The 57,671-nt window shown below is 42.6% G+C and carries 57 protein-coding genes, 1 pseudogene and 1 other annotated feature (2 of these 59 cut by a window edge); of the genes and pseudogenes, 37 read left to right on the top strand and 21 right to left on the bottom strand.

What is annotated here, in order from left to right:
- Window positions 1-46: the 5' portion of a gamma carbonic anhydrase family protein gene (locus ACQKIC_RS02670; RefSeq protein WP_402875249.1), read on the bottom strand. It extends 473 nt beyond the left edge of the window; 46 of the gene's 519 nt are visible here — the first part of the coding sequence; its start codon is at window positions 44-46; its stop codon lies beyond the left edge, outside the window.
- Window positions 47-260: 214 nt separating this feature from the next.
- Between ACQKIC_RS02670 and ACQKIC_RS02665 the strand changes: the two genes are divergently transcribed.
- The gene (locus ACQKIC_RS02665; protein WP_402875113.1) at window positions 261-1,064 is read left to right on the top strand and encodes an alpha/beta hydrolase; all 804 of its coding nucleotides are present in this window, start codon (window positions 261-263) and stop codon (window positions 1,062-1,064) included.
- A gap of 60 nt (window positions 1,065-1,124) precedes the next feature.
- Window positions 1,125-1,316 carry a hypothetical protein gene (locus ACQKIC_RS02660; protein WP_427668526.1) on the top strand — a complete coding sequence of 64 codons (192 nt, stop codon included), beginning with the start codon at window positions 1,125-1,127 and terminating at the stop codon, window positions 1,314-1,316.
- Between the two features lie 78 nt (window positions 1,317-1,394).
- On the opposite strand, the gene ACQKIC_RS02655 is transcribed toward ACQKIC_RS02660, so the two are convergent.
- Both ACQKIC_RS02655 and ACQKIC_RS02650 read right to left on the bottom strand, forming a co-directional pair.
- Window positions 1,395-1,967, bottom strand: coding sequence for a class I SAM-dependent methyltransferase (locus ACQKIC_RS02655; protein WP_427590946.1), 573 nt, complete (start codon window positions 1,965-1,967; stop codon window positions 1,395-1,397).
- Window positions 1,964-2,929: a TIGR01212 family radical SAM protein gene (locus ACQKIC_RS02650; protein ID WP_403080356.1), complete on the bottom strand. Its 966-nt coding sequence runs from the start codon at window positions 2,927-2,929 to the stop codon at window positions 1,964-1,966. The genes ACQKIC_RS02655 and ACQKIC_RS02650 overlap by 4 nt, the downstream gene beginning before the upstream one ends.
- Window positions 2,930-3,093: 164 nt before the next feature.
- Between ACQKIC_RS02650 and ACQKIC_RS02645 the strand changes: the two genes are divergently transcribed.
- From ACQKIC_RS02645 to ACQKIC_RS02620, 6 genes are all read left to right on the top strand, one after another.
- Window positions 3,094-3,597 (top strand): SMI1/KNR4 family protein, encoded by a 504-nt coding sequence (locus ACQKIC_RS02645; RefSeq protein WP_402875102.1) that lies wholly within the window; start codon window positions 3,094-3,096, stop codon window positions 3,595-3,597.
- Window positions 3,598-3,684: 87 nt separating this feature from the next.
- Complete coding sequence (locus tag ACQKIC_RS02640; protein ID WP_402875099.1) at window positions 3,685-3,948, top strand: DUF2524 family protein; 264 nt, start codon at window positions 3,685-3,687, stop codon at window positions 3,946-3,948.
- 159 nt (window positions 3,949-4,107) lie between these two features.
- Window positions 4,108-4,336 (top strand) — a binding site (T-box leader).
- A 54-nt stretch (window positions 4,337-4,390) separates the two neighbouring features.
- Complete coding sequence (gene leuS / locus ACQKIC_RS02635; RefSeq protein ID WP_402957047.1) at window positions 4,391-6,805, top strand: leucine--tRNA ligase; 2,415 nt, start codon at window positions 4,391-4,393, stop codon at window positions 6,803-6,805.
- A gap of 152 nt (window positions 6,806-6,957) precedes the next feature.
- A complete protein-coding gene (locus ACQKIC_RS02630; protein WP_427590945.1) occupies window positions 6,958-7,443 on the top strand; it encodes a GNAT family N-acetyltransferase in 486 nt (161 codons plus the stop codon).
- A 118-nt stretch (window positions 7,444-7,561) separates the two neighbouring features.
- Entirely contained in the window at window positions 7,562-7,714 is a 153-nt protein-coding gene (locus ACQKIC_RS02625; protein WP_427668524.1) for a hypothetical protein, read from the top strand.
- 164 nt (window positions 7,715-7,878) lie between these two features.
- The gene (locus tag ACQKIC_RS02620) at window positions 7,879-10,788 is read left to right on the top strand and encodes a S8 family serine peptidase (protein ID WP_427590944.1); all 2,910 of its coding nucleotides are present in this window, start codon (window positions 7,879-7,881) and stop codon (window positions 10,786-10,788) included.
- Window positions 10,789-10,929: 141 nt separating this feature from the next.
- Here the strand turns inward: ACQKIC_RS02620 and ACQKIC_RS02615 are convergent, their stop codons facing one another.
- From ACQKIC_RS02615 to ACQKIC_RS02605, 3 genes are all read right to left on the bottom strand, one after another.
- Window positions 10,930-11,514 carry a hypothetical protein gene (locus ACQKIC_RS02615; RefSeq protein ID WP_427590943.1) on the bottom strand — a complete coding sequence of 195 codons (585 nt, stop codon included), beginning with the start codon at window positions 11,512-11,514 and terminating at the stop codon, window positions 10,930-10,932.
- Between the two features lie 126 nt (window positions 11,515-11,640).
- Window positions 11,641-12,162 carry a spore coat protein gene (locus tag ACQKIC_RS02610; protein ID WP_427590942.1) on the bottom strand — a complete coding sequence of 174 codons (522 nt, stop codon included), beginning with the start codon at window positions 12,160-12,162 and terminating at the stop codon, window positions 11,641-11,643.
- Between the two features lie 82 nt (window positions 12,163-12,244).
- A complete protein-coding gene (locus ACQKIC_RS02605) occupies window positions 12,245-13,147 on the bottom strand; it encodes a LysR family transcriptional regulator (protein ID WP_402957059.1) in 903 nt (300 codons plus the stop codon).
- A gap of 133 nt (window positions 13,148-13,280) precedes the next feature.
- Between ACQKIC_RS02605 and gltB the strand changes: the two genes are divergently transcribed.
- The 6 genes from gltB to ACQKIC_RS02575 all read left to right on the top strand — a co-directional run bounded on the left by gltB (window position 13,281) and on the right by ACQKIC_RS02575 (window position 22,185).
- Window positions 13,281-17,831: a glutamate synthase large subunit gene (gltB, locus tag ACQKIC_RS02600; RefSeq protein ID WP_427590941.1), complete on the top strand. Its 4,551-nt coding sequence runs from the start codon at window positions 13,281-13,283 to the stop codon at window positions 17,829-17,831.
- Window positions 17,832-17,847: 16 nt separating this feature from the next.
- Window positions 17,848-19,329, top strand: coding sequence for a glutamate synthase small subunit (gene gltD, locus ACQKIC_RS02595; protein ID WP_427590940.1), 1,482 nt, complete (start codon window positions 17,848-17,850; stop codon window positions 19,327-19,329).
- A gap of 571 nt (window positions 19,330-19,900) precedes the next feature.
- Window positions 19,901-20,395, top strand: coding sequence for an RNA polymerase sigma factor (locus ACQKIC_RS02590; RefSeq protein ID WP_427590939.1), 495 nt, complete (start codon window positions 19,901-19,903; stop codon window positions 20,393-20,395).
- The gene (locus ACQKIC_RS02585; RefSeq protein ID WP_427590938.1) at window positions 20,392-20,940 is read left to right on the top strand and encodes a zf-HC2 domain-containing protein; all 549 of its coding nucleotides are present in this window, start codon (window positions 20,392-20,394) and stop codon (window positions 20,938-20,940) included. The genes ACQKIC_RS02590 and ACQKIC_RS02585 overlap by 4 nt, the downstream gene beginning before the upstream one ends.
- 2 nt (window positions 20,941-20,942) lie before the next feature.
- Window positions 20,943-21,626, top strand: a complete 684-nt coding sequence (locus ACQKIC_RS02580; RefSeq protein ID WP_427590936.1) for a hypothetical protein — start codon at window positions 20,943-20,945, stop codon at window positions 21,624-21,626.
- A gap of 133 nt (window positions 21,627-21,759) precedes the next feature.
- A complete protein-coding gene (locus ACQKIC_RS02575; protein ID WP_427590935.1) occupies window positions 21,760-22,185 on the top strand; it encodes a cytidine deaminase in 426 nt (141 codons plus the stop codon).
- 56 nt (window positions 22,186-22,241) lie between these two features.
- Here ACQKIC_RS02575 and ACQKIC_RS02570 read toward each other — a convergent pair whose 3' ends face one another.
- A complete protein-coding gene (locus ACQKIC_RS02570) occupies window positions 22,242-22,877 on the bottom strand; it encodes a FusB/FusC family EF-G-binding protein (RefSeq protein ID WP_427590934.1) in 636 nt (211 codons plus the stop codon).
- A gap of 137 nt (window positions 22,878-23,014) precedes the next feature.
- Window positions 23,015-23,278, bottom strand: a complete 264-nt coding sequence (locus ACQKIC_RS02565) for a CD3324 family protein (protein ID WP_402987281.1) — start codon at window positions 23,276-23,278, stop codon at window positions 23,015-23,017.
- A 343-nt stretch (window positions 23,279-23,621) separates the two neighbouring features.
- Between ACQKIC_RS02565 and ACQKIC_RS02560 the strand changes: the two genes are divergently transcribed.
- The 5 genes from ACQKIC_RS02560 to ACQKIC_RS02540 all read left to right on the top strand — a co-directional run bounded on the left by ACQKIC_RS02560 (window position 23,622) and on the right by ACQKIC_RS02540 (window position 29,264).
- The gene (locus tag ACQKIC_RS02560; protein ID WP_427590933.1) at window positions 23,622-24,266 is read left to right on the top strand and encodes an SDR family oxidoreductase; all 645 of its coding nucleotides are present in this window, start codon (window positions 23,622-23,624) and stop codon (window positions 24,264-24,266) included.
- A gap of 364 nt (window positions 24,267-24,630) precedes the next feature.
- Window positions 24,631-25,959 carry a branched-chain amino acid transport system II carrier protein gene (gene brnQ, locus ACQKIC_RS02555; RefSeq protein WP_427590932.1) on the top strand — a complete coding sequence of 443 codons (1,329 nt, stop codon included), beginning with the start codon at window positions 24,631-24,633 and terminating at the stop codon, window positions 25,957-25,959.
- 108 nt (window positions 25,960-26,067) lie between these two features.
- Window positions 26,068-26,961 carry an AAA family ATPase gene (locus ACQKIC_RS02550; protein ID WP_427668522.1) on the top strand — a complete coding sequence of 298 codons (894 nt, stop codon included), beginning with the start codon at window positions 26,068-26,070 and terminating at the stop codon, window positions 26,959-26,961.
- A gap of 15 nt (window positions 26,962-26,976) precedes the next feature.
- Window positions 26,977-28,893, top strand: a complete 1,917-nt coding sequence (locus ACQKIC_RS02545) for a vWA domain-containing protein (protein WP_427590931.1) — start codon at window positions 26,977-26,979, stop codon at window positions 28,891-28,893.
- A 74-nt stretch (window positions 28,894-28,967) separates the two neighbouring features.
- A complete protein-coding gene (locus ACQKIC_RS02540) occupies window positions 28,968-29,264 on the top strand; it encodes a spore coat protein (RefSeq protein WP_427590930.1) in 297 nt (98 codons plus the stop codon).
- 64 nt (window positions 29,265-29,328) lie between these two features.
- On the opposite strand, the gene ACQKIC_RS02535 is transcribed toward ACQKIC_RS02540, so the two are convergent.
- The gene (locus ACQKIC_RS02535; RefSeq protein WP_402875037.1) at window positions 29,329-29,448 is read right to left on the bottom strand and encodes a DUF4023 domain-containing protein; all 120 of its coding nucleotides are present in this window, start codon (window positions 29,446-29,448) and stop codon (window positions 29,329-29,331) included.
- 175 nt (window positions 29,449-29,623) lie between these two features.
- Here ACQKIC_RS02535 and ACQKIC_RS02530 point away from each other — a divergent pair, with 175 nt between their 5' ends.
- A complete protein-coding gene (locus ACQKIC_RS02530; protein ID WP_427590929.1) occupies window positions 29,624-30,598 on the top strand; it encodes an alpha/beta fold hydrolase in 975 nt (324 codons plus the stop codon).
- Window positions 30,599-30,721: 123 nt separating this feature from the next.
- Here ACQKIC_RS02530 and ACQKIC_RS02525 read toward each other — a convergent pair whose 3' ends face one another.
- A complete protein-coding gene (locus ACQKIC_RS02525) occupies window positions 30,722-31,435 on the bottom strand; it encodes a DUF4261 domain-containing protein (RefSeq protein ID WP_427590928.1) in 714 nt (237 codons plus the stop codon).
- Window positions 31,436-31,897: 462 nt separating this feature from the next.
- Between ACQKIC_RS02525 and ACQKIC_RS02520 the strand changes: the two genes are divergently transcribed.
- Window positions 31,898-32,614, top strand: a complete 717-nt coding sequence (locus ACQKIC_RS02520) for a YebC/PmpR family DNA-binding transcriptional regulator (RefSeq protein ID WP_402957663.1) — start codon at window positions 31,898-31,900, stop codon at window positions 32,612-32,614.
- 1,577 nt (window positions 32,615-34,191) lie between these two features.
- Here ACQKIC_RS02520 and ACQKIC_RS02515 read toward each other — a convergent pair.
- Together ACQKIC_RS02515 and ACQKIC_RS02510 are read right to left on the bottom strand one after the other, a co-directional pair.
- On the bottom strand, window positions 34,192-35,604 hold the full coding sequence (locus tag ACQKIC_RS02515) for a polysaccharide deacetylase family protein (protein ID WP_403124822.1): 1,413 nt from the start codon (window positions 35,602-35,604) through the stop codon (window positions 34,192-34,194).
- 256 nt (window positions 35,605-35,860) lie between these two features.
- Entirely contained in the window at window positions 35,861-36,085 is a 225-nt protein-coding gene (locus ACQKIC_RS02510; RefSeq protein WP_402875029.1) for a hypothetical protein, read from the bottom strand.
- A 278-nt stretch (window positions 36,086-36,363) separates the two neighbouring features.
- Between ACQKIC_RS02510 and ACQKIC_RS02505 the strand changes: the two genes are divergently transcribed.
- The 3 genes from ACQKIC_RS02505 to ACQKIC_RS02495 all read left to right on the top strand — a co-directional run bounded on the left by ACQKIC_RS02505 (window position 36,364) and on the right by ACQKIC_RS02495 (window position 37,417).
- Window positions 36,364-36,537 (top strand): hypothetical protein, encoded by a 174-nt coding sequence (locus ACQKIC_RS02505; protein WP_403080358.1) that lies wholly within the window; start codon window positions 36,364-36,366, stop codon window positions 36,535-36,537.
- 30 nt (window positions 36,538-36,567) lie between these two features.
- Window positions 36,568-37,041, top strand: coding sequence for a barstar family protein (locus tag ACQKIC_RS02500; RefSeq protein ID WP_427590927.1), 474 nt, complete (start codon window positions 36,568-36,570; stop codon window positions 37,039-37,041).
- Window positions 37,042-37,186: 145 nt separating this feature from the next.
- A complete protein-coding gene (locus ACQKIC_RS02495) occupies window positions 37,187-37,417 on the top strand; it encodes a DUF3953 domain-containing protein (RefSeq protein ID WP_402875021.1) in 231 nt (76 codons plus the stop codon).
- A gap of 251 nt (window positions 37,418-37,668) precedes the next feature.
- Here the strand turns inward: ACQKIC_RS02495 and ACQKIC_RS02490 are convergent, their stop codons facing one another.
- Both ACQKIC_RS02490 and ACQKIC_RS02485 read right to left on the bottom strand, forming a co-directional pair.
- Entirely contained in the window at window positions 37,669-38,493 is an 825-nt protein-coding gene (locus ACQKIC_RS02490) for a hypothetical protein (RefSeq protein ID WP_403124817.1), read from the bottom strand.
- A 140-nt stretch (window positions 38,494-38,633) separates the two neighbouring features.
- Window positions 38,634-39,557 (bottom strand): substrate-binding domain-containing protein, encoded by a 924-nt coding sequence (locus ACQKIC_RS02485; RefSeq protein WP_427590926.1) that lies wholly within the window; start codon window positions 39,555-39,557, stop codon window positions 38,634-38,636.
- Between the two features lie 174 nt (window positions 39,558-39,731).
- Here ACQKIC_RS02485 and modA point away from each other — a divergent pair, with 174 nt between their 5' ends.
- The 3 genes from modA to ACQKIC_RS02470 all read left to right on the top strand — a co-directional run bounded on the left by modA (window position 39,732) and on the right by ACQKIC_RS02470 (window position 41,205).
- Window positions 39,732-40,526: a molybdate ABC transporter substrate-binding protein gene (modA, locus tag ACQKIC_RS02480; RefSeq protein WP_427590925.1), complete on the top strand. Its 795-nt coding sequence runs from the start codon at window positions 39,732-39,734 to the stop codon at window positions 40,524-40,526.
- Between the two features lie 129 nt (window positions 40,527-40,655).
- Complete coding sequence (locus ACQKIC_RS02475; protein ID WP_402987246.1) at window positions 40,656-40,889, top strand: hypothetical protein; 234 nt, start codon at window positions 40,656-40,658, stop codon at window positions 40,887-40,889.
- On the top strand, window positions 40,882-41,205 hold the full coding sequence (locus tag ACQKIC_RS02470) for a hypothetical protein (protein WP_402987244.1): 324 nt from the start codon (window positions 40,882-40,884) through the stop codon (window positions 41,203-41,205). The genes ACQKIC_RS02475 and ACQKIC_RS02470 overlap by 8 nt, the downstream gene beginning before the upstream one ends.
- A gap of 385 nt (window positions 41,206-41,590) precedes the next feature.
- Here ACQKIC_RS02470 and ACQKIC_RS02465 read toward each other — a convergent pair whose 3' ends face one another.
- Window positions 41,591-42,289, bottom strand: coding sequence for a hypothetical protein (locus ACQKIC_RS02465; RefSeq protein ID WP_402987242.1), 699 nt, complete (start codon window positions 42,287-42,289; stop codon window positions 41,591-41,593).
- Window positions 42,290-42,560: 271 nt separating this feature from the next.
- Between ACQKIC_RS02465 and ACQKIC_RS02460 the strand changes: the two genes are divergently transcribed.
- From ACQKIC_RS02460 to ACQKIC_RS02450, 3 genes are all read left to right on the top strand, one after another.
- Complete coding sequence (locus tag ACQKIC_RS02460; RefSeq protein ID WP_402987240.1) at window positions 42,561-43,079, top strand: GrpB family protein; 519 nt, start codon at window positions 42,561-42,563, stop codon at window positions 43,077-43,079.
- Between the two features lie 30 nt (window positions 43,080-43,109).
- Window positions 43,110-43,412 (top strand): ArsR/SmtB family transcription factor, encoded by a 303-nt coding sequence (locus tag ACQKIC_RS02455; RefSeq protein WP_402874996.1) that lies wholly within the window; start codon window positions 43,110-43,112, stop codon window positions 43,410-43,412.
- 97 nt (window positions 43,413-43,509) lie between these two features.
- Window positions 43,510-44,523, top strand: coding sequence for an LLM class flavin-dependent oxidoreductase (locus ACQKIC_RS02450; protein WP_402987238.1), 1,014 nt, complete (start codon window positions 43,510-43,512; stop codon window positions 44,521-44,523).
- 933 nt (window positions 44,524-45,456) lie between these two features.
- On the opposite strand, the gene ACQKIC_RS02445 is transcribed toward ACQKIC_RS02450, so the two are convergent.
- The gene (locus ACQKIC_RS02445; protein ID WP_402987236.1) at window positions 45,457-46,146 is read right to left on the bottom strand and encodes a type 1 glutamine amidotransferase domain-containing protein; all 690 of its coding nucleotides are present in this window, start codon (window positions 46,144-46,146) and stop codon (window positions 45,457-45,459) included.
- Between the two features lie 74 nt (window positions 46,147-46,220).
- Between ACQKIC_RS02445 and ACQKIC_RS02440 the strand changes: the two genes are divergently transcribed.
- On the top strand, window positions 46,221-46,556 hold the full coding sequence (locus ACQKIC_RS02440; RefSeq protein ID WP_402987234.1) for a MerR family transcriptional regulator: 336 nt from the start codon (window positions 46,221-46,223) through the stop codon (window positions 46,554-46,556).
- Window positions 46,557-46,618: 62 nt separating this feature from the next.
- Here ACQKIC_RS02440 and ACQKIC_RS02435 read toward each other — a convergent pair whose 3' ends face one another.
- Complete coding sequence (locus tag ACQKIC_RS02435; protein WP_402987232.1) at window positions 46,619-47,485, bottom strand: SDR family oxidoreductase; 867 nt, start codon at window positions 47,483-47,485, stop codon at window positions 46,619-46,621.
- 616 nt (window positions 47,486-48,101) lie between these two features.
- Window positions 48,102-48,653, bottom strand: a complete 552-nt coding sequence (locus tag ACQKIC_RS02430; protein WP_427590924.1) for a GNAT family N-acetyltransferase — start codon at window positions 48,651-48,653, stop codon at window positions 48,102-48,104.
- A 78-nt stretch (window positions 48,654-48,731) separates the two neighbouring features.
- Between ACQKIC_RS02430 and ACQKIC_RS02425 the strand changes: the two genes are divergently transcribed.
- Both ACQKIC_RS02425 and ACQKIC_RS02420 read left to right on the top strand, forming a co-directional pair.
- Window positions 48,732-49,331 (top strand): RNA polymerase sigma factor, encoded by a 600-nt coding sequence (locus tag ACQKIC_RS02425; RefSeq protein ID WP_427668520.1) that lies wholly within the window; start codon window positions 48,732-48,734, stop codon window positions 49,329-49,331.
- Window positions 49,321-50,910: a DUF4179 domain-containing protein gene (locus ACQKIC_RS02420; RefSeq protein ID WP_427590922.1), complete on the top strand. Its 1,590-nt coding sequence runs from the start codon at window positions 49,321-49,323 to the stop codon at window positions 50,908-50,910. Before ACQKIC_RS02425 ends, ACQKIC_RS02420 begins: the two co-directional genes overlap by 11 nt.
- A gap of 138 nt (window positions 50,911-51,048) precedes the next feature.
- Here ACQKIC_RS02420 and ACQKIC_RS02415 read toward each other — a convergent pair whose 3' ends face one another.
- Together ACQKIC_RS02415 and ACQKIC_RS02410 are read right to left on the bottom strand one after the other, a co-directional pair.
- Window positions 51,049-51,465, bottom strand: a complete 417-nt coding sequence (locus ACQKIC_RS02415; protein WP_403124801.1) for a hypothetical protein — start codon at window positions 51,463-51,465, stop codon at window positions 51,049-51,051.
- A 223-nt stretch (window positions 51,466-51,688) separates the two neighbouring features.
- Window positions 51,689-51,949, bottom strand: a pseudogene (locus tag ACQKIC_RS02410) (hypothetical protein); the annotation flags it as partial.
- 417 nt (window positions 51,950-52,366) lie between these two features.
- Between ACQKIC_RS02410 and ACQKIC_RS02405 the strand changes: the two are divergent.
- Window positions 52,367-53,467, top strand: a complete 1,101-nt coding sequence (locus ACQKIC_RS02405; protein WP_427590921.1) for a metallophosphoesterase — start codon at window positions 52,367-52,369, stop codon at window positions 53,465-53,467.
- A 120-nt stretch (window positions 53,468-53,587) separates the two neighbouring features.
- Here the strand turns inward: ACQKIC_RS02405 and ACQKIC_RS02400 are convergent, their stop codons facing one another.
- A complete protein-coding gene (locus ACQKIC_RS02400) occupies window positions 53,588-54,148 on the bottom strand; it encodes a TetR/AcrR family transcriptional regulator C-terminal domain-containing protein (RefSeq protein WP_427590920.1) in 561 nt (186 codons plus the stop codon).
- 151 nt (window positions 54,149-54,299) lie between these two features.
- Between ACQKIC_RS02400 and ACQKIC_RS02395 the strand changes: the two genes are divergently transcribed.
- The 3 genes from ACQKIC_RS02395 to ACQKIC_RS02385 form a co-directional block, all read left to right on the top strand.
- Window positions 54,300-55,058, top strand: a complete 759-nt coding sequence (locus tag ACQKIC_RS02395; RefSeq protein WP_427590919.1) for an SDR family oxidoreductase — start codon at window positions 54,300-54,302, stop codon at window positions 55,056-55,058.
- 218 nt (window positions 55,059-55,276) lie between these two features.
- Window positions 55,277-56,905, top strand: coding sequence for a spore germination protein (locus ACQKIC_RS02390; protein WP_403124795.1), 1,629 nt, complete (start codon window positions 55,277-55,279; stop codon window positions 56,903-56,905).
- On the top strand, window positions 56,895-57,671 hold the 5' portion of the coding sequence (locus ACQKIC_RS02385) for a Ger(x)C family spore germination protein (RefSeq protein ID WP_427590918.1). The gene runs 435 nt beyond the window's last position; 777 of the gene's 1,212 nt are visible here — the first part of the coding sequence; it begins with the start codon at window positions 56,895-56,897; its stop codon lies beyond the right edge, outside the window. The genes ACQKIC_RS02390 and ACQKIC_RS02385 overlap by 11 nt, the downstream gene beginning before the upstream one ends.

The raw sequence follows: 57,671 nt of genomic DNA, 5'->3' as shown, positions 1-57,671 counted from the left end.
CGCTTTCGGAAATTTCTGGTTCCATGCCTTTGAATGGATAAATAATCAATTTTCATCATTTCCTTTCCGAAGTGGATAATTTTGCTGTATTATTTTAATATACCGTATCAAAATAGCCTTGGCTACTATTTGATTGAGCACAATTAATTAGGTTTCGTTTTTGTCGAAAACCGAAAATGTGGTTATAATTTACCATATAGATTATTTTTCATTCTGCATGGAACGTTTACAACTAGAGAAAAGTGAAAGGGGGATTTCGAATGTGGAAATGGGAGACGGACGGAGATGCAAAAGGCGTCATCGTCATTATTCATGGGGCAATGGAGCATCATGGCCGTTACAAGTGGTTAACACAAATGTGGCTTTCAGCCGGATACCATGTCGTCATGGGCGACCTACCCGGGCAGGGAATGACGACACGCGCCTTCCGGGGGCATATCGATTCCTTTGACGAATATTTAGAAGAAGTAAAAAGCTGGATTGAAGATGCATACGATTATTCCCTTCCTGTCTTTTTATTAGGACATAGCATGGGTGGGTTGATTGCGATCCGCCTGCTTCAGGAGGAAGAATGGGACATCGCGGGGGTCATTTTATCATCGCCATGCCTCGGTCTGATGACGCATCCTCCCAAATACTTAACCGCCATTTCACACGGCATGAATATCGTGATGCCAAAATTCCGGGTGGATTCTGGGTTAACTCCCCAAATGGCGACGAGGAATTCGGAAATCCGTGAATCGGATACGAACGATACATTGTACATTACCAAGGTTTCCGTTCGCTGGTATCGGGAGCTTGTACAGGCAATGAAGGATGCTTTTGAAGAGATTCCGGAGTTTCAGGACGTGCCTTTACTGATGATGCAGGGCGGAGATGACAAGGTCGTCAACAAAAAGGCGGTCCGGGAGTGGTTCAACTATAACTTGGCCAGCGAAAAGCAATACAAGGAATGGCCGAAACTATATCATGAAATTTTCAATGAACCGGAGCGGGATGACGTATTTCAATATGCACTGAGTTTCGTTGAAAACCGGTTGAAGATATTGGGCTATGTCGTTTAAATAAGAAAAAAGCTGCTGAGAAACTTCAGCAGCTTTTGTTTTAGAGGAATTTGCAAAGACATGTTCGAACGGCTTCAATTCTTCCATCGTGTTCTATCTTCGGTCAATGCAGTCAGGCTAGTGACGAATTGGCCATATGATTCACTTGTATCCCGTTTGATTTTCTCAGTCAATAAATCTGCCCTGCCAGTAACGAAGTCGATAATTGTTCCATGTTTCTACACCCACTTATCCATTTTTTCCTCATTATAATGGGTAAAAGTTTAAAAGTTCGAAAAAATCGGTCGAAATTACAAAAACACCACCGTTTATTGAACGGTGGTGGGAGTTCTACCTTTTTTCTATCGCAATGAGGAACGGAGGAGAATGAACTTGGTTGATGAAGTCGTATTTCAGGACATGGGCTTTTTGTTGAGACAGGTTCTGTACATAGTGCATCAACGCATCCCGTTCCGTTTCTCCTCCTGGATGGCCGTGATAGATGACGAGGACGATGATGCCCTCTGGCGCCATCATGTCGAACAGTTTTTCCAGAGAAGCGATTGTCGTATCGGCTTGCGTGATGATCGATTTATCGCCTCCAGGTAGATAGCCAAGGTTGTAGATGGCCCCGGTGATCTTTCCCGCATGTTCCCCGGTGATATACGTATCAAGCTGTTCATGTCCATCGTGGACGAGGGTGCAACGCTTTTGTAAATGTTCCGTTTCCAATTTATTCGCGGTAGTGTGAATGGCTTGCTCTTGAATGTCAAAACTATAGACATGACCGGTTTCGCCGACCAATTGGGCGAGAAAGACGGTATCATGGCCGTTGCCCATCGTTCCATCAACGGTGATGTCCCCTTGTTGAACGGCTCTCTCAAGAAGTAGCTTCGCAAAATCCAAAACGCGATCCAGCTTCATGGTGATGGGACCTCCTCTGATTGATAATGTTTTCCCTGCCAGCTATTGCGGCGTTTCAGTTCGGCATCGATGGCGTTCAGGACATCCCATTTATTGACGCTCCACATCGGCCCAATCATCAAGTCTATGGGGCCATCGCCGGTAATGCGGTGGACGATCATTTCTGGGGGAATGACTTCCAACTGATCGCATACGAGATTTACATAATCGTCCCGTTCAAGAAATTCAAGCATTCCTTTTTCATATTGCTTGACCATCGGCGTTCCTTTCAAAAGGTGAAGCAGGTGGATCTTGATTCCCTGGACATCAAGTTTAGCGACTTCACGTGCGGTCTCCATCATCATTGCATAACCTTCGTTAGGCAAGCCATTGATGATGTGGGTACAGACCCGGATCCCGTGTTTACGCAGTTTATCGACGCCTTCCTTGTAGCAAGCATAGTCGTGGGCCCGGTTGATCAAGTTCCCCGTTTCATCATGGACCGTCTGCAGGCCAAGCTCGACCCAAAGATAGGTACGTTGATTCAGTTCGGCTAGATAGTCGACTACATCATCAGGCAGGCAGTCCGGGCGTGTCGCGATGGAAAGCCCGACCACTCCTTCCTGAGTGAGGACGCTTTCGTATTTTTCACGAAGCTCTGCCACGGGTGCGTGCGTGTTCGTGAACGCTTGAAAATAGGCCATATACTTGCCGTCTTTCCATTTGTGGTGCATTTTTTCACTGACTTTCTTAAATTGGACATCAAGCGGTTCGACGCGATCGCCTGCAAAATCCCCCGATCCTGCGGCACTGCAGAAGGTGCAGCCGCCATGTGCGACTGTGCCATCACGGTTCGGACAGTCGAAACCGCCGTCAAGCGCAACTTTGAAAACTTTATGGCCAAAGTGATGGCGTAAATGGTAATTCCAAGTATGATATCGTTTGTTATCCGTTGCATATATAAACGGGTTTGCTTGATCCATATCAGCAACCTCCTACGTGTAATAAAGCGCAACCTATATTATACAACATTCCGGAGAATAGGTCTTTTTCTTAAAAAAGAAGCGTATAATGTATCTTGAAGGTTAATTTTAGATAGTTAAACAGGTGTGTTCGTTTATCTAAATTGAGTCGGGAGCTGATGAATATGACCGTTCAAGTAGAAGAAGTCATAAATCAAATGAAAAAGAAATTAGCAGAAAATAACCAGGTGCTAGAAGTCAATGATGATGGGACTGTGTTCAATGCAACGTGTACCTTCAATTCTCCTGCCTCGGACGAACAAATCCTCGCTTTTGAGGAAAAGACCGGTTTGCTGCTGCCAGATGAATATAAAGCATTTTTGAAGATAACGAATGGGTGCCGCCTGTTCGATCATGTTGAATCCGGGGGCGAAAATGATTTATACAGCCTTGAGGATATCATAAATTACACGTATGAAGAAGATTATGAAGGCTGTTATAAGGTGGCCTGCATTTATCAAGATAATATTGTGATCCATGGAAATGACGTGGCCAAAGGCAAGCAGGATTATATCATGGTAAAAGGTCATATCGATGATTTCGATGAAAGCAAGCCGCTTCATATGGGTTTCGCGGAGTGGCTGGAGCAGTTCATTTCCCATCAAGGGGTAAAGTTCTGGGATAAGTGAAAAAAAATGATAATCCTCCCGTTCTTAGTTCAAACTAATTGTGATGATGTAATGTCATCCAAACGAACGTGAAGGAGAGGGTTTGAAATGGCAACTAGACAATCCGTTGGTCAGTTATTGGAGCAATGCGAAGGGGCTCTCCGATTTGCAGATTATGAATATAACGAAGCATCAAGGCTGGGCCATTACAGTGATGAGGAATTCCAGAAGTCACAGCTTTATATCGAAGAGGCTTTGACAAATTTGGACAAAATGTATGGAAGTGCGGATGCCCAGCAACGGGATATGCTTCAAAGGATGCAACAGCAATTGAATGATATAAAGAATGATATGATTTTATTGCGTCATTAAAGGTGTAGGTGGGGGCTATGGAAGCATAGCTCCCTTTTCCAATGTGCACGATTTTGAATGGTGATGCATATATAATGAAAAACCTGGAGATAATGTTGGTGACCGGCTATTGCAATTATCGGTAAAATTGACTAGAATGAAATAAAATCAAATATTCTTATAAAGACTATGAAGAGAAGTAGTAGCAATTAGAACCAGTTTAGAGAGTTGACGGATGGTGCAAGTCAACCTGGATTGATTGTGAACTCGTCTTGGAGTCACAGGTGTGAAGCGATAGTAATGCCTGGCGTCCAATCCACGTTACGGAACTTTTAAGCTGGGCGATTGTTTGTTGTCGCCAATGTGGGTGGTACCGCGGGAAGATATACATAATCCTCTCGTCCCAATTTGGGATGAGGGGTTTTTTATTGTTTTTTTTATACGGAAAATAGGAGGAAGTCTAATGAGTTTTGAACATAGAAGCATAGAAACGAAATGGCAGCAATATTGGGAAGCGAACAAAACGTTTAAAACGGGAGAAGATAGCGGCAAACGTAAATTCTACGCGCTGGATATGTTCCCCTATCCATCTGGAGCGGGTCTTCACGTTGGACATCCGGAAGGTTACACGGCGAGTGATATTCTGGCACGGATGAAACGGGCGCAAGGGTACAATGTGCTCCATCCAATCGGCTGGGATGCATTCGGTCTTCCAGCAGAGCAGTACGCAATCGATACCGGGAATGACCCGGCTGAATTCACGGAACACAACATCAACACGTTCCGCCGCCAAATCAAGGCGCTTGGTTTCTCTTATGACTGGGATCGTGAAATCAATACGACGGACCCGGAATATTATAAATGGACACAATGGATTTTCTTGAAATTATACGAAAAAGGCCTTGCCTATATCGATGAAGTCGCTGTGAACTGGTGCCCGGCACTTGGTACGGTTTTAGCGAATGAAGAAGTCATCGATGGGAAAAGTGAACGTGGCGGACATCCGGTCGAGCGCCGTCCAATGAAGCAGTGGATGTTGCGCATCACGGCTTATGCCGACCGTCTGATCGACGATTTGGATGATGTGGATTGGCCAGAAAACATCAAGGATATGCAACGTAACTGGATCGGCCGTTCTGAAGGGGCTGAAGTCACGTTCACGATCGATGGATTCGATGAATCATTCACGGTGTTCACGACGCGTCCGGATACATTATTCGGTGCAAGCTATGCGGTTCTTGCTCCAGAGCATCCTTTCGTGGATAAGATCACGACATCCGAACAACGTGCTGCCGTTGACGCTTATTTAGACGAAGTGAAACATAAAAGTGACCTGGAAAGAACGGACCTTGCAAAAGATAAATCAGGCGTGTTCACGGGTGCTTATGCAATCAATCCGGTCAATGGCGAAAAGATGCCGATCTGGATTGCTGATTATGTATTGATCAGCTATGGAACGGGTGCAATCATGGCGGTTCCTGCTCATGATGAACGTGATTATGAATTCGCAGTCAAATTCGACTTGCCAATCAAAGAAGTCGTAGCTGGTGGAGATGTGACGAAAGAAGCCTATACGGGCGACGGACTTCATGTGAACTCCGGATTCCTGGATGGAATGAATAAAGAAGAAGGCATCACGGCCATGATTAAATGGTTGGAAGAAAAAGCGATCGGTACGAAAAAAATCACGTACCGCCTTCGCGACTGGTTGTTCAGCCGCCAACGTTACTGGGGTGAGCCAATTCCAATCATCCATTGGGAAGATGGCACCATGTCAGCACTTAAGGAAGAAGAGCTTCCATTACTTCTACCTAAGGCAACGGACATCAAGCCTTCAGGAACGGGTGAATCACCACTTGCGAACATCACGGATTGGGTGAATGTAGTTGACGAAAACGGACGTAAAGGCCGTCGTGAGACAAATACCATGCCACAATGGGCAGGTAGTAGCTGGTACTTCCTTCGTTATATCGATCCGGACAATACGGAAGCTCTTGCCGATCCGGAAAAATTAAAAGAGTGGATGCCGGTCGACATTTATATCGGTGGTGCTGAGCATGCCGTGCTTCACTTATTGTACGCGCGCTTCTGGCATAAATTCTTGTATGACATCGGTGTCGTACCAACGAAAGAACCGTTCCAAAACTTATTCAACCAAGGGATGATCCTTGGCGAGAACAATGAAAAAATGAGTAAATCAAAAGGGAATGTCGTGAACCCTGATGACATCGTGGAAAGCCATGGTGCGGATACGCTTCGCATGTACGAAATGTTCATGGGGCCATTGGATGCATCCATTGCCTGGTCGACAAACGGATTGGACGGTTCACGCCGATTCCTGGATCGCGTCTGGCGCTTACTTGTCAATGAAGACGGTACGATGACGGATAAATTGGTCGAAACGGACGACAGTGGCAAGCTTGAAAAAGTGTATCACCAAACTGTCAAAAAAGTGACCGAGAACTATGAAGAATTGAAATTCAATACGGCGATTTCACAGCTGATGGTATTCATCAACGATGCCTACAAAGCGGAAGCACTTCCGAAAGAATATATCGAAGGCTTCGTGAAATTGTTAGCACCGGCTGCACCACATATCTCAGAAGAACTTTGGTCTAAACTGGGTCATTCTGAAAGTATCGCTTACGGAACATGGCCTGCGTTCGACGAAGCGAAGCTCGTCGATAACGAAGTGGAGATCGTAATTCAAATCAACGGAAAAGTCAAAGCCAAACTTATGGTGCCGACTGATACGACGAAAGAAAAACTCGAAGAAATCGCGATGGGCGAAGACGCCATCAAAGAACAGATTGATGGTAAAACCATCCGCAAAGTCATTGCCGTACCTGGCAAATTAGTCAACATCGTCGCAAACTAACAATCAAAAGAGCTGCCCCGCATATTGGCCGGGGCAGCTCTTTTTGTGTTGCCCTGGAAAGGGACATTCGTCGATCTATAAATATTAGGACCATATTGTTATATGTATTTTTATGGTAATATGTAATGAAAAACCAAGGAGCAACCATAACTATGGAAAACGTTCATGACGTGGAGTTAAAACATTTTTCGAATGAATATTTGGACGTATTACATTCCTTTGAACTTCCTGAAGAACAAGGGCAGTTCACAGCATTACCAAGCAAGATTTTAGAGGTGAAAGAAGGACAACATCGTATTGTTATTTTATGTGAGGATGAGCCTGTAGGCTTCTTTCTATTACATTCAACGGAACGAGTTAAGGCGTACTCGGATAATCCGAAAGCGATGCTCTTAACTGCATTATCTGTTAACCATGCAAAGCAAGGAAAAGGTTATGCTAAACAAGCGATGCTCTTGCTAAGTGATTTTGTTAAATCAGAATTTCCTTACTGTGATGAAATCGTTTTAGCAGTTAATCATAAAAATGTTCCTGCTCAGCGACTGTATGCAAAAGTAGGTTTTACAGATACAGGTAAGAGAAAAACCGGTCCGATTGGTGAACAGTTTGTCATGCATTTATCGGTGAAGAATACGTAACTCTTCTAACTTTCGAGAGCTAACCTGTAATAGAGAGATAAAATGAATCGGTCAATAATCGAGCGTTTTAATTGAATCGAAAAAAAGGGATCTTCGCTGAAGATTCTTTTTTTTGCCGATGATGGTTGATTATGTACCTAAGAATAAGGATTTTCAAAACGCAGATAAAGAAAGTGGAAGAAGCAAGATTCGAGATTCGGACACATATGGGGGATATGGCGGAATCCTAAGTGAATGGGGAAGAAATAGTAGGAAAACCCTGTTCTTATAAAAAGCAGAATAGCTAGATTCAAAGATACGTATTAGTGCAAAATGCCTGTTTATTCCTTGGAGTCTACCATTCTCAAGTTATTGCCAAAAAAATGGTTGATAATATTTAACAGTGTGATAATTTGGTATAGTAAAGCATTTTTAGCAAATTTAGGAGGGTAACTATTGAACGTTAAAAAGGTAAGTCGATTTACGGTATGTGTACTTATATTTTCACTTGTTTTTGGCATGTTGATTCCACAAAGATCTCAGGCTGCGACAGATTCATCAAAAATCATACAAGCATCACCTTCCATTAAAAGTGGAGAAACGGTTGAAGGCAATTTTGACAAGCCTGAGACCCATTGGCTCCAGATCACCCCAACGAAAGATGATACTAATCAGTTTTCCCATGTTGAGTTCGATGTAGAATCGGACGATTATCTTAATATTTCAGTCTATCCTACTTTAGAAAAAGCAGAGAAAGATGAAACGTATGATAACTACCGGGCAACTAGTGGCCCTGAAGAAAAGGCCGTCATCGACTTCCCGTTCGGTTGGGAAGGAAGCTATTATGTGAAAATAGAGTATTTCGGTGAAGTGGATGAAGAGGGCCTATCATTACCGGAATCGGAGAATAAGACGGCTTACAAAATACATGCACAATCCGTTAAATTGCCTCCTTCCGCAACATCGGACGAACTTGGAATGGCTTCATGCCCAGTGGAGTTAAGCGCTGTAGGAAAATCCACGGGTAAAAACCTATTGAGTGAAATTCGCAAGTTCAGAGATGGAGTTCTTTCCAAGTCAGAGGAAGGACGCGCCCTATCTTCCTTGTATTATAAGGCTGCACCGTTCTTGGTCCTTGATATGGCCGGCAGCAAGAGCAAAAGAGACAATGTATACAACAATCTAGTAATCCTTCAACCTCTAATTGCGGACCTTAATGAAAATGGGGAAAGCAGTACGGCAGTCATTTCAAATAAGCAGCAACAAGCGATTAATGAATTGTTCGATGTGACGGTCGATGCCGTCCCAGCTTCACTGAAAAAAGAAATGAACGGCATTGCGGATAAGATCGGCATCAATAACCTTGCAGGCGAGCGCGTTGTCGATATCGCAAGCAAAGCGGGTTATAAGCTACCGGCTTCCAAAAGCATCACGAGCAAGTATATCGTCAAGATGAAACCGGGTAAAAAACTGACTTCGGTTCAAACCAAGGTACAAAGCTATGGAACGTTCTCGACCTTCAAAAAACAAGATGTCATCCTCGATGATACATATGTGGTGGAGTTAAAGGGAACGGGCAAGATGAGCGCAACGGCCCTTACACAGGTTGAAAACCTCTCGGATGTAGAGTATATCGAGCCGGTTAAAACGTATAAAGCCCTTTCGAATGATATTCAATCACCGTATCAATGGTCCTTGAACAATGAGGGGCGTGAAGTGAGTAAAAAAGGCGCTGACATCCATAATGACGAATTGCAGAAACTTATTAAGAATCGCGATCTGAAAGAGACATTGGTTGCGGTAATCGATACAGGCGTCGATAATACGCTCGCGGATCTAAAAGACAAAGTCAATATGGGACAAGGCAAGAACTTCATCGATCCGAAAGTGGACGCGATCGATGATAATGGACATGGTACACATGTTTCAGGCATCATCGCAGCCCAGTCGAATAATGGATATTCCATGGAGGGAATCAATCCATTGGCCAAAATCCTTCCTGTCAAGGTCCTTGATTCTTCAGGAGCAGGGGACACGGAAAAAATTGCAGCCGGAATCATTTATGCGGCAGACAAGGGAGCAAAGGTCATTAACTTAAGTTTGGGCGGGTCTTATAGCCGGACCATCGAGTACGCCCTGAATTACGCAGCATCCAAAGGTGTCGTGATCGTGGCCGCAAGCGGGAATGAAGCCAGCATGCTTTCTTATCCGGCTTCTTCTAAATATGTAATATCCGTCGGGGCAACCAATGCCTATGATATCGTTTCGGATTATTCCAACTTTGGCCCGACACTTGATTTGGTGGCACCTGGAACAGGGATCCCAAGTCTTATGCCAAACGGAAATGTCACGTTAATGGATGGGACATCGATGGCAACACCACATGTCGCAGCAGTTGCCGCGTTATTACTATCCGGTAATCCAGGATTGAAAATAAATGACGTACGCACCATCCTTCATGAAACATCCGATTACATTGCCTTCAAGGAAGAAGACAATGAAGGAATGGATCAGGATTATACAGATGAAGGAGAGCCGATAGCACCAGCCGTCGACAGGGATTATGTTTCAGGATTTGGAAGGCTGAATGGCTTTAGTGCACTTAGTAAAGTGGACCTGAAAGCTGCAGTGAACCCGATTCTTGATAATCAAACGAAGCTGACAGGAACGGCAAAAGCAGGTTCAAAAGTGGAAGTGAAAAACGGAAGCAAAACAATCGGAACAGCGGTGACTTCAGCCAAAGGCACGTTCAGTGTTGCAATTCCAGCTCAAAAGGCCGATCAACGCCTAAACGTCGTGATTTCGGATTCTTCTAAAGTCGCTGTCTCTTCAATCAAGCTGTTTGTGAAGAAGGGGGAAACTCCTAAAGCACCTACTGTGAAGGCAGTAAGTGACAAAGATACGTTTGTAACGGGAAAAGCAACGGCGGGAATCGCGATTTCCATCAAGAATAGCGCCAAAAAAGTAATCGGCAAAGGCAACGCAGACAGCAAAGGGAATTACAAAGTAAAAATCAGCAAACAAAAAGCAGGGACAAAACTTTCCATAACAGCTACTGACGCGGCGAAACGGGAAAGTAAAGCAGCGAAAGTGACTGTGTTGGACAAAACGGCACCAAGTGCACCGAAAGTCGACAAAGTAACGGACAAATCAAAAAAAGTAACCGGTAAAGCGGAAGCGGGATCGACGGTTACGGTCAAGTACAAAGATAAGAAAATCGGATCGGCCAAAGCTGATAAAAAAGGGAAATTCACCGTGAAAATCAGCAAGAAAAAAGCAGGTTCGACCTTGTCCGTCACAGCAAAAGATAAAGCGGGCAATACAGGCAAAGCAACGAAAGTGACTGTGAAGAAATATAAAAAGTAAAATGTTAACTGAAACGGCATGTCCCCTTGTTTGAAATAACTAACAAGGGACATGCCGTTTTTTTCTTGAACCTCTAATAGGATGACGACAAAAAAGCCTATCAAAATAGTTTTGATAGGCTTTCATTATGTACACGATAAACTAGAAATTAATAGAAAGAGAATCTTTCAATTCCTGTAACAGTTCAGGGTGCTTCGCAATCGAAACATAGGTTTTTTCCTGATCTTCCTTTGACTTGTTCGATAAGTCCGTCTTCACTAACATGACTTGCCCATCTTCAAAGAAAAATACACTAAATTTGTTTTTTTCGTCCTTGAATAATTCAAAAAAATATGTGGTTTCTTCTAAGGTGGCCATGGAGTAATCTAGTAGTTCCGCTGCGTCATTATTCTTTTTCACTTCAATCTTATCCATTTTGTCAATGAAGGTCCTGATATCTTTCTGTTCTGTCATGACTTTATGATAGTCTTCAGGATCAAGACTGGGATCATTCTGATTTGAAAGTAGTGCGGAAAGCTTTTTATAGCTTTCTTGATTCGGTATGTCTAGCTTGACGGATTTCGTATTCTCTTCGGTTTTTTCGTCAGGCTGCTTTTTTTCTTCCGTTTTGTTCTCTGTCGTATTTTCGGTTTGTTCTTTAGTTACGGTTTCCTCATTTTCTGAAGCACAGGCACTTAAGAATAGAGAAAGGCCGATACAAAAGAAAATCATTTTAAAGAATCTCATGGTTTAATCCCCTCCGGCTTAACATTCTACCATATAAAGGGTTATATTACATATTTATCTTATTTGGTGTTTAGGGAAAATAAAAAGGTAAGTGGAGGCGATCGATTTCCACTTACCTTTTTTCGTTCATAATTGGGACAAAGCTTTTTTGGCCGTCTTCACGTCGTTTTGGAGAAGCTGGTTGAAATCATAAGCTGGATAGAGATCTCTTTCATATAGATAGTTGAAAATTCTTGCGTGATTATCGATGGCCCCATTTAATTGCTTTTTAAAGACCTTCCGTAGTGAGGGGGTGGCCGTTTCAGTTATGGCAGTCGCATAATTTTTGATGGAGGATTTGGCCAGCCCGAGTAGATCCCCGGCAGCCATTGCCGATGCATCATCTCTTATTTCATCCCCCTGTATTATTTCTCCCATACGATCGTCCTCTTCCCGATTGGCATCAGGCGTTAACGGATAAAACTGCAACAACTCCATGATGTTTTGCGTAAGCGAATTGATCATGTGTTTGTAGTGTGTTTTTAAAACCGGGTCTTTTATTTCTGGATAGGCTTTTTTTAATTTCATAAGGGCATTGGACTGTGAAGCTACTAATTCATGAAGCTCAAGTGTTTCATGCCAAGCAAGATGTGAATGTGTGGGTGTCATGTTAATACCTCCTGAACATATTGTCTCGATACAGTATTCAAGAGGTGGGCATTTCGGAAGTTATCCCATTATTGAGAATATATCATTGGTATTGCTCCAACCTTGCAAAGAATTTTTTAACAAACTCGTAAAATACCTTTTCTGATGGGGCAAGTTCTCGATTCCTTGGAGAGATGATACCGACTGTCCGTTTGACTGAAGGTGTTTCAATGGGAATTTTGACGGTCATCCTCGGAACGATTTCATAGAAGGTGCTATCAGGCAGGAGGCTGACCCCGATTCCAGCGGACACAAGCCCTTTTATGGAATCCATGTCTTCCCCTTCCGAAGCGATGTTCGGCGTGAAGCCGGCCTGCTTACAAGCCTCGATGGCAAGGGTGTTCAAGACGTAACCTTTGGGGAACAGCACGAAAGGATCATTCCGCAGGTCGCTTAGGCGCAGGCTCTTTCTTTCAGCCAGCGGATGGGTGATGGGAAGTAGGGCAGACACGTTTTCGGTGAATAAGATATGGCCGTCGATATCAGGATCTTTCGTAGGGACCGGCCCTAGGAAGGCCAAGCCGATTTCACGGTTTTTCACGGCATCCATTAAGTAGGAGTAGGAACCTTGTTTCAAATGAAATGAGATGTTCGGCTGTTCATCTTTAAAAGCGGAAATGACAGTCGGCAACAAATAGGTGGAGAGGCTTGTCGGGAACCCGATTTTAATCATTCCATGTTCCGGATCCAGGAATTCCTCGATTTGATATTTGGCATATTCGATGGATTTTATCGCCGTTTTGGCATGAACTAAAAATATTTTTCCGATGGGCGTTAATTGGATGTTCCGACCGATTTTTTCGAATAACGTGACGCCGAGTTCTTCTTCCAGTCTAGCAATCTGGCGACTGATGGCCGATTGGGCAATATGTAGGTGTTCGGCGGCTTCAGAGACATGTTCCCTCTCCGCAACCTCGACGAAATAACGCAATTGACGTAGTTCCATTTACTCATCTCCTTCCACCTATCTCAAAGTGAGATAGATTTTGGCTTAATTATATATTGTTTATATTGATTTGAAAACCTAGAATAATATGTAAGTGACATAACGGTGTAAGAAATAAGAGGGGGGAAAACGTATGACATACAATCAATTACCAAAAGCACAAGGTCTTTACCGTCCGGAATTTGAACATGATGCATGTGGGATCGGTTTATACGCTCATTTAAAGGGGCTAGCTACACATGATATCGTCAAGCAAGGACTGCAGATGCTGTGCCAATTAGACCACCGCGGTGGACAAGGGAGCGATCCTCTAACAGGGGATGGAGCAGGATTGATGGTGCAAATTCCTGATAAGTATTTCAAGCTGACTTGCCCGGAAATGAACTTGCCGGCAAAGGGACGCTATGGTGTGGGCATGCTCTTTTTTTCCAACGATGATGCTGAACGCAATGAGATTGAAGCGCGTCTGAATTCATTAATCGAACAAGAGGGTCAAACGCTTCTAGGCTGGAGAACGGTTCCTGTGGATGCAGGGAAATTAGGGGACGTCGGCAAAGAAACATGCCCGACGATCCGACAGGTGTTCATCGGGGCAAGTGATGACGTTACAGAAGACTTGGCTTTCGAGCGCAAATTATTCATCATCAGGAAACAGGCTGAAAACTGGGCAAGGGAACGTGGAAACCGTTTTTATTTTGCGAGTCTTTCCAGCGCGACGATCGTTTACAAGGGATTGCTGACACCGGAACAAGTCGATGCATTTTATCTTGATTTGCAGCATGAAGATTTTTTGTCCGCTTTCGCTTTAGTGCATTCCCGCTTTAGTACCAACACATTCCCTAGCTGGGAACGGGCCCATCCAAACCGCTACTTGATCCATAATGGGGAGATCAATACGCTTCGGGGCAATGTCAACTGGATGAAAGCGCGTGAACAGCAGTTCGTTTCGGATGCTTTCGGGGATGATTTACAAAAGGTCCTGCCTATCTTGGATACGGATGGAAGCGACTCATCCATTTTGGATAACGCCCTTGAATTCTTCGTCCTGGCAGGCCGCAAGCCGGCGCATGCAGCGATGATGCTGATTCCTGAACCATGGACGGAAAATCCGCATATGACCAAGGAAAAGAAAGCCTTTTACGAATACCACAGCATGTTGATGGAGCCTTGGGATGGTCCGACGGCGATTTCGTTCACGAATGGGAAACAAATCGGGGCGATCCTAGACCGTAACGGATTAAGACCTGCCCGTTATTATGTGACCAAAGATGACTACATCATTTTCTCCTCTGAAGTCGGGGTAATCGAAGTCGAGCCGGAAAATGTATTATATAAAGAGCGTTTAAGCCCAGGCAGGATGCTTCTACTTGATTTAGAGGAAGGCCGCATCATCTCGGATGAAGAAATCAAATCCGAAATGGCGAACGAACAACCGTATCAAAAGTGGCTGGACGAACAGATTGTGCAGTTGACGGACGAAGATCAGCCGGTCGATGTGGAACCTCTATCCGATTTGGTTTTCCGTCAGAAAGCGTTCGGCTATACGTATGAAGACGTACAAAAATACTTGTTGCCGGTCATTAAGGAAGGAAAAGATCCACTTGGCTCGATGGGGAACGATATTCCGTTGGCGGTATTGGCCGATGGTCCGCAATCGCTTTTCAATTACTTCAAGCAATCCTTTGCCCAGGTGACCAACCCACCAATCGATTCGCTTCGTGAACAAATCGTTACGTCAACGATGACGTTTCTAGGGGCAGAAGGCGACTTACTGAATCCGAATGAAAAGAATAGCCATCGCATTCAATTGGATACACCGGTATTGACGCCAGGCCATATGAATCAGCTTAAAGAAAATAACTACCCGGAATTCAAAAGTAGGGTCATCGAGACTTTATTTTCTGAAGATTTGGAACTTGAATTAAATCGAATATGCCGGGAAGCGGAACAAGCGATAACGGAAGGCATCAGCCTCTTGATTTTATCCGATAAGAACATGAGCGAAGACCGTGCTGCGATTCCTCCATTATTGGCGGCCAGTGCCCTTCACCAAGAGCTTATTCGTCATGGGAACCGGACGAAGGTCAGCATCATCGTCGAAACCGGAGAGGCAAGGGAGGTCCATCACTTTGCGGCTTTGATTGGATATGGGGTGGATGCCATTTATCCGTATCTTGCTTTTGAAACGTATAAGCAGGCAGTCGCAGACGGCAGTTTAACGATCAGTTACGAGAAAACGGTCAGCAAATATGTGAAAGCCGTGACGGAAGGCATCGTCAAGATCATGTCGAAGATGGGAATTTCCACGGTCCAAAGTTACCGTGGTGCCCAAATTTTCGAAGCGGTCGGAATTAGTGCGAATGTGATTGAACGCTATTTCAGTGGTACAGCGTCACAGCTTAGTGGGATTGAATTGGAGACCATTGCAGAAGAAGCATTGATCCGTCACCAACGGGCTGTCGTCGATCTTTCCAACCAGACGCTTGAAGCGGGCAGTGATTTTCAATATCGGGCAAATGGTCAGCATCATGCGTTCAACCCGAAAACGATTCATACGTTGCAATGGGCGTGCCGAAAAGGTGATTACAGCCTATTTAAGCAATATTCCCAGTTGGCGAATGAAGAGCGACTTGGATTTTTGCGGAATTTATTCGCATTCAACCAAAAGAACCAAAGTATCTCCATAGATGAAGTGGAATCCGTGGAATCCATCGTGCGCCGCTTCAAAACAGGGGCCATGTCATTTGGGTCGTTAAGTCAGGAAGCCCATGAAACATTGGCGATTGCGATGAACCGTTTAGGCGGAAAAAGTAATAGTGGAGAAGGCGGGGAACATCCGAATCGGTATGAAATCGATGAAAACGGTGATAGCCGCCGCAGTGGAATCAAGCAGATTGCATCCGGTCGTTTTGGTGTGAAAAGCCATTATCTCGTGAATGCCGATGAGCTTCAAATTAAGATGGCACAAGGAGCGAAACCGGGTGAAGGTGGGCAGTTGCCTGGGAATAAGGTATACCCTTGGGTAGCCGAAGTTCGTGGATCCACGCCAGGCGTCGGTCTGATTTCACCACCGCCACATCATGATATTTATTCAATTGAAGATTTGGCGCAATTGATCCATGACTTGAAAAATGCCAATCGCGAGGCAAGGATCAGCGTCAAGCTGGTATCGAAAGCGGGAGTCGGTACGATTGCCGCAGGTGTTGCCAAAGGAGCTGCCGATGTGATTGTCATCAGCGGATATGATGGGGGAACGGGTGCTTCGCCTAAAACGAGCATCAAGCATACTGGACTGCCGTGGGAGCTTGGTCTTGCCGAAGCCCATCAGACCTTGATGCTGAACGGTCTACGTAGTCGAGTCGTCCTTGAAACGGACGGAAAGCTGATGACTGGCCGTGACGTGGTCATGGCGGCGATACTTGGTGCCGAAGAGTTCGGTTTCGCAACCGCTCCACTAGTCGTACTTGGTTGTGTGATGATGCGCGCGTGCCACTTGGATACATGTCCAGTAGGCGTAGCTACACAAAACCCTGAGCTACGGAGCAAATTTGCCGGAGATCCGGATCATGTCGTGAATTTCATGCGTTTCATTGCAGAGGAAGTTCGTGAAACGATGGCTGAACTAGGGTTCAAAACGGTTGACGAAATGGTTGGCCGCACGGATGTTTTACAGGTGAGCGAGCGGGCCAAGGCTCATTGGAAAACGAAACACCTGGACTTATCGACCCTTCTTTTCCAACCGGAAGGAATCCGTACGTTCCAGCATCCGCAAAATCATAAAATCGAAGAATCCTTGGATGTCAGGGAAATCCTCCCTGCTGTACAGCCTGCCCTTGAGGACCAAACTCAAGTGGACGCAAGTTTCCCAATCACAAACGTGAATCGCGTGGTTGGAACGATCGTCGGCAGTGAAGTTTCCAAACGATATGGTGAGGAAGGACTGCCGGAAGATACGATCACCCTTCGCTTCACGGGATCAGCCGGTCAAAGCTTCGGTGCCTTCATACCGAAGGGGATGTCGATGTATTTGACAGGTGATGTCAATGACTATATCGGTAAAGGATTATCAGGAGGGAAATTGGTCGTCACATCTCCACCTGGAAATCAGATGGAAGCGGGCGATAATGTGATTGCCGGGAATATTGCCCTATATGGTGCCACAAGCGGGGAAGCATACATCAACGGACGTGCCGGTGAGCGTTTTGCGGTCCGGAATAGCGGCGTACATGTCGTCGTCGAGGGAATTGGCGACCATGGTTGCGAGTATATGACAGGCGGTCGTGTCGTGATTCTGGGGGATGTCGGGAAAAACTTTGCAGCCGGTATGTCAGGCGGTATTGCCTATGTACTTGCAGACGAAGTGGAAGCATTCAAAGCCTTGTGTAACCCAGAAATGATCGAATTCGAAACGCTTGACGACATAAAAGATAGTAATGAAGTAAAAGAATTGATTTCGAACCACCTGCATTATACAGAGAGTGCGAAAGCCTCCTATGTGCTGGAGAACTGGAACGATCTTGTGAAAAGGTTCGTTAAAGTCATTCCGAAGGATTACAAGCGGATGATGAATAGCATCGAGGAACATAAGCAAGCTGGTCTATCGAAAGAAGAAGCCTTCATGAGTGCGTTTCAGGCTAATGCGATCCAAGGTAAAAAATCCACCAAACAAGCTGTGATGCTGTAAGGAAGGGGAGAGTCAAATGGGAAAAGCAACAGGATTTATGGAATATCCGCGTGAAAAGCCAAGTGAACGGAATCCTCTAACAAGGTTAAGGGACTGGAGAGAATACTCCACTTCTTTCTCGGACGAAAAACTAAGCAGGCAGGGAGCACGGTGCATGGACTGTGCCACCCCTTTCTGTCATGTGGGCATGGAATTGAACCGGGTCACAACGGGTTGTCCGATTAACAATCTGATTCCGGAGTGGAATGATTTAGTGTACCGTGGCAGATGGAAGGAAGCGTTGGAGCGTTTAATGAAGACGAATAACTTCCCTGAGTTCACGGGCCGTGTCTGCCCGGCTCCTTGCGAAGGGTCGTGTACGGTAGCGATTAACGACCCGGCCGTTGCCATCAAAAGCATCGAACGCTCCATCATTGACAAGGGCTTCGAAAATGGCTGGATCACACCGCGCATTCCACAACAGCGGACCGGGAAGAAAATTGCCATCATCGGTTCCGGTCCTGCCGGATTGGCAAGTGCCGATCAGTTAAACCAAGCAGGCCATTCGGTAACGGTGTATGAGCGTTCTGACCGTGCCGGCGGTTTATTGACATATGGAATCCCGAACATGAAGCTGGAGAAAGATGTCGTCGCACGCCGGATCACTTTATTGAATCAAGAAGGCATCGATTTCGTCCTGAATACGGAAGTCGGGAAGGACATCACAAAAGAGGAACTGCAAAACCAATACGATGCCGTCATCCTCTGCACAGGTGCCCAGAAGCAACGCGAACTGGATATCGAAGGCCGTGAAGCAAAAGGCATTCACCTAGCGATGGATTACTTAACAACGGCGACGAAAAGCTTATTGGACTCCAACTTCGAAGATGGCAAGTTTTTAAATACGAAGGGTAAGGATGTCATCGTCATCGGTGGCGGCGATACAGGCGCCGATTGCGTTGCGACGGCCCTTCGCCAAGGATGTAACAGTGTCGTGCAATTCGGGAAACACCCAATCCTGCCGACCTCCCGTACGTCCGATAACATGTGGCCAGCCTATCCAAACGTATTTTCACTTGAGTATGCGTACGAAGAAGCGGAAGCGAAATTTGGCTCCGATCCACGTCAATACTCGATTCAAACGAAAAAGATCGTGGCTGATGAACAAGGCAACGTAAAGGAACTTCATACGATCCAAATGGAAAAAATTAAAGGGGAAGATGGCATCTATCTCTTTAAAGAAATTCCGGGCACGGAGAAAGTATGGCCGGCCCAATTCGTCTTCATTGCCATCGGATTCGAAGGAACAGAGCAACCACTCCTCACTCAATTCGGAGTGGATACTGTCAATCAAAAGATCGATGCCGCCTATGGTGATTATAGAACGAATGTCGAAGGCGTTTTTGCTGCAGGAGATGCGAGAAGAGGGCAAAGCCTAATTGTCTGGGCCATCAATGAAGGCCGTGAAGTAGCGAGGGAAGTGAACAGCTACTTGATGGGTGCCACGGTATTGGCGTAAGAAGTGCGGTTTCTAGCACTTCTTTTAGACTGTAGCCACACTTGATGAAAAATGTGTTTGTTTATATGTGGTTTGTACAATGTGGACGTTGATTTCCACTTCAGGCACTCGCTTTCCGCGGGCGGTCGGGGAGCCTCCTCGGCTTCGCCTGCGTTGTCTCTCCTAGACGCGCATTTCCCGCAGGAGTCTCGTACCTTCCGTTCCAATCCACTTTGCATTATCATTCTATATATCCGAAGCGTAAAGAAACGATTGAGTATGTTTCGCGGGCAAAAGAGTATGGATTGGATTACTTTAAGGGACTTTTAAATAAACAGGCGATGTTCTTTTGTCGATAAACTGTAAGAAGTGCTGTTTCTAGCACTTCTTTTTTTTTAGGTTTTTTAATCTTAATGTACAGGTTTTATAAGGTCATTTAGTCTACTCATCTATAAGGCTGTTAACTATTTTTCGCTTAACTATATAGTAAAATTACAAAATGAACCTAAAATATGGTGATTTTTAAAAAAAGTTGTAACGAAACATGTAACCGAGGTATTAATACTAGGAAAGGCAAGAGAGAGAGGGCGTTATGAAGAAGCTTGAAGAAGAATACGAAGAAATCCAACCAAAAATTTATGCGTTTTTTTATGCCAAGACAGGAAATCAGGCAACTGCTCAAGATCTTTGCCACGATACCTTTTATGAGGCGTGTAAAAACATCGCATCATATAATGGCAAGTCCACCTTATCAACTTGGATGTTTTCGATTGCAAATAATCTATTGAAGAAGTATTACCGCAAAAACAAATATCAGCTTGATTTAATGCAGAAACTTTCCATGGTGCCAGAAACGGAAATCCATTCATTAGAAGAGCTAGCAGAAATTAAGGAGGATACGAAAAATCTTTTGCATCATATTTCAAAATTGGAGGATTCAGAGAGGGAGATCGTACTACTGCGTATATACGGGGAGCTGAGTTTTGCAGATATTGGCGAATTAATCGGTAAATCTGAAAATTATGCGCGAGTATCCTTTCACCGTCTGAAATTGAGAATTCAAAATACAATGGAGGAGACTTTATGAACACAAGATGTTCGGTGACGCAAGATTTACTACCTTTATACGAAGAGGAATTATTGCAACGGGAAACTCAACGGTTTGTTGAGGAACATTTGCTAAGCTGCCAAGAATGTCGGCATATAGCAGAACAATCACAGATTCCATTGCCCGCGGAAGTAATACCGGGCGGTGCTTCTAAAAAAATGATGCGGAATATAACCTTGAAATTGACGACAATACAGATTTTCTTTGTAGCCATTGCCTTTATATTGGCAATGAGTACGACCATTATGAATGACAATAGTGGCTTTATTCTGACCTACGCCATTTTAGGTGCGGTCACGTATCTGTTTTACCGATCAGTCCTCATTGCCATCCTGCTTGCGGGTATACCGAATTTCATATGGAATTGCCTGTTATATATGACGGATTGGTTCGGCGAATTTTATGCTCAAAGTTTTTCGGAAGCTCTTCTAATAGCACTGACTTCCTTAATTGTCCACCTGCTGTTAACTTTTATCGGAATCATTATCGGCTTTTGCATTCTTAAAATAAGAGAGGAAAATTAATTATGAAAAAGAAAATGATATACAGCGTGATTGCCATTTCATTAATTGCCGCCATAGTGTTCGCTTATATGCAAATGAGCGGAAATAAAACTGGTAAATACAAAGCAAAGGAGAGTCTCGAAGAGTTTTTAGAACAAACTTATCCCGGCATGGACTACGAAATCAAGCGGTCGGTAGGGTATGGATGGACCGATGAAACGTATGAGTTCCATGTAGTGGTAAAGGATTCGGTAGCAGTTGAAACCACCTATCGCTTCTATGTCTCCGGTATCGAACCGTATGAAGTTTATAGTGATACAATCCATGAATCCAAGATAGAGAAAGATGCATCCAAAAAGCTAAATGCGGAGGCAGAACAGTATATTCTAACGCTCCTCCAGGAAAAAATCCCGCAAGTCGATTCTGTGGATACCGATGTGGAAGTATACAACGAAGTTACCGAGGAATGGACGCCGCAGATGAAAACGCCAAAGCCCCTTCACATTATGCTGGAAATGGAAAAAGGCGATGTAACAAAAGAACAGATGGTGCAGCAGTGCAAGATTATACAGGAGCTATTGAATGAAGAATCGATCGATTATGATACTACCGAGGTGGGATATCGAAGTATGGTGAACGGAGAAGAAAATTATGAGTACGTCAGTTTTACTCCAGGCAAGGAATTGACAATAAATGATTTGAATTAAAAACGAATAAGCCTTTCACTTAAATAATTTCTATGGACCGCATCGTTTGTTAGCCGTAACTGCCAAGTTCGGTGTAGATTGATAAGTCAGGTGTGTCTAGAGCTAGTCGTTTTTTAGAAAAGGGGAATGCTGTATGATGACCTATCCTTTACAAGAATCCGATTATCCAGTAATCGAGGCTGCAAGGGAAAAGATCAAAGCGCTGTACGAGGAAGATAAGCACCATGTAGGGGCAGCGTTGAAGACAAAGTCGGGTAAAATTGTAGCTGCCGTACATATGGAAGCATATGTCGGCCGTATCACGGTGTGTGCTGAAGCCGTTGCGATTGGAAAGGCGATATCGGAAGGGGAAAAAGAGTTTGATACGATCGTGGCTGTGAAGCATCCCTATTCCGATGATATCAATAGAGAGTTGAAGGTGGTCAGTCCTTGTGGGATGTGCCGGGAACTGATCTCGGATTATGCAGAGGATTGTTTTGTGATCATAGAGGTGGACGGGGAAACGGTTAAAACGAAAATCAGCGAGTTGATCCCTCTGAAATATACGAGGGGATCGTGAAACAAGAGGCACATGCAAAAGGCAATCCTTCCTACCGAAGGGTTGCCTTTATCAATTTACTTGATCCGCGAAATGAAGTCATCCAATTTATCCAATGTGGTGATATTCTGGTTGCATTTCATACTATCGTTACAAATATAGTTTCCTTTTTTTATGAATGTGCCTTGAACGGTTCCTTTTGTTTCAGACATGAACATCCCGACTTCCTCAAAGCGGCTGCATATCGCGCAGATCCCTTTTTTATGAGAAGGTTTGAATGTCCCAAGTAGTCCAACCAGCTTATTATTCCGGGGGGCGATGATGAATTTCTTTCCTGAGCCAGTATCGTCCCATCCCAAGTAAGAAATCCCTCTTAAATCGATGGTTTCCATTCTGGGGGCCTTTAATTTCTTCGCCTTGGGAAATAACTTCTTGACCGTTTGTTCCGTTACTTCTTTAAAAGGGATGACATAGGGTTTGAGTTCCAAGAGAAAGGCTTCAGCATGGGCAGGATCCTTGATGGTGTCGATGGGGTCCAGAAGTTGCTTGTGCTTGTCGTCCAGTTCATTGAATAATTTCAGCACTCTTTCTTTTGCAACGGACTTGACTGTATGAACGACATCTTTATCGTTGGCCGTTGCGTGTCCATTTATCAGTATCTGCGTTTGTAATTTGATGAAGTTATATTGCTCACTTTTGATAAAGGGTTCCATTTCCCCACTCCTGTTCATGTTCCTGTTGCTTTCATTTTACAGAATCCGCTTTTTGAATGAAAGGTGGAAAATGTTTAGGAAACAAATTTGGCATAGAAATAGCACTGATCTCTTTCATCAGTGCTGCGAGACAAGCTCTATTTGGAATAAATGATTTTTTTAATGGTTTCCGTTGAGAGAAAATGTTCTTCTGCTAATTGATGGATAGCGGTCCCGGTTTTAAAGGCATATTTAATAGAGGCATTTCGCTCATCGATCAATTTCCGGGATCCAGAACGTGTTCCCCATTTATGATGCGTTTGATCAGGTTTGGGAATATAGATGGTTTCCCCTTGCACATACTTTTGAATTTCCTGAATCAATGCCTCGGGTAAAACGGCTGTTGCTTTTACATACGTCATTTCTGCCAGCTCCTTATTTTTTGTTGCGAATGAAATAAGGGGCAAAGCCTGTTTATTAGAAATGATAAAAGATGGGCGATGTTCGTTTATTTTATTTCCACCTCATGCAAAGTATCGCCTCCACTATCAGGCTTTGCATGAGATGCTGCAGAAGGTGGCAAAACACGTTTCATTGCCATCATTACACCTCCTTATCGAATTCCCTTTATTATAAAATATCTCAAGCACATTGCAAGGAAATTCCATTTTCATCCTTGCGTTATGCGGATTGTTTGCTGTTGCGCACCGTTCATGAAATAATTGGATGAGAAAACCAATTATCCAGTATGGGGGCTGATTTTATATGAAAGTATTCGTAGTTGGAGCAAATGGGCAGATCGGGAAAAAGGTAGTTACGTTATTGAAAGAAAGCAAGGAACATAGTGTACGGGCCATGATTCGAAAAGAGGAACAGAAGAAATCATTTGAAGAAATCGGAGTCGAATCAGTGGTCGTCAGCTTGACTGGAACGGTGGAAGAGATTTCAGAAGCGGCGAAAGGGTGCGACGCCATCGTGTTTGCAGCAGGTTCCGGGGGCAGCACAGGGGCTGATCAAACCTTATTGGTAGATCTTGACGGCGCAGTCAAGACAATCGAAGCGGCTGAAAATTTACAGGTGAAGCGGTTTATCATGGTCAGCGCTTTTCAGGCAAACAACCGGGAAAACTGGAGCGAAGCCATTAAACCGTATTATGTGGCCAAGCACTATGCCGATCGAGCACTGTTGCATAGCGATTTAACGTATACAATCATCCGGCCGGGCGGTCTCGTGAACGAACCGGGAACAGGCCAGGTGACGGCTGCCGAGAAACTGAAAAGGGGCACGATCCCGCGGGAGGATGTGGCCAAGACAATTGTGGCTGCCTTAACCGAGGAACATACCTATAACCGTTCCTTTGATTTGATTGCAGGGGAAACTCCAATTGCTGAAGCGTTGAATTCCATATAAGATAGGAAGAACGAATAAGCAGGGCCATCCCAAATGGATGGCCCTGCTTTTGCGTTTATCAGGCCAGCTCTGGATAACCAAACAAAAACATTATCGGCTACTGAAATAACGTTATTTTAGTCTTCAGAGTTCTTTTTCCTTGTATCGAAAGACCTACTATCATGCATGAAACTATTTTTATTTAGATAATAAGAAGCACTAAAATGATTTTTCGGAATAATTACTAAAATAGTTTTTGACAAACGTACCACTGCATTTTATAGTTAGGAGTGTTGTGTTGTGGGTTTGTACGAATCGGTACATTGAATCGCAGGCACTTCTCTTATCTAATGATTAGGAGAAAGAGAACATTGGAGGTTTCATAATGTCACAGAAAGCACCACTTTCTTTTATATTGGTTACAGGTTTAATGCTATTTGCTTTATTTTTTGGTGCAGGTAATTTGATTTTTCCTGCCATGCTTGGACAATCCTCCGGGACCAACTTATGGTCGGCTAACCTTGGATTCATCCTTACCGGAGTTGGATTGCCTTTTATCGGAATCCTGGCATTTGGTATTTCAGGTAAAAATGATGTGCAGTCACTGGTAAGCCGGGCGCATCCTATGTTCGGTTTGATTTTCACAATCGTTCTTTATCTATCGCTTGGACCATTATTCGCTCTTCCGCGAACCGGAAGCGTATCTTATGAAATAGGAATTAAGCCATTCCTTCCAGATGGAGTCGGTTTTTTACCTTTGTTGGTCTTCACCATCATCTACTTTGGCGTTGCTTGTCTCTTATCTATTAATCCCTCAAAAGTTTTGGATATTGTCGGAAAAATATTAACTCCATTATTATTAATTTTCATTGCCATCCTGATCATTGTGGCGATCATAAACCCAATGGGGAACATTCAAGCTCCTATAGCAGACTATTCTGACAATTCGTTCTTTAAAGGATTCAAAGAGGGCTATTTAACAATGGATACCCTGGCATCCTTTGCTTTTGGTATCATTGTGATCAACACCATCAAGGATAGGGGCATCACTTCCAAGAAGGAAATTCTGAAGTTCTGTACTAAAGCCGGTTTGATTGCCGCCTTCCTGTTAATGATCGTTTATACGTCATTAACATATGTAGGGGCAACTAGTGTGGAATTGCTTGGCCAGTTAGGGAATGGCGGCGACGTTCTTGCCCAAGTATCGAACCACTTTTTCGGTTCTGGAGGTGCCGTGTTATTAGGCCTGATTGTGATTGCCGCTTGTTTAACGACGAGCATCGGCCTGATTACGGCATGTTCTACTTACTTTAACAAGTTGTGGCCATCTGTATCCTATAAAATTTATGTGGTCATTTTTTCTGCATTCAGTGCAGCGGTGGCCAATGTCGGCCTAAGCAACTTAATCGAGTATACGGTGCCGGTATTGACGGCGCTCTATCCAGTTGCCATCGTCATCATCGCGTTGACATTTTTACATCCCCTTTTCAAAGGGAGATCGGAAGTGTATTTGGGAAGTCTTTTCCTTACCGTGATTTTCGGGATTTATGATGGACTCATTGCTTTCGGGATACCAAAGAACCCGGTTACTGAATTTTTGACTGAGAACCTGCCATTATTTAATGTAGGGGTAGGTTGGGTTATTCCTGCCATCGTTGGTGGGATAATCGGCTATATCGTAAGCCTGATAAAAGGGCAACCGGTAACGAATTAGAATGTAAGGCTAAAAATGATACGATTATGAATGAAAGGAGCTGTCTTTTTTGACGGCTCCTTTTTGATTAAAAGCAGATGTTTGTCTTTACTGGAAAAGAACTTTAGAATGAGGAAAAAGGAGTGGAGTGAGATCGTGATGAATACGTTGCCAGAAGAAATAGCGAATATTTTACATACGAATAAGAAAAAACCTGTGCAATTTCAGGAGCTGATTTCCAAAGGTGGATATTTGCCACCCGAGATGGATTTGATGGTCGATGCGATTTCAGCGTTGAGCATGGGGAAAAACATTTTGTTAAAAGGTCCCACAGGGGCAGGGAAGACGAAGTTTGCGGAGACGTTATCCCATTTATTCAACCAGCCGATGTTCAGTGTCAACTGTTCGGTCGATCTGGATGCCGAGAGCTTGTTGGGCTTCAAGACTTTATCCTATAACGAGGGCAAACAGGAGATTGAATTCGTTCCGGGTCCCGTGACAAATGCGATGAATCACGGAACTTTCCTCTATATTGATGAAATCAACATGGCGAAGCCTGAAACGTTGCCGTTGATCAATGGGGTGCTTGATTATAGAAGGACGATCACGAATCCATTTACGAATGAAATCGTCACGGCAAAAGAGGACTTCAATGTGATTGCGGCCATCAATGAAGGCTATGTCGGTACAGTGCCGTTGAATGAAGCGCTGAAAAACCGGTTCATCGTGATTGAGGTTCCCTATATTGAAGGAGAGCAGCTTAAGCAATTGATCGAAACCAATACGAAACTGAAGGATGCACGGACCATTGAGCTGTTCGTCAAGCTATCGGGTGATTTGATTCATGCCGTGAATCAAGGGAAAGTGGCCGAGGATGCAGCATCGATCCGGGCACTGCTTGATGCGTGTGATCTAAGCGTACTGATCCCACCTAAGCGGGCGATTCTTCGTTCAATCGTGGATAAGCTTGATGAGGAACGGGAACGGGAATTTGTGAAGAACTTGGCCGACACATTATTCTAACTAGGAGAATGCCGCATGAAGTATATTCGATTCAACGATTCAATTATTGATACGGCGCTTTTTTTGCAGCTTCAGGATTTATCGACGGTTTTATCCGGTATTCCTGAACTGGAATTTGAATACAACTATGGATCTTTCCTTGATTCTGTAAACAGTAAAGTCACGGCGAGCCATTTTTGGGAAAACGGCAACCAAGAGGTAAAGGCTGCAGGATTGAAGACGGATGTCCTTCTCAGGACGATTGGGACCCTTCATCATTCGAGCGTGAAGGATTTACAGTCCTATCGGGAAGTCATCGAGGAAAGCGGGCTTCCAAAGTTTTCGGCAGAGCTGTTTACCCTATTCGAAGATGTACGACTTGAGGAATTGATCAAAAAAGAGCGCCCGGGAACAAAGAAGTGGTTTTCTATACGCGAGGCGTATCTTACGCAATACTTTGAAACGCAATCGGCTGCGAACGTAACGAGGAGCTTTGCACTTGATGAACTGTTCTGCCTGATTTATTTACTGCTTCATTCCGATCGTCCGGATCCGATTTTTCCACGAGCCAACGAACGCCAGGTGGAGGCATTGGAAAAAATCAAACCGTTGATTTATATGGTGTTTGAAGCAAGGAAAACGAGTGATATCACGAGGATATGCGAACAAATCGTCTTCCGTTTGAATGAAGAGTATCAAGATAGCATGAATGAGTATTTCATCTTCCCGGTCGCGAATGTGGAACAGTATACGGCCAACACGCTTTTTGATGAACTGACGCGAAACGACGAGTTAGCGAATGATGACACAGAAGATGTGGATGAAGAGAATAGCGAGTTCATCGATGAAAAGTTCTCGACATGGCACCGGGAGAATAAGAATGGCGAGAACCCTTCCACCTTCCTTCAGTTTGAATTGGAGCAGGGGACGAAAACGAGCATGCTGGGTGGCGGTGCACGGGAAGCGGAAGATGCTGACCAGGCGTTGGCCTCGATTCAAGGCTCTTCCGGTGAAAGTAAAGAAAAGGACTACAAGCAACAGGAGACACTCGAGAAAAAGCAAACGAAACCCGGGAAAAGCGGTGATTATCCTTTTGGCGAGGATAATAAAGATGCCGTCATGATAACCAAAGAGGCGAGGGCGTCAACAATCGATGAGGAAAAACGGTATCGAGAGTTCGTGGCCGACATCGAACCTTTCAAGCGGAAGCTTTCCAGCACCATCGAAAAGACGCTTGAAAATAAGAAGAATGCACCAAGAAGAGATTTGGCGTTCGGAAGGTTATCCAAGAAGTTGCTGCCACTCGTACTGGATGAAAACCCGAGGGTCTTTTATAAAAAGAACCAGGAGTCCAAGGAAATCGATGCCGTGTTCACACTTCTTGTCGATTGCTCGGCCTCGATGCACAATAAAATGGATGAAACGAAGCGTGGCATTGTCCTCTTTCATGAAGTGCTGAAGAAATTGAAAATCCCCCATTCAATCGTCGGATTTTGGGAAGACGCCAATGATGTGAAAGAAGGGTACCAACCGAACTATTTTCACGTGATTCACTCCCATTCCGATTCTCTTTACCAGAATGCCGGCGTGAAAATCATGCAGCTTGAACCTGAGGAAGATAATCGGGACGGTTACAGCATCCGCGTCGCGACTAAGGAATTGGAAAGAAGGCGGGAGAAGAATCGCTTTCTGCTCGTCTTCTCCGATGGCGAACCGGCTGCTGCACAGTACGACCAGAATGGAATCGTCGATACGCATCTTGCCGTATCCGAAGCGCGGAAAAAGGGAATCGATGTCATTGGCATGTTTCTAGCGGATGGAAGCATCGAGGAAAGTGAAGAACTGACGATGAAAAACATCTATGGCAAAGAAAGGCTGATGGTTCCCACTGTATCTGAATTGCCAGAGCACTTTACCCCGCTGTTGAAGAAACTGTTATTAAAGACCATTTGACGCCTGGAATTTTTGAGCACGCTTCTGTCTATTCATCATATTCTAGACTGTAACCTAGATGAGGAGTGACAGAGATGTACTACACAAGACAGAACTTTGGCGGATATGGAAACTTCGGGGGATTCCCGGGAGTTGGAGGATATGGTGCTCCAGGAGGGTTTGGTCAACCAGTTGGATATCCGATGTTTGGTGGCATGGGTGGTCATCCGGGAATGGGCTTTCCTGGAGGGTTTCCGATGCAACACGGATATGGCGGACAGAATAGCTTTCCCATGCAGATGCCAGGTGGCATGGGCGGACATGGAGGAGCCTTCCATCCATACCCGATGCAAGGCGGCATGGGCCAAGGCGGCGGATATCAGCAATATTGAAACAGGAAAAAGAGCTAGTGGAGGTCCTTGTATGACCTCTTCTAGCTCTTTTTTGGCTCTTTGATCAATGCTGTTTGTTCGGCAACCTTTTCTCTGGGTGTCCGTTCCCCTGACGGCGTTTATTATCCGCTTCTTTTTTTTGCTGTTCCTTGATCTTCTCAACAAATTCCTCAGAACGTTCCATGCATAAAACCTCCTCCGTTATATTCTTTTTTACTATAACCAGAACGACTATGATTCATGAGGAAATTGAGCCGGAATTTACCCTGTGTGGCGAGAACATCCATAACTTAACAAATTATCCTGTATCCTTTTCCGAACCTGGAGCGTCATTTATATAGAAGGGAAAGGGGATGAACATGAAAAAGAGAAATAGGACGCTCAGGGTCATACGGTCAATCCTATTATTTGTTGTGGCCATATCCTTGGCTTGGGTCGCTTTCCATACGGTCATGAAGGCCTATGAACAAAAGAAACACCCGGTATGGGGGCAAATGGTGGAAGTGGATGGAAAGGAGATGCATGTGTATACCAAAGGCGAGGGGGAGCATACGATTGTTCTATTAAGCGGTTTAGGAACGGCGGCGCCTGTCTTGGATTACGAACCATTGATTGACGAGATGGCAAAGGATAATAAAATCGTCGTAGTGGAGCCATTTGGCTATGGTTGGAGTGAGCTGACAGATAAGGAGAGGACCGTGGAAAATATCGTGGAGGAAATACGAACGGCCCTGAAAAAATCAAAGATAGAAGGTCCATACATATTGATGCCCCACTCCCTATCCGGAATCTATAGCATGTACTATGCCCATGAATATCCAAACGAGATCAAGGCCATTATCGGAGTGGATTTCACGTTACCGAAGGCATTGGAGTATTTTGAGGAGCCTGCTCCTAGCATGCCTGCCTATTTGAAGTATGTTGCACCCACTGGATTGGCACGAATAGCTTCTTACGTGAGCGCGGAAAATGTCCTGCCGATTGCGGATGAGGGTATATATTCAGAAGAAAATCTAGACATGACCAAAACGATTACGGCTTGGAAAGTGTACAACCGAAATATTGTCGATGAAGCAAATGCGATAGAGGAGAATGTGAAAAAGACGAAGGAGATGTCCTTCCCTTCAAACATGCCACTCCTGATCTTTGCTGCCAAAAGAGATAAGGTAACCGAAGATGGTAAAACGAACGAGACGTTTTATCGATCACAATTGGGGGAGAACCCTTTAAATGAACTCGTGGTCTTAGAAGGCCATCACTATCTTCATTGGACGCGCTATAAGGAAATGGGTGAACACGTTCGTCATTTCACCGAACAATTAGTAAGCCGGTAAAGGGAACTGCTGAAATCTCAGAGATTGGATGGGGAATCACCTTAAAGGAACATGGAGAAGGATTTATGAAAAAGCCACCTATCCTGTATAAGTGGCTTCCTGATCATTATATGGCATAACCCGTTATTTTTCTAAACTCCACAATCCATACGGGTTGTAAAAAGGATGGTCTTCCTCGTACCTGAAGTCTTGACGGCTAGTCAATGTAAAGGTGGGGGCATCCGATTTTATCCGGAAATCCTGGCCATTTGTGAAGGTAGGTCTTTCCCCAAGGTTATAAAAGTTGAAGGTGCTCAGTAACGTCACCGCATCTTTTGGGCTCATCGTGTTGAGCGTGACGACATCGGGAAGGCCGAATGCCTTCATTCCGAACGAACCATAGTGGTCTTCCTCACCAATGATGGTGACAAAGTGGGCATATACCGGGATGACATCCGGGTTCTTCTGTAAAGTTTGCCAGGCTTCCTTCGTATGAGCCATGCCCGCCGTTTCGATTTTTACAGCCATGCCACCCGCTTTAAGCAAGGCAGACCCAGCATCTATCAGGTTTATGACGGCCTCGAAGTCAGATACTTCGGCAATGATATAGACCGTGAAGGTATGCTGATCGATTTCGGTTAACAAACGTTCAGGAAACTCCCCTTTACTGGCATAAGAGAAAGCCTCTTTCAAATGTGGTTCATAATCATACACTTCAACATGAAACGATATGCCTTTTTCTTGGTTATGCAATACTTGTCCAGCCAACTGGTATCCAACGCTTTGCGTAGCCACCGCCTGAATCAATTCCGTGCGGTTCTTCCACACTCCAGGTATTCCGATAATAATTTCCGTCATGACGCACCTCGACTTTCTTTTTTTTACTATACTACGTCTTCTGCCGGTTTGTCTTATTGTATAATAGTGGAAAAGGGGCGATTCTTTTGAAAAATTACACCTTCGATTTGTTTGCTCTTATTCAGTTCCTGCATTTTTTTGGGGTTAGCGTTAAGGAGTGTTTCGGAATACCCCATGCTTATTGGCGTGAGTATAGGGATGGTATTCCTGATTCTGGCCATGATTACTGTAGGGATAAGAAACAGAAGGCAGACCTGATACTTTTTCTAGTGGAAAATTCATAGTGTGTAGGACTTTTTCAAATTAATGCAATTGATGTATAATATAAGCGAGTGACGGTATGTGATATTTTTACTAGAATATAATTTGTAGATTTACTCGTGAATCTATGGAAAAATGGTAATGGAATTTACCATATCAATCGATTTTTGTTTATCCAATGATGAAAGAGAGTGGAATATAATGGGTCGTAAGTGGAATAATATCAAGGAAAAAAAAGCGTCCAAAGATGCGAATACTAGCCGTATTTATGCAAAATTCGGACGTGAAATCTATGTGGTAGCCAAACAAGGTGAACCTGATCCGGAATCGAATCAGGCTTTACGTGTCGTATTGGAACGTGCGAAAACGTACAATGTACCAAGAGCGATCATTGACCGTGCAATCGAGAAGGCAAAAGGCGGTTCTGAAGAGAACTATGATGAACTTCGCTATGAAGGCTTCGGACCTAATGGATCCATGGTGATTGTGGACGCACTGACAAACAACGTTAACCGTACTGCTTCTGATGTACGTGCCGCTTTCGGTAAAAATGGAGGAAACATGGGGGTCAGCGGATCTGTTGCCTATATGTTCGATGCCACGGCCGTTTTCGGGATAGAAGGAAAGAATTCCGAAGAAGTACTAGAATTATTGATGGAAGCGGACGTTGATGTTCGTGATATCATCGATGAAGAAGATTCGGTTATCGTGTATGCGGAACCTGATCAATTCCATGCTGTACAACGAGCATTCAAAGATGTAGGCATCACGGATTTCACGGTTGCCGAGCTTACCATGCTTGCACAAAATGACCTAACACTTCCTGCTGATGCACAAGAGCAATTCGAAAAAATGATTGACGCATTAGAGGACTTAGAAGACGTTCAACAAGTTTATCACAATGTGGATCTTGGTTGATCATATAGAAAAGCGGGCCTGTGAGATATAATCACAGGCCTTAAACTGTAGGCACACTCGATTAAAATCGAGTGTGCCTACAGTTTTTTTTGTTTCAAAATGGAAAGACACCTTTTTTTCCACCGGATAAAATTTGATAAGGGTGAAACCAAAGAAAGTACAAAAAGTCCTGAGAGAAGTTATTATGTGAAAGATGAACGGACACACACAGATAGCCTATTCATTCTACACGGCTGCGACCGGAAGGATCTATACGGGGAATAACCGGCCTGATACCTACAAAGGAGATGAAAATTCGCTGAAATATGAAATTACATAAAAATTTCAATCAATTGATTAAGTGCCTTTTTAGTATAGGAAATATATGGGTAATAAGTTGTTTTAATATATTAGTATTTTATGCCTCTATATTTGACAGGGGTATTATGTTATTTCACTAGTATTACTTTTTGGTATCGTACTTTCACCGATATCTATTAAAACAAAGAGCTCTGCATATGCTGATGAATTACCAACAGAAGTTGAAAAGGGAAAAATCCTATCAGTTTTAGAGATTATCCAAAATGGGATAGCAGAAGAGGATAATAAAATATTATTAGACTTAGATTATGCTAAAAGTAATGGATTATCTAGCACTGAAATTGATAATCTTAAACTAGCACTAGCAGATATTTCTGTTGAAGAGTTAAATGGGATTACAAATGAGTCAAAGTTTCTTGAAAAAGAAATTCTTAAACAAGATGATATAATACAAATTGAGGAACTTACAGCTGAGGCCAAGGGGCGCCATGCTGCTCCACCAACTGCACTTGAAAAAACGCTTAAAGTTATTTTTGGAACAATTGTTGGTATGACAATAGCAACTACTATTGTTCAAGATATGTACAAGTTGGGTGCCAATAAAGCTTGCCATAAATGGGGAAACAATCGACCTAAGGTTAAAAGTGCCTGTAAAACTCTAGGATACTGGTAAAATGATCGAAACTAAGGGGTGAACTTTTATGTTTAACGTACCTGAATTTTCGAGGGTGAAAAAATTAAAATTAGCTACACATTCATTACTTATATGTGTTCTATTAAGTTTAATCAGTTTAATCATTAATGATGTATTTTCTCTAGTGGTACATGAAAGAATTAATGTAAACCTATTCTTTATCCCTATTATTATGGTTTTTTGGGTTTTAATCGCTATAAATAAACCTACTTATCAAAAGTAAAAAGAGAATCTAGCTTACCTAAACGGATACCTATAGATTGGACACTTAGAAAAGAGTGTTTCTTCTATAGGTATTTTTTTAGAGAAGGCCAAGGTACGGGTTAAGGCAGCCTTAAAAATATTAGAGACAGCGAGGGCGCCTATACTGTGAAAATCTATTCTTTCTCAAGCTGCTCAATTTTGGTTGTTGTAGAAAAATATCATATTTCTATAGATCATTGTGGTCTTGGGATCGGCGTGTCCCAGGCTTTGTTGAATTCTACATAAAGCGGTTTTGTTCGAGTATCGTATGAAGTACTTTCGGTTTAGCCCCTTTTTACAGAAAAGAGCCTGTTTTGATGACAAAACAGGCTCTTCACATTTATTCTTTTACTTTGATTCCATATCGTTTACGGTCTTGTTTCACTTTTTCAAGTTCGGATACGGTAACGAGTTGGTAGCCTTGCTGGTCCAGCTGTTTTATGATTTCGTCAGCCGCTTGGGCGCTGGTTTTGTAAATGTCGTGCATGAGGATGATCTTCCCGTCTTCCGCTTTGTTCATGACTTTGCGGACCACTTTCTTCTTGTTCCGGAGCTTCCAGTCTTCCGGGTCTATTTCCCAGAGTGCGACATCCATATCGCCTATATGTTTGCGGACCTTATCGTTTATTGCACCATATGGCGGACGGATAAGGGATGGCTCGTAACCACTGGCTTTTAGGACGGCAAGTTGTGTTTTGTTAATTTGACTCTTGATCTTTTTCTTGTTTAGGCGTGTCAGTTGCGGATGATCCCAGGAATGGTTCCCGATTTCATTACCTTGTGCAATCATTTTTTGCAAGACCTCTGGATAGTGCTCGACACGGCTTCCTAATACGAAGAAGGTCGCATGTGCTTGATGTTTGTTCAAGGACTTCAGGATGGCCGTCGTATTGTCAGGGTGAGGTCCGTCATCGAATGTGAGGGCAATCACCTTTTGGGATGGATCGATCCAATCATTCTTTGGAGGAAGCTTGGCGACAATATGCTTGGGTTGCCTTTCCTTCACGCGATCTTGATTCATGTCCTTGTTTTGATATGTATCTAGCAAGCTATCTTTGAATAACTCTTTTTTGATAGCGATGGATTGTATGGTGGATGAATCTCCGTCTTTTTTCGGTTTCATATAGAAAACCAGCGTGTTTTTCAATACGGAAAATGAATCAAAATTGTCCATTTTTGGATCTGTCATTTTCTTGATCATGTCTTCGGTAAGTGTTTTGTCTTTCTTATCACTTAACTCTTCAAAGGCAATGTCGGATAAGACCGATAAATAATCAGTATCAGAATAAAAAATGTCATCTAAAGAGAGGATTTCTTGAGAGGGAATATCATATGTGAAAATGTTATATTCCGATTGTTTTTTACCTGCAATTTGTTGATATTTATCGAAGGAAATCGTGATGGTCTGTTTGCTGAAATGAAGGATTTCATAAGTGATGTTCAACTCAGAAGAAGCTTCTCCATCGACAGCCTTCCATTTCTTTTGATACTCCTTTATTTCTTTATGAATATAGGATTCTAGCTGCTCATCGATTGACTCTTGATGGAATATCGGCCTGCTTACTGAAAATCCACCTTTTGTATAATCGTTAACATCCGTTTGAATATCCGCATCCGGATAATTTTCATCTATGGAATAAGCGGAAACTGTATGCTTATTTTTCAACAGTTTAATAGCCAATCCGGACAAGCCCAAAACCACAGTTAGACATAAAAGAGAAATAAATACTTTTTTATAATTTGATTTGCTCATGATGCTTTCCCACCTCGTGATAATTCTACTATAATATAACTACAAAAGCCTTAAAAGTTTGTAAAATAATTCATTTTTTATAGGGTGAATTTTCCCTGATGGTTTTTAACTAAGATATGACCTTCCTTGTGCCTATAGAAGTGGTATTTATTATCAAAAGTAATGGGACCGTTTCAAGAAAAAAGCGGAGGTTGAAGTGTATCGTGGTGGAAGAAATGAACGTCCATGTTGACCTCTGTTTCTAAGCGGAAAAAGATTAGAGAGTTTTGGATTCATCGGCAGGAGAATGAAGCTTCATTTGATCGAGTTCAATCCTCAACTTCTCTGTTTCTATCAGATAGTTTTCGTGTTTGAGTTTTTCGAGTTCTATTTCGTCTTTAAGCATTTTATGCTTAATTTTCGCTTGTTCCTGAAAATGGTTTGTCACGATCGCGATAATAGGAATAGAGAATATCATGACAACGGTTATTGTGCCAACCATAATGTGCCCTCCCCTCAAGTGGAATTTTATGTCTTCTCTATATTATACAACTGTGGTTACATTTAGGAAGCGGTTTTGAAATAATTGGTTATTCCTTCGGAGGGAATAGGCGGAATGGCCAAGGGAAGGGAGCGGTTAAAATAAAAACTACGGAAATATCAGAGCGAAAATCAAAAGGTTTACTGGCCCTTGCCATCATACTGGAATCCGTATTTCTCATCGATTTTTTCACAGGAGTTCTTTCTAACCTGCATGTCTATATAGGTGCTGCTACTGGCTTGGTGATTGGGTTTGTCAGTTTATTGATCAGCGCCTATTTACTAGCGAAGAAATCATATGGTGCCATCTCGCTATGCATCCTATTCTTTTCTGTATTGATCACTTTTTTCACGTTCGTTGCTTATTTTTTACCCGAAGCAGGCTATCCACCACCCATTCGTTTGTTCTTTTAATTTTATTGATTCTTTAGCGAGGTGATGACCGTGGAACTTTGGAAAAGTCTCCTTTTAAATGGTGCTGTTAAGCTATTTCAGAGGACAGAATTATTGGATGCATGTATTTCAGATATTTCTCGTGAAGGATTCGAAATCCATGTAATGGATTGTTCAAAGTGGGATTTGGAAAGTTACCATAATGACTTGGCATCGATACTCCACTTTCCGGATTATTACGGAAAGAATTTGGATGCCTTTCATGACTGTTTATCAGATATGGCCCCAGAAGGAAGAGGGATGGTCTTGGTGTTTAAGAATTACGACTTATTCGCAAATAAGGAACCGGAAGTTGCTTATCGATTGTTGGATATCGTTCAAACAAACGCTTGGCGATTTTTACTGGAGGACATTAAATTACTAGCTTTTGTCCAATCGAATGACGCGACAATCGAATTCCCGCGTTTAGGCGGCATGCCTGCTGAATGGAATAATGAAGAATGGCTGAATGTAAATAGAGGCTAGTATTTTGGAGAAGGTTGCTGCGGCAGCCTTTTTTATTTGGCCCCAGCACGTCAGTAAACTAAAGAAACGTTCAATGTCCTCATAAATGAAAAGATGATAAATGGTATGATTAAGAAATCATACATAAATAGGAGGAATTAATTCCTTGAAAGTAGTAAAAATCATCTTAGCAGCCATGGTTATTAGTCTAGCCACTTATAGTCTAAAAACTGAAACCGAGTTAATGCCATATTATATGTTTTTCTTAGGGGCGCTTATACTGGTGACAGGGATAGCCGAACTCCAAAAAGACAAAAAAGGCTTTAAGGGACACCTGAGCATCGGGATTGCTTTCTTTGTTTTCTTGGTTTCCATCCAGAGTTTTTTCATGGGCTAACAGGTAGGCAGCCTATTTTGAAAGAACAATAAATGATAGAAGGGCATGTTTTGATCGGTTTCAAAACATGCTTTTTCTATTGATTTGAATCAGAGGGGGAGACGATGGTCAGTTTGAAATGATCTTCACGTACATTCCTTTTTTGGCTTTCCGTTTAGCGCTTTCGTTCATCGTTTTAATAGTTTCTGATAAGGTAGAAGCCGGTTCCATATAGTTCATCCATTATTAACACCATGGGAACGCCTCACTTATCATGTCATGTCCATCCTGTTCACTTCATCCGTCAAACCCATCTTCAGCATTTCGGTTTTCACACATTCTTTCAATTCATCGTCTTCTTGTATGAGGTAGAAGTATTGCAAGTTTCGGATGGTTGCTAATTTGGTTGCCTCATCACTTCTATCAAAAAATTTCCCCAAGTCTTTTAGATTGATCGTTGAATCTCTGTTCATGGAAAACGTCTCCTGATTAGGACGGTCATCGCTTACAACCCCTAATGTATCAAAAGTAGGGAGGGAGGCCACTTTTTTTCTTTGCTCACGTACAGTGACTTCGACATATTCGTATAAATCATCAAGGGGTTTACGGTTGAGTTCTTGTTGGATCCTGTTGCAAACGTAGGCACTTTGCGCTGAAAACTCCGGATCCGCGGTTGCTTCTTTAGTGATCCAATCCAAAAATTCCTGATATTCTTCTATGTTTGAATAACCTAATAGGTTTTCGATCACCGAGGCATCATTCAAGGTCAGAATTACATCTATGAATTCTGCAAGATTTCTAGCTATGATTTTTACGTGATTTCCGAAATTCATGGGGCTCACGCAAACGATGAAGGCCTCGTCTAATTGTTGCACCCTGCCAAAATCGGTGAGGAATCCATAGTGAATCCCATCAGCCCCAATGCTTGCGAATGGGATGACATCATAGGGCGTGACATCGTAGGAATAATCATCATCTTGTAAGAATAGGGATAACTGATCGAATAAGCTGTGTCCCTCCTTTTGTAAATCTTGATCTAATTTAGTCAATGCCTGAAGAGCATCGGGGAATTCTTTGTATTTTCCTAGAACATTCACGTTCAAAGCCTCCTATAAAAGAAATAGTGTTCCTACTATATTCACTATCCTTCGTCATCAAGCCTGCTTTTACAGAGGAAAAATTATTAATGATTGGAAGGCATGCCAAACGGGAAGGCTCCTCAAAGAGTCCTCCCCGTTTAAAATGTTTCACAAATGATCGAACCCGTCCTGGATATGTCGTAATCACCCAATGCGTTGATTTCGGACTGAAAGGGTTTCGATGTTAATATCTCCTTAACCATCGTTAGAAGCTGGTCATTTTTCGGAGTCTTTAGAATGACCAAATCGTACCGTTCGGTTATTAATGGAACGAAGTCCACCCCGACGATTTTGGCCGCCTTTTCGATACCAATCCCAACATCCGCCATCCCTGCCGAGACAGTCGAGGCCACACTCAGATGATTGGTTTCTTCGTGTTCATAGCCCTTAAGGCTTTGAGCGGATATCTGATGGAGTCTAAGCTGCTCATCAAGCAGGATACGGGCGCCGGACCCTCTTTCACGATTGATGATCGTCAAGTCCTGATTCAAGTCAGACCATGTGTGGAGATGGAGCGGGTTGCCCTTTTGGACGTAAAAACCTGCTTTCCTTGAAACAAGGTTGATTAACATATAGGGATATCCAACCAAAATTTTCTTTATGTAAGGCAGGTTATATTCTCCTGTATCTCCGTCAAACATATGCATGCTGGCAATATCCGCTTCGCCGTTGTACATCGAGATCAGACCGTTCAAACTGCCGGTGTTGGACCGTAGCGTTTTATAAGGTGAATCCTTTTCGATATATTGACCAAGAATATCTAGCACCATATCCTGTCCGCTTATGACAAGGTTATGCGATTCCTTCAATTGCGCTTTTTGATTTTCGGTAACCGGAACTGGGGTGGATGGGGACTTATGACCTTGAATGTAGTCGTCCAAGTCTTTTGCATCCATTCTCATCTGCCTGCCGACCCGGAAGATGGGTAGCTCGCCTTTTTTAACCAAATCATAGATCGTTAGTTTGGATACCTTTAATAATTGTGATACTTCTTCGATCGTATAGGATAGCTCTTTCGACATGATGTGCATCCCTCCAACTTTATTGTATCCTAGTGGCTTACATAAATAAATTACAAGAGGGAAAAATTAAGTATTACATTTTATCCTTTTTATTATTATAATTAGTTATAACTAGTTATAACTAATTATAACTAGTTATAACTAATTATAACTAGAAAGAAAGGAAGATCGATTTTGAAGAAATTATATCTTATTATCTCGATTATGTTTGTCATGATAATCGGAGCTGGATGTTCATCGGATGAAAACACAGAAACGAAAAAACAGGAAGCAACGAAGCAAGTCGATTTGACCATTTCGGCAGCTGCAAGTTTGCAGGATGCCTTGAACGACATTAAAGCAAGTTTTGAAAAAGAAACGCCAAATGTGAATGTGAACTTTAATTTTGGAGCGTCAGGAGCACTACAACAACAAATTTCCAAAGGAGCACCTGTCGACCTATTTTTCTCAGCGGCAGAAGATAAATTCGATACGTTAGTCGATGAGGGGCTTATCGATGAAAAACAAGGCACCGACCTAGTCGGCAATGAGCTTGTGTTGGTGGTTTCAAAGGAATCGGATAAAGAGATCAAGACGTTGGAAGATGTTACGAAAGCTACGAAACTATCAATTGGCACTCCTGAATCCGTTCCCGCAGGTCAGTATGCGTTGCAAACGCTGAAAAACAGCGGTCTTTGGGAAGAGGTTGAAGAGAATGTGATCTATGCCAAAGATGTTCGCCAAGTGCTTACATATGTGGAAACGGAGAATGTCGATGCAGGCATGGTGTATAAAACGGATGCGCTGACTTCATCGAAAGTGGATATCGTCACAACGGCTGGGGAAGATTTACATGACCCGATCATCTATCCAGCAGGTGTGATCAAGGATAGTTCACATCCAAAAGAAGCCCAGTTATTCTATGATTATCTTCAAACGGAAGAGGCCATGAAGATTTTTGAAGAATACGGATTTACGGATGTAAAATGATGAAGGGACTGCCGGTTAGGCGGTCTTTTTTTTGTGTTATCATTCAATTTTAATCCTTATTTAGAAACTTTTTCATGTTCGAATCGTATATAATGGGGTCACAGATTGTGATGGATAGAGGAGGATTGGATGGTTTTTATAAGAAAACATGCATACGTGAGATTCATCCTGTTTTTCATTTCCATTTTTATTACTCATCTTTTTTTTGATTATAAAGAGGAGCAGGAATTCCATTGGATGGCAAACCTATCTGAATCGTTGTTTTTCGTTACATTTTGTACATTGATGAATTGGCTATGGGAAGATAACGGGCACAAGAAAGGGACCAAAGAAGACGAAGTAGGGGGAGGTACAAATGAGTGAGGGGATGGATTATCTTATCACCGGGATTTTGGTCATCGCATTCACATGCGGATTTGCCATGCAGCTTCAACAGTTATTACTGCTTAGAAAAAATAACGAAACGATACAAAAAAGGGTGTTATATGGATCTTATTTGCGTTGCATCGCTTACGCCGGGTTTTTATCGACCTATATCTTGAATATCCTGATAGGTGCACAGCTTGTCCCGAATGCGTTTTTTACAGAAAATAACACGAGTTTGGGGTGTATACTTTTTCTTGTGGTTTTAGTGTTTGCTACTTTGGTAGTGGGTCCTAATAAATCAGAGCGTATGTAGAAGGGGAAAAACTTACAATGATAGATGAACAGACCCTTTTCAGCTATCGCTACCCTGAAAAGGGTCAGAAATACATTGAATATGTTCAGTGTGTTCCGACATAGCAATACATTAGAGCAAAGATAGAAACAAATGTTAGGCCAATACCCAACACTGTTTGGTTATGAGTTCTTTTATCATTTTTTAAGTTTTTTAGAAATGCGGTGAAGTTTACAAACCATAAAACGCCTAATAACGGTATAACAAGTAAAATTATAATTAGCATAAATGAAGTCCGCTCCCTTACTGCTTTATGAATAATGGTAATATAGGGGTGTAAATAGCCTTAATAGAAACTTGAATCCGATTAAATGAATCGATTCAAGCCTATAGGATGTTTTGAAAGTCACCTCGAGTAAAGGTCCCAGATGATTTGCCTATCCTTCTTGTTGAAAAATTGGTCTACATCTTTTTCCGATGGCACTTGTCGAACCGCAAAAGGGATTTGCTTCTTTTGAATCATTTCATCTATCTTCTTGATCGTAGGAAGATTTCCTTCCAAAATGCCTTCCCACATATTGATTTTCTTCCCATCTTTAAAATGGAGGATATACCTACCATTAAAGTATCGTTGGTGAGGAGTCTTTGTGGTAGATGTAATGGAATAGTCGATGACAACGCCTTCTACATCCTCCCAGGAATACTCCGCTTCCTTTAAACTCCAGAACGATGCAAACTGAATCTTTTCGTCACTTACCACGAGGGCATGTGTCACGCCTAAATAAAGAAAGGGCAAAGAAATGAGGAGGGGCAATCCTGCTAATGTCATAATAAATTGAGCGCCCTTTTTGAATGACTGAAAGGATTTTTCGTGGATGCCTTGTTTAATCGTAAAATAGATTCCCCACGTGGTGAGGCCATATACGACTGCACATATGAAATATACCCAATAGGAACTAGCGGGCGTTCCGTAAAACAAGACATCTCCCGTATCATGTATCTGCCTGTTGATCCAATAGAAAAGAAAGAACCACAGTGAAGAAAATAGGATGAACAGTAAGGAAAAGCGCCACCACACTACTTTCTCGGATGTATTTTTTGCCACAATTACTCCCCCAGTCGATCGATTATGATTACTAAACTATATCACAAAAATGGTAAAAAGAACCATATCAGTTTGTGTGTATGATCAAGAAGTGGGGAGGATGGCACTTGGTTAATTCCTTATATTGGATAATAGAAAGGGTTTTTACCGGTCGGTCAAGAATATATAACATAAGAGTATAGTGCTAGTGTGAATGAATGAAGCGGAGCGAAAGAGGTGAGTGCGGTAATAAATCGTTTAAGAGAAATCGTGTAAGAAGAAGGTGGTTCGTATGAGGAAAGTGGAGGTTGTCTCTCATCAGGAGAAGTGGCCGCACATGTTTCAGGATGAATGCGAAAAGTTACTAAAGATCTTTGTGAACGATATTTTGAACATCCATCATATTGGGAGTACAGCTATCCCTACAATTCATGCCAAACCGGTCATCGATATGGTGGTTGAAGTGAAGTGGTTGAATCGAGTGGATGAGTATAATGCGGATATGGATAGGATCGGGTATGAAGCCATGGGTGAGTATGGAATCGCCCATCGACGTTTTTTCGTGAAAGGTGGGGACAAGAGGACTCATCATGTTCATGTCTTTCAACGGGGCAATGAAGAAATTACCCGTCACGTACGATTCAGGGATTATATGATTGCCCATCCAGAAGAAGCGCATAAGTACAGCCAACTCAAGAAAAGGTTAGCGAAGGTGTTCCCGAATGAGATGGCTGAATACATAGAAGGAAAGAACAAGTATATACAAGAGATCGATAAGCGGGCAAAAAAGTGGGCCAATCCGCCTGATTGACATATCTACTTAAATAGATATAATGAACCCATGGATCATTTACTCATTTTTAAAGCATTATCTAATGAAAAAAGACAGTTAATCTTACAGTGGTTAAAAAATCCTGAAGAAAACTTTATTCATCAACAACATGATGGACAGTTCAATGATGGCGTGTGCGTCGGGAGTATCCAGGAAAAATCGGGTCTCGCACAATCGGTCATCTCCAGTTACCTTGATATGATGCAAAAGGCAGGGCTCTTGGAATCCAAACGGATTGGTAAGTGGACCTATTATCGCCGTAATGAGCAAGTCATCAAGGAATTAGGGGAGTTCATCAAAAAAGAGTTATAGGTAGAATTTCGCGGAAACTCTGCCTATTTTTTTACCATATCATATCTACATATTTAGATATGTTGAAATGAAATTGTTGGAAGAAGGGATAACACACATGAAAAACACGAATAAACAACTTCAAGACCTTTCTTTATCCGTTTTGGATTTAGTGACGGTTTTACAAGGAAAAGTGCCTGCGGATTCCTTTCACAATGGACTTGATCTGGCTAGAAAAGTAGAGGACTTTGGCTACGAACGATATTGGTTGGCAGAGCACCATAATAGCCCAGGTGTCGCAAGTTCGGCCACTTCGCTATTAATCGGTTATATCGCCGGCGGTACAACCAAAATCAGAGTCGGTTCTGGAGGAATCATGCTACCGAACCATGTACCGCTAGTGGTCGCGGAACAATTCGGAACGCTGGAATCACTTTATCCGGGGAGAATTGATTTAGGCTTGGGACGAGCACCGGGAACGGATCAAATAACAGCACGGGCCCTACGACGGAATGTCGGTGGCTCCGGGGAAGACTTTCCTTCCAATATAGTCGAGCTGCAAAACTATTTAAGCACGAATAAATCCGGTCCAGTCCGGGCGTTTCCTGGAGAAGGCACGAATGTCCCTCTATGGATACTCGGATCGAGTCTATTCAGTGCAAGACTTGCCGGCATGATGGGCTTGCCATATGCGTTTGCTAGCCACTTTGCTCCATCGTATTTAAAGGACGCGCTAAAGCTCTATAAAGATTCCTTCCAACCATCTGAACAGTTAAAGGAACCCTATGCAATCGCCTGCGTGAATGTAGTGGCAGCCGATACTACTGAAGAAGCCGAACGCTTAGCAACATCCCTGAAATTGTTCTTCCTAAACGTGATCAGGGGAGGGCAGGAACTGCTGAAACCGCCTGTCGATAACCTGGATACGTACTGGAGTCCATACGAAAAAGCCGCCGTCAATCAGATGCTGGAGTACACATTCATCGGTGATTCCACTAGAATCAGCCATGAACTACAAGCATTTCTTGATGAAACGCAAGTGGACGAGATCATGGTCTGCTCACATATTTACGATCACGAAGCACGTGTTCGTTCGTACGAAATCATGTCGCAAATCGTTAAAACTAAATGACGACCTACCCCCGGGTGCATCTGCATCCGGGGGTTTTTCTGTGTTGTTTGGTAGTGGCGGCGTTTGACCGATAAATAGTGGGATTTGACCGATAAACCACGGATATTGACAGATAAATGCTGCAACTTGACCGATAAACCATCGAAATGGGCCGATATGAAGAAGGATTCTCGAAAAATAGCAAAAAACTCATCAACAAAAGAGACCTAAACTTTGTTGATGAGTCCGATATCGCCGAAAACCCCTCATAATGCGTAATAATCACTGAAAATGCACCTTTTATTATATTAATATAGTAAAAATAACGAACGTATTAAATTTATGGTCGTTATTAAGAACAAAAATAAAAAGTATAGATGCATAAACATGCATAAAATCAACCAAGCTGTTTTCTTTGTTTCAGTTATCAGACTAGTACAGTGTTTGGGTAAATACCGAATTAGGTAAAAAAGGTACTACTTGTCCATTTCTTGTGTAAATACCAAAGGCGAGCATTAGCCTTCATTTTGGTCGTATTTTATATAATTTAACTAAACTTACAAAAATAACCATATTTATCATACTATAAATATGAGTGCAATATCTCGAAGATTTTCGAAAAAAGTCATGTTTGTTAAAATGGAGTAGTGTGTGTGCTTTAATAGTAGGGCTGAGTTGAGTTCAAACAAAATAGCATGTATCCCGCCCTAAGGAGAACTACTTAAAAGGCGTTCAAGCTCTTAAAAACGAAGGATTTATTTAGAAGGTAAATGTAATTTAATTTGGACAAACAACCTTGAACAAGCAATCTCTACATCCAATAAAAAAAGAAGAAGCAACCGTGTTCCATCTGGTTACTTCTTCTTTTATAGAAAATGCGAATACATCTATGTCAGTTGTCAGAATAGTGGCTGACACAGGGACGTGATGCAGTTGGATTCGAATACCCTACTATTATTGTGCGGATTTTAATAGTTCTATGACCTTTTTCGCAACGGCCGCGCCTGATGCTGGATTTTGTCCAGTGACAACGCGATTATCAGCTACAGCAAATGCTGCCCAGTCATCACCCTTCACGTAATTGGCTCCTCTATTGACAAGCTCATCTTCTGTTAAGAATGGAACCGCTTTGTCTAGTCCAAGTGCGATTTCTTCCGTATTTGCAAAGCCTGCAACCTTTTTGTCAGCAATTAAATAGTTACCTGCCGCATTTTTAATATTTAATAAGCCTACAGAACCATGGCATACAGCTGAGACGATCCCGCCATTCTCATGGATTGCACTAGCGATACTTTGTAACTTTTCATCTTCAGGGAAATCCCACATTACCCCGTGCCCACCTGTATAATAAATGGCATCATAATCTTTAGGATTAATCTCATCTGCCGATAAAGTAGTGCCTAGTTTCGTTAAGAATTCATTGTTTGAATAATAGTTCCAATCCAATTCAGTCATTTGATCGGCTTCCAAGCTGTGTGGATCAATCGGTGTAAACCCACCTTTAGGACTAACGTAATCGATTTTATAGCCTTCTTTTTCCACCTCGTCCACGAAGTGAACGGCTTCTCCCAACCATAATCCTGTTGCACGTTCCTGATTTGGATATTTAGAAACATTAGTGACTACTACTAAGATATTTTTCATTATACATTCTCCTTTTTGTTTGATAGTATTTACCTTAAAGGTTAAACCATACTTTAAGTCAAGGAGGAAGCATTTTGTATTCCATTCAAGAAGCTAGCCGGTTAGCTCAGGTTCCTTCAAGCACTATTCGATATTATGAAAAGATAAACGTACTTCCTCCTATTAAAAGAAATAAACAAGGCCATCGTACATTCGATGATAAAGACATAGAAATCCTTAATTTAATAAGGTGTTTCCGAAATCTAGGCATGTCGATTGAAGAGATACGAGTCAGCATGTCATCCATACAATTAGAACATGAAGATATAAACACTAAAGAAATTTTGTTTCAGCATAAGAAAAAATTAGAGGAGCAAATTGGTATTTTGAATGCTTACATTCGTGAAATCGAGAAAAAAATAGTTAATTAAAAGTGCTCCTTGAAAAAACGACCGAAGGCTTTGTGCCCCGGTCGTTTTTAAATCTTGGTGGATTAAGATGACATCGTAATTCCGCCATTGATATGAATGCATTGTCCTGTAATGTAGGCACCTTCATTCGATGCGAGTAATACATAAGCTCCGGCGTGGTCGGCTGGTTGACCTGGTCGGCCGAGTGGTGCCTCGGTGCCGAATTCAGCTACGGATTTTTCATCGAATGTGGCAGGAATTAGTGGTGTCCAGATTGGGCCTGGCGCTACCATGTTGACACGGATTCCTTTGCTTGCCACATTCTGTGCGAGGCTTCGAGTGAATCCAACGATTGCACCTTTTGTCGCAGTATAATCCATCAATGTCGCGTGTCCTCTATAAGGGTTGATGGATGTCGTGTTGATGACTGAATTCCCTTGTTTCATGTGTGGAACCGCATATTTGCTCATATAAAATACGGAGTAGATATTGGTGCGGAACGTTTTGTCCCATTGCTCGCCCGTAATATCTTCGATTTTCTCGGTCGGATATTGCACGGCTGCATTGTTCACGAGGATATCCAACTTTCCGAATTCATCCAATGTTTTCTGGACTAATTCCTTACAATTCGATTCCACAGAAACATCAGCAGGAAGTAGGAGGCATCGTACGCCTTCAGCTTCGATCAGCTTTTTCGTTTCTTCTGCATCGCTGTGTTCGTCCAAATAATTCACGACCACATGGGCGCCTTCTTTTGCGTACGCGATGGCGACCGCACGTCCGATGCCGCTATCTCCACCTGTAATCAAGGCGACTTGATCTTTTAACTTACCGCTTCCTATGTAGTCCGTTGGCTGAACCGGAAGTGGATTCATCTCTGATTCAATCCCAGGCTGTTTGGACTGTGTTTGTCCCGGTTGTCCGTTTTTTTGCTGTTCATAGATATTCAAAAAAATCTCCTCCTCCAAAATAGTAATCTACTAATACTTTAGCCACCATGGAGGGCGGTTAAACATATAATTCCCAACGGATTAACAGGAAAACGGTTACAAATATCATTGCTGTTTTTTCCTTCTATATAGGGGACGATAAACAAAAAAATGCTTCGATTCCCTGTCTGTCCCCTGTTATATGACAAGGGTTTAAAGGGTAATGCGTTATTGAGAACGGAAATACACTCCTTTCTCCCATTTCCAGCTGTTTTTCCAGTTCATTAAAGAAAGTGGAAGAAAGCCGATTGAAGGCTTTTCTCCACTATACTCCCTGAAAAATCATGAAGAGAATGAAAACTACGTTCACGGCTATTAAGATCTTACCAAAGGGATTTTTTATGGCCAAAATAGAAAATACAAGCGCTGCCAAGAAAGATCCAATAGCGAGTTTTGGTGGAAAATAGGCAATATCTAATAGACTTATCATAGGAAAATATAAAAGGAACATACTAACCAAAATAAAAATCATGGAAAAAAGCAAGGCCACCGACAGATAAATAAAAGTCCTGATTTTCTTCATGTGTCGTTTCTCACTCGTACTATTCACCATTTTCCCCTCCTGATATAACGTGATTTACACCATCTGCTTCTCCCACTCTTCAGCCAACATCCCATACACGATATGGTCCACATAATGGTCATATAACCATTCGGCTTGTCTGATACACCCTTCATTTACATACCCCAATCGTTCGGGAATGCTTCTGCTTTTTTTATTCGCGATCGCTGCCCTGATTTCCACCTTGTTTAGGTGCAACTCGTTGAAAGCATAGTCAGTCAATGCCTTGGCCACTTTGGTCATCACTCCATTCCCTTGAAATTCTTCTCCCAGCCAATATCCGATATAGGCTGTTTTGTTTGCCCAATTGAGCTGGTTGTACCCGGCTATCCCGGCGATTTCCCCTTGATATAAAATGACCGTTGTCATGCTCGCATTATCAGCAAACCCGTTCAAGCAGTGTTGAATATAGGCTTTTGTATCCTCAATCTTGGTTGTCCTATCCAACCATGGCAGCCATTCTCGTAAATAATTTCTTGATAGGTCCGTTAGCTGGAAAATTGTCTTGGCATCCTTCATTTCTAGTATCTTCAAAGAAACTTCTTCATCAATCTTATGTAAAAACATCTCTTTTCCTCCTACTTATTTCCTTATTATTGAACTATTTTACTATAAAATGGAGGTAAGGTTGAAAAAAATTTATGAATGAGGGAACTTTATCCATATTTAGATGCTCTACTTATAAAAGGGGAAATTGGAAAGGAGAGACTAGCATTTGTGATCACATCGATTTCGGAAAATAAGGTACTCGAGAAAATAAAGAAGCAAGATATGAACGCTGTGATAGATTGGTTTACTACTAGACAATCGAAGTTTTATAAACTAGGGTGGTCGTATCTGAAGAACCATCAGGATGTAGAGGATGTTTTTCACAATACAATCATGAAGGTGCATGCCAAAATCGGTCAGTTGAAGGAAGACCGATCGTTTGAATCATGGGTCACTTCGATATTCATCAATGAGTGCCGGGCCATTTATCGGAAAAGGAAACCTAGTGAAATGGAGTTCCCACAAGATATGGGGGTGGGTTCTCGCTTTCAAGCTGAATTGGAAATGTTGGATGACCTGGACCGCCTGGATGAGAAGTATCGGGAAATGATCATGTTACGGTATCTTCAAGGCTATTCACAAAAGGAAATCGCAGCCATTTTCAAACTGCCGGTCGGGACCGTTAAATCCAGATTATATAGAGGACTTTTGATGCTGAGAAAAATAATCGAAGGTGGTGACGCAGATGAAGTGTAAAGATGTACAAGCCGATTTACTGGATTATCTGGAAGGCGTTCTAGATGAGATGAGAACAAAAGAGATGGAAGAACACATACAGGAATGTGAAGGCTGCCGAATGGAAATGAACGGGTTGAAACAGGTGATTGCGAGCCTTGAGTCAGGAAATGATAGCATAGTAGTTCCAGAGGATTTTATGACTGGGGTTCGTGCTAGAATTTCCATCACACAGAAAGGCAGGCGCACGTTCATACCCAACCATCGTCGTCGGGTGATGATGGGCATGGCCGCTGCATTATTCTTACTGGTATTCATGGGGACGGCGGTAGCGACGAACGGTTTTGAAAGTGTGATGGATTGGTGGAAGGATTCAACCAACAAGCAAAGTGAGCAGGTAGAAAGCTATATCCAGCAGGGACTTGGAGAGAAGGTCAACCTTGTGGCTGAAAGTAATGGGGTGAAGGTGACCATTACGAGTGTTGTGGCCGATGACATCCAGACGCTGATTTATTATGAAGTGGAAGATAGAAAGAAGGAGAACAAATATGGCATCAATTTCACTGAAGGGCTGAAAATCGCTAATCAAGATCGAGATTGGGACAAGGAAGATGATTCTACGTTTTCACCCATCAATAGTAGTTCGGCCCTCTATTCGGAAAAGGATTATGTGTATAAAGGCGAGCTTGGCGCGTTACCGATGTCCGCTGATGAAGGAACGATTCAACTGGAGCTTACTAAGCTTGAGAAAATGATAAATCAATCATCAGAAGGAGAAGGTTCTGAAGGGATTCCTGGGGGAAGCAATGAGTTCATTGAAGGGAAATGGCATTTTGACATTCCTGTGAAGAAGCATCCAGCCCTCGTATATGCGATTAAAAAGGAAACGAAGATCGAAGGCAATCCCGTTATATTTGATAAAGTGACGATCGCCCCGACGGCGACAATCTTAACCTATCGCTACCGGAACGATAATGATGAGAAAAACATGGAGTACCTTCAAATGGCCAGTATCGAAAGTGACGGAACATTTGTTTATCCAATAATGGGTAGCGGTGGTGGGGGAGGAAGCGCAGCTGGCTGGAATTCAACGGACGCTACATTTGAATCCCTATATTTCGATCAACCAAAGGAAATCCGTGTTCATATGGGTCCTGCTTCATTCTTTGTAGAGGATTCAGCCCGTTTCGAGATTGACCCTTCAAAAGAGCTCCCACAAACATTTGAATATTTGGGGAGTGGGATTTCCATCGATTCGATAAAGGTCGGTAAGCCTACTGAAGTCGTGATGACCGAAGAACTCAAGCCAAAACGGAAATATGAAACGCTTCATTTTCATTTTTATGATAAAGATGGGCAAGGATCATCAGGTAATAGGAGGGATGGCTATTACAGAGATAAAGAGGGGCATACGTATAAAGCAAGTGAGAATTTCCACCGTTTGAACGAATTGGAGCAACCGAGATTCTTCTCGACCGATCATCAAATCGAGCTATCAACGGATGATGGAAAGGAACCTTTTGCCCCCATCGGGATAGAGATTGAGGGGTATTCCATCACTACCTTTTACGATCAAGTGATTGAGATTCCGTTGGATTGAAGTCGCAAGTAAAAGTCTGATACCTGTCAAATCGTATCAGACTTTTATATTTACGGATTTCCCTTTTATATTATGGCTATGTTAAAGTTATTGTTTGATTTAAAAAAGCACATAAAAACCTTTAATAAAGACATTGATTTATTCTTCGACCAAAGCTCTGTTAGTGAAGTAAGAAATAACGAAGCCAACTAATCCAAGTAATATTTGGATGATGCTTAATATCAGAAATTGTCCTGTTGGTAAGTACCATTCTCCCACCAACCTAGTTGATATAATGGTACAGAAGAAAAGCAAAGCACCCATAGTTAAGGTCATTATAAATATTATTTTTTCTTTCTTTATAAATCCCCAAATGGAAGCAAAGGCATTTCCCATTCCAAAAATAATCATTCCAAATGAAGCTAGGCTCGCCCAACTATTAAATGGCAATTTACCTATCCACTCAGGTGGGAATGTATCGAAAACTCCTCTTCCTAAAAGCATTGACACACCCATATAAAAAGCTCCTAAAGACAACAATAAATTGTAAAAATTCAAAATGTTTTTTAGTAACATACTTTTAATCCCCTTTCATTCCCACTTTAAATTATCATTCGCTTGGTGAATACTAATACCATACATTGAATCTCCAAAATTTCCCACCTAAACTTATCAATGATTATCAAAAAAGAGAACCCGTTACTTTAAGCGAGGTACCCTTTATGTATCTACCACAGCTTTAGCTTAAAATTAAACCAGTTGAAGATCGCTTCAAATTTTATAAATAATATAGGCTGTGTTAAAGTTCTTGGTTGATTTTGAAAAACTCATAATCATTTGTTGTTTCCTGTTTATAATTTATGACATAGGGGTAAGTCACTAGCCTAAATACCTTTTCACCCGGTAGAGAAATCGGATTACCAAACGGCATTTGGGTAATTAATTTCCAGTTGGTTGGTATATTCCATTCTCCTTTCACTTCGTCATGAATTAGTGGATTATAATGTTGTAAAGATGCCCCTAATCCTGCTTCTTTTAAAGCTGTCCATATTAAAGCTTGAGGACCAAGATATAATCAAAAGGGTTGTGTACCCACAAGTCCCACCGTAAGTAGAGTATTCACTCACTGAATATGGTAAAACGCTTGAGCCCGTTATGAAGTTTTTTGCATGAATGGGGAGTTAATCATCTTAAACACCTTGAAGAAGTCAAAGATTGACTATAACTTGAGGGTCATCTAAATAAGTACTATAGAAAACCCATGACAATAGGTATGGGTTTTCTACTTTGAATCTTTAATAATGAGATTTCATCTCACCAAGCGTACGCTTCTCGCAATCTAGTTAAAAACATTTAAAAGGAATTTTATAGCCATTTGGTGTATGATTCTTACAATTATAATGTAAGCGGTAGCTCATTTGCAGAGGTAAAAAAGTATAAAAAGGAGATTGAAAAATAGAACGTTAGGAGAATTCATATGCTCATCCTTATTCTGATCATCGCCTTGCTGCTTTATGGCGCTCTCGTCTATTATATCGGGTGGCGGGGATATCGCTGGCTCCGCCCAGAATCATCAAGCCGGCGTTTCAAGATACTTTATAGCCTCGTCCTCGTGCTGGCAGCCAGTTCGCTTATTGTCGGCCGCATGTCTGGGCTCACCTTCATAAATATTGTTGGTGCTTATTGGATGGCATGCTTTTATTTGCTGTTACTGCTCGTTCCCCTTGCCCATATTACGGTTATCCTCTTGCGACTCACTCGGCTACCAAGGCACATAACACATAAATGGGCGGGCATCGTCACGATAGGCTTGGTTGTTTTTTTTCTAATATACGGGACATATAACGCATACAGCCCCGTTGTTCGCAACTATGATATCAAGATGGAAAAAGGCTCCTCGACTCTTGATAGCCTTCATATTGCGATGGCGGCAGATACACACTTTGGTCTGCTGTCAGGTAAAAACCACGCGGAGCGTTTGGTTAAGGAAATGAACGCGCTCCAACCAGATATCATCCTGTTGCCAGGCGATCTCTTCGATGACGATATTCAGCCTTTCCTTGATCAAAAAATCGATCAGACATTATCCAAGCTCCATGCCCCGTACGGAGTCTATGCATCGCTTGGGAATCACGATAGGCATGATGGTACGATAAAGGAACTAATCGAAGCTTTGGAACAGGGCGGAATCACTATCCTCTATGATGAGATCGTAGACGTTCAAGGGCAATTCACGCTCGTCGGGCGGAAAGACCGAATCGATCACGACAGGCGACCATTAGACTCACTGATGAATGGTGTGAACCTTACAAGACCTACTATATTACTGGACCATCAACCATATGAACTTGATAAAGCACAGCAGGCAGGCGTTGACTTGATGCTGTCAGGTCATACCCATGGCGGGCAGGTCTTCCCAGGCAACCTCATTACTGATGCCATTTATGAAAATGATCGGGGCTACTTGCAAAAGGGACAGATGCATTCGATTGTAACGTCCGGTTTTGGTTTTTGGGGTCCGCCTATCCGGATTGGTACACGCTCCGAAGTCGTTTCGATTCAAATCCAGTTCGAATAGGATAATTTCAGCAACGACCAATCTTGTTTTTTAGCAAAAGAAACCCAGTAACTGAATTCATGGTTACTGGGTTTTCTATTGTGTGAAATCATCTCGTAAAGTTACAGGTAATTCGTCCACTTATCGATTATTCTTGTTCATACGAAGTAATTGTTCGCTTAAATATTCAGGTGTTTCCTTGAACCCCCTGGAAACCCATTCGATGACCATCCCCAAGATGGCGTTGGCCTGATAACTTGCCGTGTAATCCGAGTGAAAGTCCTCTGCATTCAGGATGTTATCCTCGATGGAATCCTTTAAATAAACCCGGATGATGTCAAATAACGTATAGTAATACATCAGTGGCGCTTTTCTGTTGAAAACAATGGAATAAAAGGTATCGAACGTCTTTACATGATGAAAGATGCGGACCATATGTGGTTCTAAATTCGCAATATGATTGTTTGTTAAATGAAAGGGCTCATAATAGGCTTTCTTCAAATCAATCGTGATTTCTTCAAAGTACATTTCAAACAACTCCGGTACATCCTGAAAATGTAAATAAAATGTCCCCCGGTTCACGTTTGCTTCTCTGCAAAGTTCCGCAATCGAGATCTTTTCCAGTGGTTTTTTTTCAAGTAAGGTCAATAAGGCCGTTTGCAAATTCTTCTTTGTTTTGATCACCCGTAAATCTTTTTTCATTGTATTTCTCCTTTAACAGACACATCATCCTAAATCTGTCTATTTATGAACACATTCTACCATTTTTGTCGATTGTACATATTCATTCTTTTCATTATAATTTTTATTGAACAAGTGTTCAATAAAAATGGTGTGTAAGGGGGAGTATTTAATGAAATTACAAGATAAAGTAGCAATCGTCACAGGTGCAGCGTCAGGTATGGGGAAAGCCATTGCGGAAGGTTATGCAACTGAAGGGGCGAAAGTAGTGGTTTCGGATATGAACTTAGAAGGTGCTAAAGCTGTTGCTGAAGCGATCGTGGCTGAAGGCGGAACGGCATTCGCTATCGATACGAATGTAACGAAGGCTGAAGATTTAGAGCGCTTATTCGATGAAACGGTAAAAACATACGGCAAACTGGATATTTTAGTGAATAATGCTGGCATCATGGACGGCATGGAGCCTGTCAACGAAATTTCAGATGACCGTTGGGATATGATCTTTGCCGTAAACACGACAGCTGTCATGAAATCCATGCGCATCGCGACAAAACTATTCCTAGAGCAAGGACATGGTGTCATCGTGAATAACATTTCTGCGGGCGGCCTACATGGCGGACGTGCAGGTGCAGCTTACACAGCTTCTAAACATGCGGTGGTCGGTTTAACTAAAAACACGGCATTCATGTTCGCTGACAAAAACATTCGTTGTAATGGCATCGCTCCAGGTGCTGTCTTGACGAACATCACTTCATCGATGACTAGCGTTTCTGAAGTGGGTGTAGCTCGTCAAGGGTTGGGAATGGCCCTTAACCCACGTGTCGGCCAAGCAGATGAAATTGCTAAATTGGCTATCTTCTTAGGATCCGAAGATGCTAGCTTCATCAATGGACAAGTCGTTACAGCTGATGGCGGTTGGACAACTTATTAATCCAAACCTTATATTGAAGATTTTAATTTGATACGGTATACCTAAAAGCACCTCAAAACCTAGCGGTTTTGAGGTGCTTTTTTATTTCATAAATAGTAAATAGGGTTGAATTTCCATGGGTAGCGGGAGACAAAAGTTTGTCCTTCTTACCGGGGAGAGCCTTGCATAAATGGGTACATTCACGAACAGAATAGGAAAAGAAAAGGAAGGTCGGTGCCATGTTTTCATTTATAAAAGGAAAGCCTGATTCGGGAAATGATGAAAAGAATAACGGTCAAGATCCTTCTAGTGCTAAATTAAAAGACTATTTGGAGATGACATTGAAAGCGAATCTTGAAGTTTTGAAGAAGAAAACGGGGAACAGTTCGGATATCGTGATTCGATCATTATCTGAAAAAAATTTCAAGGTGAAAATTGCCATTGTATATATTAAAGGTTTAATTGACACTCAAACTTTACATGATTTCTTAATAGAGTCCATTCTTAATAATCCTGTGTTACACGAAAAGTCCATTCCTAAAGAGGCTTTACAGTTTATTGGCGAAGAGGTTATTGCTCTTGGAGAGATTAAAGAAGTTGTTGATTGGGATTCTTTATTCACGGACCTGATGTCAGGCAACACCATCATTTTTATAGATGGGATAAGGGAAGCTCTCAGTGCCAGCACGCAGGGGGGAGAGAGACGTTCCATTCAGGAATCGACTACAAGTATTGCTATTCGTGGTTCAAAAGAGTCCTTTACGGAATCCATTGAGACTAATATAGCAATGGTTCGTAGAATAATTAATACTCCAGATTTGTGGAGTGAGTCCATGAAGATAGGTAAAACAACGAAAACGGATGTATCGTTATTGTACATAAATGGTATTGCAAAAAAGGAAATCATTGAAGAAGTGCGTACCCGATTAAAAAGGATTAACATCGATGGCATTCTTGAATCTGGATATATCGAACAGTTAATTGAAGATGAGACAAAAACGACGTTTCCGACCATCAACCATACAGACCGGCCAGATAAGATTGCAGGTAATCTACTTGAAGGGAAAATTGCCATATTTGTTAATGGGACGCCCTTCGTATTGCTTGTTCCCGCCTTATTTAATGATTTTTTTCAATCGGTTGAAGATTATTATGAACGGTTTGACATTTCTACGGCGATTCGCTTTTTACGTATCGCCATCTTCTTTATTTCTCTTGTAGGACCAGCAGTCTATATCGCTGCTACCACCTCCCATCAGGAGATGATTCCAACAAAGTTGGTCATAATCATTGCGGCACAACGCGAATCGGTCCCATTTCCGGCATTTCTCGAAGCGCTCATCATGGAAATAACCTTTGAAATTTTAAGAGAAGCAGGCCTACGCATGCCTAAAGCGATAGGTTCGACTATCTCTATCGTAGGGGCGCTTGTCATTGGGCAGGCAGCTGTACAGGCAGGCATAGTCTCACCGGCAATGGTCATTGTCGTTTCAATAACAGCCATTGCCAGCTTCGCAACACCTTCGTATGAAGTGGCTATATCTGCACGTATGATCAGATTTGTATACATGTTAAGTGCCGCGGTATTCGGTTTCTATGGAATCACCCTTGCCTTTATCGTCCTAATTGTTCACTTATGCAGCCTGCGCTCATTCGGTGTCCCTTATATGTCTCCGTTGGCCCCATTTATAAAGGATGAAGTCGGAGATACGATTTTCCGTAGGCCACTTTGGGCTTACAAAAAGAAACCAAGATTAATGAGCGAATCTACTAATACTGGACAAGGTGAAACTCAGAAACCTAAGCCCCCAGGACCTCGTAACATGGTGAATTCTACCGTAAGAAAAGGTGGTCGCAATGAACCATAAATCGATTTTTCTTTATATGATGATGATATTCCCCATTTTCCTATCAGGGTGTTGGAACCAGAAGGAGTTAAACGACCTAGCCATCATTTCTGCTATGGCGATTGATAAGAATGATGATGGAACCTATACCAAGACGATACAAATAATCAATCCAGGTAACGTAGCAGGAGGGCTCCAGGGCGGTGGGGGCGGACAAAGTCCTGCTGTTTCCGTATACAGTGCTAAGGGGCATAGTACGCTGGAGGCTCATTTCAACGCAACATCGAAAGTCTCTCGTAGGCTCTATCATGCTCATGCAAATCTACTAGTCATCAGTGAAGAACTGGCAAAGGAAGAAGGAATTTCAACCATTTTAGATGCTTTTGAAAGGGATCCAGAAATCAGAGCCACATTAAAACTTGTGATTGCCCATGATACAAAAGCGGGGGATTTGCTTAAAACGTTGACGGCCATAGATAAAATTCCTGCAGAGAAAGTGAACGGCACATTAAAAATTACTGAATTAACAAAAGGAGAGCATTTGGAGGTTTCCATTCAGGAATTCATTTCTGTACTTACTGCCGATGGAAGGGAACCGGTCCTCAGCGGCTTTCGAATGAAAGGGAAGGTCAAACAGGGCAAAGATATGACGAATGTTCAAAAGTCGGAGCTCGATACAACACTGGAAGCGCACGGGCTAGCCATTTTTAGAGACGGGAAGTTAATTGATTGGTATCAGGGCGAAACCTCCCGAGGTGTTGTTTGGATACTGGACAGAATTAAAGAA

It is taken from the genome of Peribacillus sp. NPDC046944 (assembly GCF_050272735.1).
In the GTDB taxonomy this organism is placed as follows: domain Bacteria; phylum Bacillota; class Bacilli; order Bacillales; family DSM-1321; genus Peribacillus.
The sequence above is the reverse complement of the archived record's forward strand: the minus strand, read 5'-3'. Positions and strand labels throughout refer to the sequence as shown.

Coding starts and splice junctions, on each gene's coding strand:
- ACQKIC_RS02665 (WP_402875113.1), top strand. CDS start 261: ATGTGGAAATGGGAGACGGACGGAGATGCAAAAGGCGTCATCGTCATT.
- ACQKIC_RS02660 (WP_427668526.1), top strand. CDS start 1,125: ATGTTCGAACGGCTTCAATTCTTCCATCGTGTTCTATCTTCGGTCAAT.
- ACQKIC_RS02655 (WP_427590946.1), bottom strand. CDS start 1,967: ATGAAGCTGGATCGCGTTTTGGATTTTGCGAAGCTACTTCTTGAGAGA.
- ACQKIC_RS02650 (WP_403080356.1), bottom strand. CDS start 2,929: ATGGATCAAGCAAACCCGTTTATATATGCAACGGATAACAAACGATAT.
- ACQKIC_RS02645 (WP_402875102.1), top strand. CDS start 3,094: ATGACCGTTCAAGTAGAAGAAGTCATAAATCAAATGAAAAAGAAATTA.
- ACQKIC_RS02640 (WP_402875099.1), top strand. CDS start 3,685: ATGGCAACTAGACAATCCGTTGGTCAGTTATTGGAGCAATGCGAAGGG.
- leuS (WP_402957047.1), top strand. CDS start 4,391: ATGAGTTTTGAACATAGAAGCATAGAAACGAAATGGCAGCAATATTGG.
- ACQKIC_RS02630 (WP_427590945.1), top strand. CDS start 6,958: ATGGAAAACGTTCATGACGTGGAGTTAAAACATTTTTCGAATGAATAT.
- ACQKIC_RS02625 (WP_427668524.1), top strand. CDS start 7,562: ATGATGGTTGATTATGTACCTAAGAATAAGGATTTTCAAAACGCAGAT.
- ACQKIC_RS02615 (WP_427590943.1), bottom strand. CDS start 11,514: ATGAGATTCTTTAAAATGATTTTCTTTTGTATCGGCCTTTCTCTATTC.
- ACQKIC_RS02610 (WP_427590942.1), bottom strand. CDS start 12,162: ATGACACCCACACATTCACATCTTGCTTGGCATGAAACACTTGAGCTT.
- ACQKIC_RS02605 (WP_402957059.1), bottom strand. CDS start 13,147: ATGGAACTACGTCAATTGCGTTATTTCGTCGAGGTTGCGGAGAGGGAA.
- gltB (WP_427590941.1), top strand. CDS start 13,281: ATGACATACAATCAATTACCAAAAGCACAAGGTCTTTACCGTCCGGAA.
- gltD (WP_427590940.1), top strand. CDS start 17,848: ATGGGAAAAGCAACAGGATTTATGGAATATCCGCGTGAAAAGCCAAGT.
- ACQKIC_RS02590 (WP_427590939.1), top strand. CDS start 19,901: ATGAAGAAGCTTGAAGAAGAATACGAAGAAATCCAACCAAAAATTTAT.
- ACQKIC_RS02585 (WP_427590938.1), top strand. CDS start 20,392: ATGAACACAAGATGTTCGGTGACGCAAGATTTACTACCTTTATACGAA.
- ACQKIC_RS02580 (WP_427590936.1), top strand. CDS start 20,943: ATGAAAAAGAAAATGATATACAGCGTGATTGCCATTTCATTAATTGCC.
- ACQKIC_RS02575 (WP_427590935.1), top strand. CDS start 21,760: ATGATGACCTATCCTTTACAAGAATCCGATTATCCAGTAATCGAGGCT.
- ACQKIC_RS02570 (WP_427590934.1), bottom strand. CDS start 22,877: ATGGAACCCTTTATCAAAAGTGAGCAATATAACTTCATCAAATTACAA.
- ACQKIC_RS02565 (WP_402987281.1), bottom strand. CDS start 23,278: ATGACGTATGTAAAAGCAACAGCCGTTTTACCCGAGGCATTGATTCAG.
- ACQKIC_RS02560 (WP_427590933.1), top strand. CDS start 23,622: ATGAAAGTATTCGTAGTTGGAGCAAATGGGCAGATCGGGAAAAAGGTA.
- brnQ (WP_427590932.1), top strand. CDS start 24,631: ATGTCACAGAAAGCACCACTTTCTTTTATATTGGTTACAGGTTTAATG.
- ACQKIC_RS02550 (WP_427668522.1), top strand. CDS start 26,068: ATGAGGAAAAAGGAGTGGAGTGAGATCGTGATGAATACGTTGCCAGAA.
- ACQKIC_RS02545 (WP_427590931.1), top strand. CDS start 26,977: ATGAAGTATATTCGATTCAACGATTCAATTATTGATACGGCGCTTTTT.
- ACQKIC_RS02540 (WP_427590930.1), top strand. CDS start 28,968: ATGTACTACACAAGACAGAACTTTGGCGGATATGGAAACTTCGGGGGA.
- ACQKIC_RS02535 (WP_402875037.1), bottom strand. CDS start 29,448: ATGGAACGTTCTGAGGAATTTGTTGAGAAGATCAAGGAACAGCAAAAA.
- ACQKIC_RS02530 (WP_427590929.1), top strand. CDS start 29,624: ATGAAAAAGAGAAATAGGACGCTCAGGGTCATACGGTCAATCCTATTA.
- ACQKIC_RS02525 (WP_427590928.1), bottom strand. CDS start 31,435: ATGACGGAAATTATTATCGGAATACCTGGAGTGTGGAAGAACCGCACG.
- ACQKIC_RS02520 (WP_402957663.1), top strand. CDS start 31,898: ATGGGTCGTAAGTGGAATAATATCAAGGAAAAAAAAGCGTCCAAAGAT.
- ACQKIC_RS02515 (WP_403124822.1), bottom strand. CDS start 35,604: ATGAGCAAATCAAATTATAAAAAAGTATTTATTTCTCTTTTATGTCTA.
- ACQKIC_RS02510 (WP_402875029.1), bottom strand. CDS start 36,085: ATGGTTGGCACAATAACCGTTGTCATGATATTCTCTATTCCTATTATC.
- ACQKIC_RS02485 (WP_427590926.1), bottom strand. CDS start 39,557: ATGTCGAAAGAGCTATCCTATACGATCGAAGAAGTATCACAATTATTA.
- ACQKIC_RS02475 (WP_402987246.1), top strand. CDS start 40,656: ATGGTTTTTATAAGAAAACATGCATACGTGAGATTCATCCTGTTTTTC.
- ACQKIC_RS02470 (WP_402987244.1), top strand. CDS start 40,882: ATGAGTGAGGGGATGGATTATCTTATCACCGGGATTTTGGTCATCGCA.
- ACQKIC_RS02460 (WP_402987240.1), top strand. CDS start 42,561: ATGAGGAAAGTGGAGGTTGTCTCTCATCAGGAGAAGTGGCCGCACATG.
- ACQKIC_RS02455 (WP_402874996.1), top strand. CDS start 43,110: ATGGATCATTTACTCATTTTTAAAGCATTATCTAATGAAAAAAGACAG.
- ACQKIC_RS02450 (WP_402987238.1), top strand. CDS start 43,510: ATGAAAAACACGAATAAACAACTTCAAGACCTTTCTTTATCCGTTTTG.
- ACQKIC_RS02445 (WP_402987236.1), bottom strand. CDS start 46,146: ATGAAAAATATCTTAGTAGTAGTCACTAATGTTTCTAAATATCCAAAT.
- ACQKIC_RS02430 (WP_427590924.1), bottom strand. CDS start 48,653: ATGTTTTTACATAAGATTGATGAAGAAGTTTCTTTGAAGATACTAGAA.
- ACQKIC_RS02425 (WP_427668520.1), top strand. CDS start 48,732: ATGAGGGAACTTTATCCATATTTAGATGCTCTACTTATAAAAGGGGAA.
- ACQKIC_RS02420 (WP_427590922.1), top strand. CDS start 49,321: ATGAAGTGTAAAGATGTACAAGCCGATTTACTGGATTATCTGGAAGGC.
- ACQKIC_RS02415 (WP_403124801.1), bottom strand. CDS start 51,465: ATGTTACTAAAAAACATTTTGAATTTTTACAATTTATTGTTGTCTTTA.
- ACQKIC_RS02405 (WP_427590921.1), top strand. CDS start 52,367: ATGCTCATCCTTATTCTGATCATCGCCTTGCTGCTTTATGGCGCTCTC.
- ACQKIC_RS02400 (WP_427590920.1), bottom strand. CDS start 54,148: ATGAAAAAAGATTTACGGGTGATCAAAACAAAGAAGAATTTGCAAACG.
- ACQKIC_RS02395 (WP_427590919.1), top strand. CDS start 54,300: ATGAAATTACAAGATAAAGTAGCAATCGTCACAGGTGCAGCGTCAGGT.
- ACQKIC_RS02390 (WP_403124795.1), top strand. CDS start 55,277: ATGTTTTCATTTATAAAAGGAAAGCCTGATTCGGGAAATGATGAAAAG.